This window comes from Caldalkalibacillus thermarum, from assembly GCF_014644735.1.
Taxonomy (GTDB): Bacteria; Bacillota; Bacilli; order Caldalkalibacillales; family Caldalkalibacillaceae; genus Caldalkalibacillus; species Caldalkalibacillus thermarum.
This window is the reverse complement of sequence record NZ_BMKZ01000005.1, coordinates 1-57,671: the sequence shown is the minus strand read 5'-3', so window position 1 is coordinate 57,671 and position 57,671 is coordinate 1. Positions and strand designations below refer to the sequence as shown.

Genomic DNA, 57,671 nt, shown 5'->3' with positions numbered 1-57,671 from the left:
CCATTTTCAAGGATTCCATAAATTCACGGGCATCCTGGGCATCTTGCTGGCTTTCCAACACTTCCCTGAACCAGGTCAGTTTTTCGTCCAGGGCGGAAGGGGAAGTCTCTTTTAAGTTCTTCCCTTCTTTATAGGCCCAGTGGGCAGCAATTCCGTATTCGGCAGTGCGGTGCATCTCATGGGTCCGGATTTGGACCTCCAGAGGCTGCCCCTTGTAACTCATGACTGTGGTATGCAAGGACTGATACATATTGGGCTTGGGCATGGCAATATAATCTTTAAAGCGGCCGGGCAACGGTTTCCAACAGGTATGGATAATGCCCAGCACAGCATAACAATCCCGCACCGTCTCAACGATGATGCGGATGGCCATTAAATCGTAGATTTCGTTAAAAGCTTTTTTCTGCTCTTGCATCTTGCGATAGATGCTGTAAATATGTTTGGGACGCCCCGAGATCTCGGCTTTGATACCCACTTCCTCAATCTTCTGGCGAATAATCTCAATGACCTTCTGGATATGCTGCTCCCGTTCGGCCCGCTTTTGTTTCATCAGGTGAACAATACGGTAGTATTGCTGCGGATTCAAATACCTTAAGGATATATCTTCCAATTCCCACTTGATCGTCGAGATCCCCAAGCGGTGTGCCAAAGGTGCAAAGATCTCCAATGTTTCTTCCGCTTTTTTACGCCGCTTCTCCTCCGGCATATACTTAAGGGTGCGCATGTTGTGCAAGCGGTCCGCCAATTTGATCAGAATGACGCGCAAATCTTTAGCCATGGCCACAAACATGCGCCGGTGATTTTCAGCCTGTTGTTCCTCTTGGGATTTATACTTAATGCGTTTTAACTTTGTGACACCATTCACTAACAGTGCCACTTCTTCCCCGAACTGCTCTTCCAACTCTTCCACGGTTGCCGTCGTATCTTCAATCACATCATGCAAAAGAGCAGCAGCAATGGTAACAGCATCCAGTTGCAAATTAGCCAGAATGCCGGCCACCTCTACCGGATGATTAATATATTCTTCTCCCGACAGCCGGTATTGCCCTTCATGAGCGTCCCGGGCAAATTGATAGGCCCGTTCAATAAACTGGACATCGTCGGGAGAAAGATATGTTTTTACCTTGGTCATCAGTTCTTCTATGGTCATCCCAATCACCTTTGTCAAGCTTGGGACATTTTTCCCACACTCGTTTTTCCCATTATTATCTCTGAAACGGCTGAAATTGTAAAGAGAAACATCGCCCCCGCTCTAGTCACGGGGACGATGTAAGTTTTGGCAACTTGATCTCTCGCTTTTTGAATGATCGCCTGTGCGGATTGCTAGTACTGGACAAGGGAAAAAACATGATATTCAGGCTCTAATTTTTTCCGGCCATTGAGATAGGTCAGCTCGATCAAAAAAACACAGCCGACCACTTTCCCACCCAGTTGTTCAACAAGGTTGATGGTGGTGGAAATCGTGCCGCCTGTAGCCAACAGGTCATCGGCCACCAGCACTTTTTGACCTTGCCTTATGGCGTCTTTATGTATGGCCAGGGCATCTTGGCCATATTCCAGATCATACTCGGCTTGAACGGTCTCGGCAGGCAGCTTGCCCGCTTTGCGCACCGGTACAAACCCTTTGCCCAATTTATAGGCAATGGGTGCGCCGATAACAAAGCCTCTGGCTTCCGGTCCGACGACCAGATCAGCCCCTTTTGATTCAGCGTATTCAGCCAGCTTGTCAATGGCTGCCTGATAGGCCTGGCCATCTTTTAACAGGGTGGTAATATCTTTGAAGCGGATACCGGGCTGGGGGAAATCCTCAATCACTCTGATTTTTGATTTAAAATCCATATACTTCTTCCTCCTTACCTCTGTCCAAATTGGCCTCGTGACCGTCAATATGGTGGGATAAGTAGCGGATAAGTTCCTGGTACGGTGAATAAACAAGCAATTGTTCCAGCTGGATTTCTTCCTGTCTTTTCCGGTAACAGGGCGACTCAGTTAAATCTTTCTTTCTGGGACTGGGAACAAGGTGTATTTTGCCTTCCTTTATTGTAGCAAATTGCAGTTCCAAAAACACCTCTGTCATAAATTGCAAGGCATCCATGGTCCACCCTTTGCGTCTGGCCAGCTCTGGCCCCCAGGCCTGCAGATCAAAGGGACCCTTCTGGCGCAAGAAGGCGTAATACCACTTAAAATGCTCCCGTGTGGGCAGGGTGGAGAAAAAATGGCTGTCATCATGGCGGAACATCATATAAATCCGCCCCACATCTTTGAGCTGGCGGCACAAGCGGTGCAGTTGCTGCCGGGTACGGGGCAGGTCATACAAGACCACCGCGTCCGGACGGTCCAGAAGGTCAGGCTGTCCAACCTGGCCGTCTTGACCAATGGAAATATGCAATACACCTTCAAGGGGGCCTTCTGGCTGTGCTTCCCGGAAATAACACACCGCCACTGTCTTGTCAGCCGGCAAAAGGTTGATCTGTTCAGCCAGCCTTTTTTTGCTTCTCCAGTCAAAATACTGCCGTTCGCGAACTTGAAGATCAGCAATCAAGATTTGCGGCTTGCGCTCCCCATTCCACTCATTTATGGCCGGCTCCCCGACAAGGCTGACCTTAGCTGCCGGGCAGATGTGATGCACAACTTCTCCCCAGCCAAAGCCAATGGCCTCTAACGGGATGTCTTCCTGCTGGAACAAACATTTTAAGTGCTGGCCAGCTGCACCGACCTGGCGCAGATCTTTAATGTCCAGCTCTTCCACCAGGATCACCGGCTTGGGATTGCCTTCCCCGAAGGGGGCCAGCTTGCGCAGCTGTTCGATGGCCTCCACAGTCAATTCACTCACCGGGCAAGAAATGTCAACACGGGTTGCTGGCTGCAAATCTTCTTCCGTTAACCATTGTTCGGCCAATTGATCCAGACGGGTGCGTATGTATGGAATATGTTCAACGGCTAGACTTAAGCCGCAAGCCTGCCGGTGCCCTCCAAAATGGGGCAACCACTCTCGGCAAGAGAATAAAGCCTGATAAATATCAAAGCCATCAATACTGCGGGCAGATCCCTTGGCCATGCCGCTGTTTGAATCAATGGTCAAAACGACGGCCGGTCTGTAATAACGCTCCACAAGTTTGGAGGCGACAATCCCCAGCACCCCTTCATGCCAGCCTTCCTGAGCCACAACCAACGCTTTAGGTTTGACGCGGGGATATTCCCCTTCAATCATGTCCACAGCTTCCTGTACAATCTGCTCAACCAAACGCTGGCGTTCGGCATTCAACGCCTCAATGTTCTGCACGAGGGCTGACGCTTGAGCGCGGTCGTCCGTTAGAAAAAGTTGAACGGCCGTCTCAGCTGAGGCGAGCCGGCCGCACGAATTAAGCCTGGGACCAAGCACAAAGCCCACATGCTGTTCATTGATGGACACTTCACCCAACCCTGCCTTTTCGATTAGCACTTGCAGCCCAACGTGCCGGGTGCGGTTGAGCACATTTAGCCCGTGATAGGCAATCAGGCGGTTTTCATCCCTTAAGGGGACCAGATCGGCAATGGTGCCAAGGGCCGCAATATCCAGGAAGGCCTGGGGGGTATCATCCAGCAAAGCTTGAGCCACTTTAAGGGCAATGCCGGCTCCGGACAAGTCTTTGAACGGATAAGGGCAACCTGCTTTTTTAGGATTGATGACAGCCAAACTTTGGGGGAGTTCAGGAGGAGGCTGATGGTGATCCGTGACGATCACGTCGATGCCCTGTGCCATTGCATATGCCACTTCCTCCCGGCCGGTGATGCCGGTATCCACTGTGATCAGGAGCCGGACACCCTCCGCTTTAGCTTTGTCAATTGCAGCTTTGTTAAGACCGTAGCCTTCACTGAACCGGTTGGGAACATAATAATCCACTGTAGCCCCGAGCTGGGACAAAGTCTTATACATGATCACCGTGCTGGTGATGCCGTCGCAGTCATAGTCCCCATAGACACGGATTTTATCATTGTTTCGCACAGCGTCCTTAATGCGTTCCACCGCCTCCGCCATGCCGTCCATCCGGTAGGGGTCATAAAAGGTTTGCTTGTCAATATCCAATAACTGACGTGCCTGTTCCGCGTCCCATCCTCTGGCGGTCAACACTTTAGCCACTAGGGAGGTGAGTCCCAATTCCCTTTGAAGTTGCCTGGCCTGCTCCAGAGGGCAAGAGGCAACCTCCCATCTCGTTTGCGAAGCCAGCATATTCTCACTCCTTTTAATCCCCATTCATTATAATGGAAGGGAACAGGAGTGGCAATGTGCTTACGGCTTTTTTGGGAAAGAGGATGAGAAAGCCGGTTTTTCCCGGTAGGGATTGACATGCACGAGCACGTCCTGCACATGCTCATGATCTTTCATCAGTTTGTCTTTGACCTGCTTGCCGATCTGATGCCCCTCTTCCACTGTAAGGTCCGGGTCTACTGCAATCTTTACGTCAACAATCACATAATGGCCATGCTCCCGGGCATATAACTCATCGACCCGTATCACACCGTTTACCGATTCCACGGTTTTACGCAACTTTAGGGCATCTTCCTCATGCAGGACATGGTCCAGCGTATTGTGAATGGACTCTCTGCCCAGCTTCCAGGCGACTCTCATAACCAGCAAGGAGACCAGAATGCCAGCCAGCGGATCAAGGTAGACCAGCCACGGTAGGCCAAGATAGCCACCTAGCACAGCCCCGCCGATGCCGATTAAAGCAGCCACGGAAGATAACACGTCTGAACGGTGCTCCCAAGCATTGGTAATCAGGGCATCGCTGTTCAATTTTTTTCCCAGCCTGAATTTATACTGAAACATGAGCTCCTTCATCACAATCGAAAACAGGGCGACAAACACAGCGAGCACACTGGGTGTGACAGCCGGTGCAAACAAGGCCTGAAACGAACTGTAACCGATTTGCAACCCGGCCAGGAACAAGATAACCGCCACAATAATAGCCGCAATGGACTCTGCCTTGCCATGCCCATACGGATGGTCCGAATCAGGCGGCAGTTTGGCCGCCTTCAACCCGATTAACACCGCCACAGAGCCGATCACATCAGAAGCGGAATGGACGGCATCTGCCACCAGCGCCCGGCTGTTGCCGACCGTTCCCACTATGGCTTTAAGCACAGCCAAAAACAGGTTGCCGACAATGCCCACCCAGGCAGCAAACTCCGCTTGCTGAAAACGTTGCTTGGTTGTCATGTGAATCTCCCTTCTTTCTCTCTCTATTTTTTGCCCGTTGCCAACATTTTAGCCCTTAACAAACAAAAACCGTGGAAGAACTCCACGGCTGGTTCAGGCATTCTGGGGTTGGAACATCTTTTTTTTAAGCTCCCGTTTTTTCCATTCAAACCACAATTGGGCGGCAATAAAGATGGAAGAATACGTTCCGGCTAATAAGCCAATCAACAGGGCAAAGGAAAAGTTACGAATCCCCTCTCCCCCCAACAGATACAGGGCCAAGGCTGCAAAAACCACAGTGATCGATGTGTTTAAGGTGCGGGGCAGATTTTCCACGATGCTGCGGTTGACCAGTTGTTCCAAGTCTTCTACCCTTTTCAGCTTGGCAAACTTCATGTTTTCCCGCAAACGGTCAAAGATAACGATGGTATCGTTGATCGAATAACCCACAATGGTTAACACTGCAGCAATAAACGTCAGATCCACTTCCAGACGCAACAGGGCAAACACAGCCACAATGAACAGGGCGTCATGAAACAGGGCGATGATGGCCGCGATCCCAAAGCGGTATTCAAAGCGGATGGCCACGTAAATGATCACCGCTAGGGAAGCCAGCAGGATCCCGTATACCGCTTGATTGGCCAGTTCCCGGGCGACCAGGGGCGAAACGGTCGATTCGTTGATATCAATCTCACCAAACCGCTCGGCAAAGGCTTCGCGCACCCGATTAATTTCCTCTTGGTCCAAGGTGCCGATAAAACGCACTTCGGCTATCTCATTATTGTTGCCGATCAGGCGGATGTCACCAGGCTCCAGCCCAAGTTCGGCAAAGACCGCCTGCACATCTTCAGTGGTAAAAGGCTGACCCTGAATTAATATTTCCAAAGTGGAACCACTTTCAAAATCCACGCCCAGATTAAGACCCAGCACAGCAATGATGACAAGCCCCAGACCGATTAAGACAGCTGAGACGAGGAAATATTTATACCGGTGCTTGACAAATTGAAACCGGCTGGATTCTGGATCAAAATTAAAGTTCACTGATCTCACTCTCCTTCACACCGAACCAGCGGGGCTTGTTGTCAAAGGCCCGGCTGGCCACCAAGAGGCCAAGCAACAGGCGCGACCCCAAAACAGCGGTCACCAGGCTGAGCACAATACTGACAATAAGCATCAGGGCAAAGCCCTGAATGGCAAAGTCCCCGAAGTAAAATAGAACCCCTGCAGCAATGATGGTGGTAATATTGGCGTCCATAATGGTGCGGAGCGACCGTTTGGAACCCGCCCGGAAGGAGGACATCATCGTTTTGCCGGAGCGGATCTCTTCCTTAATCCGTTCATTGGTAATAATATTGGCGTCTACCGCCATGCCGATCCCGAGTACAAGAGCCGCAATGCCAGGCAAGGTTAGCACCGCATTCATCCAGTTGAAGACAACCAGGATGAAATACACATAAAAGAACAGGGCCAATGCAGCCACCAGACCGGGCAAACGGTAGTAAAGGAGCATGTACAGGGCGATCAGGGCCCCGCCAATCATCCCCGCCCTTACCGTCAAGTCCAGGGCCCGCTCCCCAAGGGTGGGACTGACGCTGCGCGCCGTCAGCTCCTCCAGCTGAACAGGCAAAGCGCCAGCATTCAGTAGGCTGGCCAGCTCTTCTGCTTCTTCATAACTTTGGAATCCTGTGATGCTTGCTTCAGTGCTTAACACACTCTTCACTTCAGGTGCTGACAAAAATTTAGGGTCCTCTTTTAACATTTCTTCCCGAAAGGAATCGGTTTCTTCATCAAAGTCGAGCCAAATCACAATAATATCATGCAGATATTCAGACGTAATCTGGCGGATGAGGTCTGGGTCCTTAAATTCCAACATGACGATAGGCCGGTTATACTCGTCAAACACCGCCCGGGCAGACCCTTCCTTCAAGTGTTCTCCCCCGAACAGAAACTCATCCTCCGTGTTGCGAAAGGAAAGACGTGCCTCTGTGGACAAAAAGCGCCGGGCCTCCTCTGGATCATGCACTCCCGCCAGGCGGACGCGGATGCGGTCTTCCCCTTCCACCCGCAGGTCGGGCTCGCTGACACCCATGGCATCAACCCGGCGGTATAAGGCGGTATATGTATCATGTAACAGGGACTGGGTGACCTGCTGTTCTTCGTTTACGGGTACAACCTTGTACAAAATTTCAAATCCACCTTGTAAATCAAGGCCAAGGGTGATGTTGCTGATGACACTGTCCACGCTGAAGGCCATAAACGTGAAGCCGCCGATAATGATGGCCAGGAAGATGACGATCATGCTCCATCTCATTAATCTGAGTGCCTCCTTCTTGTCCAATAGTTTCATTATAAAAGACTATTTTTTCCAAAGTCAATGCTTCCGCGATAGGCACCCATTGTCAGCCAGTTCATCAAGTCGGTCGCTTTGAGAGTATAGATGTCATTCACCAAACGGTAGAGAGGGGGCCACTCCCCTTTGTAATGGGAAGTGACACAATCCCAAATCTCATCCTTGGTCACCCCGGCATACCCCAACAGATGGAACTCATCCACTTTGCTTTGCAGAACCTCCTCCAGCTTTTCTTTCAGCAAGGAAGCCTTGTCCATCCGCCATCCCTCCCATAGATAAAAATGATTTAAAAGGGAAACGTCACAATTCCGTAGGCTGCACCGACTAAGAGGCCGGCCATCAAGACACCGGCCAAAATGGCACTGAAAGCGTAACTGAACCGGATATTAAACAAACTGGCAGCCACACAGGCGGTCCATGCTCCGGTTGTGGGCAAGGGAACAGCGGTAAACAAGATTAATCCCAACGCCCCGTAACGCTCTACCTTTTCACTTTTGTGCATGGTGCGCCTGTACAGCCAGTGATAAAAGCGGGCATACCAGCGAAACCGCATCAGGATCTCGCTTAAGGGGCGAAATAAAAGCAAGAGCGGAATCACCGGCAGCATATTGCCCACCACACTGAGCCAGTATCCCTTCCAAAAAGACATCCCGTTGGCCAAGGCAACGGGCAGCCCGGCTCTTAATTCCAAAATGGGAAAGCTGCTGATCACAATCACAATGATTTCCGCTGGCAAGGCATCAAGTGCATTGGTGATAAAAGAGATGAGTTGGTCCTTCAGTTCGCTCATGCTAAACCCCTTTTCTTACTTTTGGTCATGCTCTCAGTCCCTTCTAGCATATAGATAGTTTTAAAAAAGGACAAGAGTTTTTTTGAAAGAAGGGACCAGAGGAATGGGCAAACAAAGTTTTATTCAAGGTGCAATCATTCTCATCCTGGCAGGTTTTGTTACTAAACTATTAGGGTTTGTCAACAGAATTGTGATGGCCCGTATATTAGGGCCTGAAGGTGTCGGCTTATATATGATGGCCGTTCCCATTTTAATTTTGGTCATTACACTGACCAGGTTGGGGCTGCCCGTAGCCATCTCTAAACTGGTGGCTGAAGCGGAAGCACAAGGGGATCGCCTCCGCATCAAACGCATTCTCGTTGTTTCTCTGGCCATCACCGCCATCTTAAGCGTCATCTTTACGGTGCTCACCATTCTGGGGGCCAAAATGATCTCATCCTGGTTTTTGACAGACGAACGGGCGTACTGGCCACTGATTGCGATTACACCCATCATCCCCATTGTGGCCATCTCCTCTGTGATAAAAGGGTATTTTCAAGGCAGACAAAACATGCGCCCTTCGGCCTACGCCCAGGTGATTGAACAGGTGGTGCGCATCAGTCTGGTTGTCTTGCTGTCCACGATGCTTTTGCCTTACGGGCTTGAATTTGCGGCAGCAGGAGCCATGATAAGTGTGGTCATCGGCGAAGCTGCTGCCCTCATCTACCTGTTAACCACTTTTAAATATAGTAAAAGAAAAAAAGAATTCAGAATCCGCACCGGATTTTTTGCCCAATTGCAAAAAGGGAAAGAAACTTTGCAAGATTTGTTGCGCATCGGCTTACCGGCTACAGGCAGCGGATTGATTGGTTCCTTGTCCTGGACATTTGAGCCAATCCTTGTGGCCCAAAGCCTGGCAATAGCGGGAGTGGCCACTTCCGTCGCCACAGCACAGTATGGATTGCTGTCCGGCTATGCCATTCCATTAGTCATGTTACCCATGTTTATCACATATTCGCTGTCTGTTTCGCTGGTTCCTGCCATCAGCGAGGCCCGGGCAAGGCATAATTACGCCCTGATTCACCGCCGTCTGTACCAAGCCCTGCGCATTGCCTTGATTTGCGGGGCCCCCAGCACGGTGATCATGTTCTTTTTTGCCGGACCGTTAACGACCGTGATCTATGACACCCCGGAGGCAGCAAAATTTTTGCAGCTGTTGGCCCCCTTCTTTCTGCTGTTGTATTTTCAAGGTCCTCTGCAAGCTGCCTTGCAAGGATTGGATTTGGCTAAAACAGCCATGATGAATACCTTATATGGCGCTATGATTAAAATGATCGCCATTGTCTTTCTGGCCTCCCGTCCCAGCCTGGGGATTTACGGAGCAGCTCTGGCCATTAATATCAACGTGTGTCTGGTCACCTTGCTTCATTTCTTCTCCATTGTGAAAGTGATGAAGGGTTTTTCCATTCATGTGCAAGATATCGTTAAAACAGGCCTGGCCATGGCGATGATGGCTGCGGGAGGCGTGTACGGTTTTGACTGGCTGCAAAGGGAGCTGGGCCTGTCCTTGCTGTGGGCGTTAGTGCTTACCTTATTATTCGCTGGCTGGCTTTATTTTCTTTCCCTGATCGCTTTAAAAATGGTGGGCCGGCAAGATATGGAGCGCATACCCATCATTGGCAAACATATTGCGCCTATTTTTCCCAGACGTTGAACAAGGCTTACTTTCTGCGTTGATCTTTCAAGTCGATATACAAGACACCATCCGTATCCAGGCTGCAGAAGGAAACATCTTTAAGGCGGGAGATACCGGTTCGCTTTTTAACTTGTTGTTTTAACCACAGCACATTGCGTCCAATTTTGTTCAGGTTGTCTTCATTGACTTCCCCGTCTTCAATTAAAATGACAGGCCGCTCCACTTTGCGCACAGGCAAATTCAGATCCTTTTTTGTCACTTGTTTTTCCTCTTCCCGCGGAATGACCGTGAGTTTGCCTGTAGGCTCAAGGATGGCAAACTCCACCTGGCTTAAGGAATAAATATTTTTTTCACGCAGTTGCATGAGCAAGTCATTCAGGTTATACCGCTGTTTTTTCATCTCTTCCTCCCGGATTTGCCCATTTTCTATCAGCACGGAAGGTTTACCGTCCACAATTTCACGGATTGTTTTGGATTTCAATGAAATGTAAGATAAGCCAATTTGGGTCAGAAACAGAACCACGATAGGAACTAAACTGAAAAAAAGGGGAACATCAAAATGTTCCACCGCCAGCACAGCCAGATCAGCGATCATAATCGATACCACCAGGTCAAAGATCGACAATTTGCCGATTTCTCTTTTGCCCATCATACGCATGACCAACAGAATAAAGAAATAGACAAAAAGGGTGCGCAGCACCAGTGCCACCAAATCCATAAGAAGTCCTCCCACCAACACCTCGTGACTTCGCGTCCGTCCTGTTCTACCCGTTAGTTTTTCACTCTGAATTCAATTTTTCCGTGCTAAATTGTGGGACAGGTGAATATCTTGTACCAAAACCTGTGTTCTGAAGTCTGACTTGCAGAAAGGAGTTTTCTGTATGGAAAATATTTCGCTGCGCCCCGTGTTGACAGGTTTGTTAACCATTATCGTGATCCTGCTGAGCCTCAGCCTGATTTTTTCCCTTGTGCTCCACTTTACCTCTCTTCCGGAAACCACACTGCAATGGTTTTTGATGCCAACCACACTTGTGACCGTGTTGATCGGCGGCCTGATCGCAGGCTATCAATCCGGGCAGAAAGGCTGGTACTTCGGCGGACTGACTGGACTGGGTTTCATTCTCTTGTCCTGGCTGCTGTCTTATTTAGGCTACGAGACCCCAATAAGCGTGTATACTTTGCTTCAGTATTCCAGCTTTCTGTTGATTGCCATGCTGGGAGGCATCATTGGGGTGAATTTAAGCCCCCAAAGGAAATAAGCCAAAAGGCCGTACAGCAAAAAACCCTCACCTGCTATGGATCCTTCCCAGGTGAGGGATTTGTACTTACTTATGTATGCTGTTTACTTGTCATCATTGACCACCGCATTGACAGCGCTGCGCTCAAATGTCAAACGCACATTGTCGGCCACTTTGAGGATCACTTTTTCTTCAGTCAAATCCACAATGGTACCGTGCAAGCCACCGATGGTGATCACCTTGTCTCCCCGTTGCAAATTGGCCAGCATCTGATTACGCTCCCGCTGGCGCTTTTGCTGCGGCCGGATCAAGAGAAAATAAAAAATCGCAAACATTAAGGCCAGTGGCAACAAAAAGCCCATCAATTCTTGCATCATACTCACTCCTTTCAATGATCTGTTTCGTTATGCTCTCTATTGTATAAGAACTCGAGAGGCCAGACAAGACCGGTCTTCCACAACGGCTGGCAGGGGACAAGAGGCCTTTTTTTAAAATGGGCGGGCACCAGGCCGGTTGAACCCGTATTTCTCAAAAAACTGCTCCCTGAAATCAAGCAGGGAATCGTTTCTGATCGCCTCTTTTATATTTTCCATCAATCGCAGTAAAAAGTAAAGGTTATGGTAAGTGGTCAGGCGGAAGCCAAACGTTTCATTACACTTGATCAGATGGCGGATATAAGCCCGGGTGTAGTTCCGGCAAGTGTAACAGTCACATTCCGGGTCCAGGGGACGGAAATCACGGGCATACTGGGCGTTGCGCACGACCAGGCGCCCCTGGCTGGTCATGGTTGTCCCGTTGCGGGCTATCCGGGTAGGCAAGACACAATCAAACATGTCAATCCCCCTGATTACCCCGTCAATCAGGGCATCGGGCGAGCCAACCCCCATCAGATACCGGGGTTTGTCAGCAGGCAAGAGGGGGGTCGTCTCCTCCAGTATCTGATTCATCACCTCTTTCGGTTCCCCGACGCTTAAACCGCCCACAGCATAGCCGGGAAAACCGAGGGAAGTAATCTCTTTGACACTCTGTGCCCGTAAGTCCGGATACATTCCCCCTTGCACAATCCCGAACAGGGCCTGATCGTGGGGACGCTGATGGGCCTTCAGGCAGCGCTCAGCCCAGCGGGTCGTCCGCTCCAGAGACGCTTTGACATAGTCCCGGTCGGCCGGATACGGCGCACACTCATCAAAGGCCATAATAATGTCAGCCCCCAGGTCGTTTTGGATCTGCGTGGCTTTTTCTGGAGAGATGAACAACTTTTCTCCGCTGATATGGTTACGGAAGTGAACGCCTTCTTCTTCAATCTGCCGCAGTTTGCTTAAGCTAAACACCTGGAATCCGCCACTGTCAGTCAAAATGGGGCGGTCCCAATTCATAAAGGCGTGCAAGCCGCCCGCTTCACGGACAATATCTTCCCCCGGGCGAAGATACAAGTGATAGGTGTTACTGAGAATAATCTGGGCATTCATCTCTTTCAGCTCTTCAGGACTCATCGTCTTCACCGTAGCCAGAGTCCCAACCGGCATAAAGACCGGAGTTTCAATAGTGCCGTGAGGCGTATGCAGGCGCCCCAGGCGGGCCCCGCTTTGCTTACAAGTTTTTATCAGTTCATATCTGACAGCCATTTTGACCTCCTGCTTCACTGTGCACTTGTTCTTGGTGTACTTTGCTGTGAGCTGTGTGGTACGCTTTACAAAATGAGCATTGCATCGCCAAAGCTGAAAAAACGGTAACGCTGTTTAACGGCTTCCCGATAGGCCTGCATAATGGTTTCCTTACCGGCAAAAGCGCTGACCAGCATGATCAATGTCGATTTAGGCAGGTGAAAATTGGTCAGCATGCCGTCAATGGCTTGAAAACGGAAACCGGGATAAATAAAAATATCCGTCCAGCCCGAACAAGCCCCAAAACGTCCGTTTTGAGCGCGAACCACCGTCTCCAAAGTGCGCACGGAAGTGGTGCCTACGGCGATGATGCGCCGCCCTTCCGCTTTGGCCTGATTAAGTACCTGTGCTGTCTCTTGGGGCATCTGAAAAAATTCAGCATGCATCTGGTGTTCTTCCACACGCTCTGCCTGCACCGGACGGAAGGTGCCCAATCCAACATGAAGGGTAATATAGGTCAAGATAACTCCTTTATCTTCCAAGGCCTGCAAAATAGCAGGAGTAAAATGCAAACCGGCTGTGGGAGCGGCCGCTGACCCCTCATGCCGGGCATAGACCGTTTGGTAACGGTCAGGATCATCCAACTGCTCCTTGATGTATGGGGGAAGGGGCATCTGGCCCAGTTCAGCCAAAATTTCTTGGAAGATGCCCTGATACTCAAAGCGGATATAACGGCCTCCGGCATCAGTCACTCCCGTGCAGACCGCCCGCAACCTGCCGTCACCAAAACGCAAGGTGACACCGGGCTTGACCCGCTTGGCCGGTTTGACCAATGTTTCCCAACTATCCCCTTCTATCTGCTTGAGCAGCAAAACTTCCACCTTGGCCCCCGTTTCCTCTTTGACCCCCAACAGCCGTGCCGGCATCACCTTGGTGTCATTGAGGACCAGCACATCACCAGCCGTTAACAGCTGCACAATATCAGTAAACTGGTGATGGAAAATAGCGCCCGTTTGCCTGTCTAGATGGAGCAAGCGGGAACTGGCCCGGTCCGGTAAAGGTTTTTGGGCAATTAATTCTTCCGGCAACTCAAAATCAAATTCATCCACTCTCATGGTGCATACTCCTTTCCCAGCGCTTCCTATCTTGCGCTCATCGTTCAGGGGGCTCCAGATTAAAGTGCTCATAAGCACGGGGCGTGACAATCCGTCCCCGGGGGGTGCGCTGCAAAAACCCGATCTGCATCAAATACGGCTCATACACATCTTCTATGGTGTCCACTTCTTCCCCAATCATGGCCGCAATAGTTTCCACCCCCACCGGGCCCCCTTTAAAATGGTGGATAATCACTTGTAAATACTGGTGGTCAATATGGTCTAAACCATAAGCATCCACTTGCAACTTTTCCAAGGCGCTAAGGGTCACCTCTTCGGTGATCACGCCATCACCCATCACCTGGGCAAAATCACGGATCCGTTTCAGCAAACGGTTGGCAATACGGGGAGTGCCCCGGGAACGGCGGGCAATCTCCCGGGCGGCATTGCCGCGGATCTCTACCTGTAAAAGATCAGCGGCACGGGTGATTATCAAGCTCAATTCATCCACCGAATAATATTGGAGCCGGCTCACCACCCCAAACCGGTCGCGCAACGGAGAGGAGAGCTGTCCTGCCCTTGTTGTCGCCCCCACCAGGGTAAACGGGGGAAGATCAAGCCTGACTGAACGGGCACTGGGCCCTTTGCCTATCATGATGTCCAAGCAATAATCTTCCATGGCCGGGTACAGGATCTCTTCCACACTGCGGTGCAAACGGTGAATTTCATCAATAAACAGCACATCCCCTTGCTCCAAATTGGTGAGAATGGCGGCCAAATCACCAGCCCGCTCAATTGCCGGCCCTGATGTGGTGTACAGTTTGACGCCCAATTCGTTGGCAATAATATGGCACAGGGTTGTTTTGCCCAATCCCGGCGGCCCATATAACAACACATGGTCCAAAGCCTCTTTGCGCATTTTGGCCGCTTCAATAAACACTTTCAGGTTTTCCTTCACTTGGGTCTGGCCGATGTATTCTTGCAAATTTCGGGGACGTAAACTAAATTCCACTTCTTGATCTTGTTCGGTCATATGGGAGGTTATGATCCGCTCCTCCATTCCACCCAACTCCCATAAAAAAATTAGCACCTAGAGGTTAGTCCATCAGCAATTTCAGGCCGCGTTTAATCACCGCTTCTGTGGGTTCACCTGCTTCGGCATGCTGCTTCAGTTCAGGAAGTATCCGTCTGACCTCACTTTCTCCATAACCAAGCGCTTGTAAAGCGGCCAGCGTTTCCTCCAACACTGTGTTTTGTTCTGTGTGCCCCCGTTCAGGCCTGCTGTGTTGGTTTGGCTGGAGGTGGTCTGCCGTCACATTTTCACGGGTCACAAACTCATCCACTTTATCTTTCAAATCGACAATCAACCGCTGGGCTGTTTTTTTACCAATCCCAGGAAACTTGGTTAAAAAGGCCAAATCCTCATTTTGGATGGCCCATGCGATTTGTGCCGGGCTGGCCGTCGCTACAAGGGCCAGAGCAGCTTTGGGACCCACACCGGACACTTGCAACAGCTTTTCAAACAGGGTGCGTTCCTGGCGTGTCCTGAAGCCATACAGGGCAAGCGCATCCTCCCTGACATACTGGTAGGTATAGATGCGTACGTCTTCTCCTTCATGCCGGCGATACTGAAAAGGGTTGCCGGTGATGACCTGATAGCCGATTCCCCCTGTCTCGACCACAATAAAGTGAACATCCACATGGGTCAGCTTGCCTTGAATATAATCGATCATAATTTCAGCCCCTTTTTGAGCAGTTGCCCGCTCAACTGGGCCGAATGGGCATGGCAAATGGCCACAGCCAAGGCATCAGCTGCATCGTCAGGTTGGGGACGCTGGCTGAGCCCCAGCAACATTTTAACCATTTCCTGAACCTGCCTCTTCTCGGCCACCCCATAGCCGACCACCGCTTGTTTGACCTGAAGCGGCGTATATTCTTCAACCGGTACACCGGCCTCTTCAGCAGCCAAAAGCATCACCCCTCTGGCCTGTCCGACCGTAAAAGCGGTGGTGACATTACGGTTAAAAAACAACTTCTCGATGACCAGCACCTCAGGCTGAAAATCGGCCAATAGGGAGGTCAGGCCGTCATAGATTTTTTTCAGGCGCGCCGGCGTGGTTAAGTCAGGCTTGGTTGTAATTGTGCCAAAGTCCAGCGCTTTAAGCTGCCTGCCCTCTTTTTTGACAACCGCATAGCCCACGATGGCAATCCCCGGGTCGATTCCCATGATAATCAATCCGTTTCCTCCCATATCCCTGCATAGTCATCAACAGCTTGCATCAGTTCTCTATGTCCGTTGACGAACATATATTCCATACATCTTCAGTATTGTACCATATTTTGCCCAAGCAAAAAAGCCACAGAGTGAATTAATACTCTGCAGCAAAGGGTTTAAAGGTGGCAAGCACCGCTTCGTAATCCTCTGCGTTATAGACCCGGATGCCTGTCTTCAATTTTTGTAGTTCAGACTCAGGCAATTCCGATTTTAACAACTCTGTGTCAATGTGAAAGAAAGTTTCAATAACCTGGTTCTCTTCCGGGGGACCATGGTACAAGGTTAACACGCCCTCTTCGGATAAGCCGAAAAAGAGCTGTTCATAAGAGATGACCTCCAGGGTTTCGTTGTTAGACATCACTTGCTGGGTTTCATCATCAGTCCCGGTTAACATGACTGCATAGACCGTTAAACAAAGGAGAATGGCGGCAAGAGCAATAAGGCCTTTTCTGCTGCGTAACAACCTCTTCAGTTTTCTCCAGATGGACATTGAAAAAAACCCCTTTGTCAACTGGTTTTTTCTCATTATCTCCAGCTTGGCCAAGGGGTATACATGCTCCAGTCGGACTTGGCTACCAGTCTACATTGGTATATACGTTTTGCACATCATCACTGTCTTCCAAGGCGTCAATTAACTTCATGACCTGCTCTTTTTGCTCATCATTCAGTTGGACAGTGGTCGTCGGCAGCATGGTGATCTGTGTTTCAGCAAGCGGAATTTGTTTCGTTTCCAAAGCCTGCTTTACCGTTTCATAATCGCCTGGTGCTGTCACCACTTCATAAGCATCGTCTTCCACCCGCAGATCTTCCGCGCCGGCTTCAATCGCCAAAAGCATCAGGTCATCTTCTCCAAGGGGAGCCGCTTCTTTATCCACAACAATCAGCCCTTTGCGCTCGAACAAATAGGCCACACACCCGCTTTCACCCAGGTTGCCGCCATGCTTGTTGAACAAATGGCGCACCTCTGCAGCCGAGCGGTTACGGTTGTCCGTTAACACGTCAACCATGATGGCCACACCATGGGGACCATATCCTTCATAAACAATCTCCTCATAAGTAAGCCCTTCAACGTCCCCCGTTGCTTTCTTAATCGTGCGCTGAATATTATCGTTAGGCATGTTGGCCTGCTTTGCTTTGTGCAATGCCATGCGCAAGCGGGGATTTTGATCGGGGTCCGGTCCCCCGTTTTTCACCGCAGCATAAATTTCCTTTGAAATTTTGGTGAAAATTTTGGCTCGTTTTGCATCCTGTCTTTCTTTACGATGCTGTATATTTTTCCATTTGGAATGTCCAGCCATAAACCTTCCCTCCGTCGTCCATAGATTCTCTTATAATTTAAATCGTGCAGCCATCTTTTGCAACTCTCCCTCTCTTTATAACCGCTTGCCCTTCGTTTACTGGCTGTTGTTCATGGGACACGCAAAAAAGAGCAGGTAAACATCACCTGCTCCTCACTCATCCTTACAAAGGAGGTTATCGTCTGAAAGGTTCGGTGACAGCACGCCCGACATCTTGAATCATGTCACCAAGATCGCGGACAAAGTTGCCAATAGGCTGTCCATCACGCAGAGCGCGATTAATTTCACCCAACCGGTTAAACTGGTCACGATCCGTGATGATATGGATCTCTTTTCCTCTGACTTGATCCCTTAAAACCGACTCAACGCGGGACTCAAGCTCCTGTTCGTTTTGACCCCGTTCAGGCTGCACGCCAACAATGACGTCATCTTCATATACGATGACTTCAGCATTGCGCACGCCCTGGATATTTTGACAACGGTCAGCCAAACGCTGTGCTAAGCGCAAATCAGGATGGGCAAAGCGGTCGGTCCGTCCAACGCCGGTTGGGCCGCCTATGTCGGTGACACCATCACGATCCCTCAGTCTGAGATCTCCCCTCATCCAATCATAGCCAAGGGTACGATCACGCGGACCTAGGGGATCACCATACCGTTCAAACATGCCGCGCTCACCATAGCGGTGATATTGTCTTAACCCTCTCAGGCCTGTATCATCATAGCGGCCAAATTGACGGTTACGGGTAAAACCGCCCCACATATCTTGCCGGTTGGCATCAAAACCACGGACATCCTGCCTCGCTTCTTGACGGTCAGGAACACGGTAGCCTTCATAACTCATATCGTCGTCGGCTGGCGCGCAGGCAACAGCTGCTGAAATGGTCAAGGCCATGGTTAAACCTAGGGCTAATTTTTTCATTAGAAAGCACCTCCTTCACCCTTTATCATGGGGAGCAAGAGGTGCTTTTAGTCCCGTTAAGATTAACCTTTTTTATGAAATGATGTTAGATCCTTTGCCCAAAAGATCTGCCTATTTGAAAACAGGCGGTTTGGGAGGCATCTGCCGCTTATGGGCTGAGCGCTTATGCAGGCGCTCAATCATCTGGCGGTCTTTTTCCGGAATTTCCTTGCCCTCTAAGTAACGGTCCACCATCTCATAGGTGGTCCCCATTTCCTCTTCATCCGTTTGCCCCGGCCACAACCCGGCAGTAGGCGCTTTATTAATAATGTGTTCCGGAACCCCAACATAGGCGGCCCAACGCCGCACTTCTCCTTTGGTTAAGTTGGCCAGGGGCACACAGTCCACACCGCCGTCACCGTATTTAGTAAAATATCCCAGGTGCCACTCTGCTGCATTATCTGTTCCCACAACTAAATAGTTATAATTCTGGGCCAAAAGATACAACGTGCTCATGCGCAACCGCGCTTTCAAATTGGCCAGGCTTAACCGCTCCTTTTCCCCGTTCCATTCACCTTGGTTTTCAAGCTCCTGCTTAACGGTTTGGGACAATGTCCGAAAGGTGGGCGTCAAGTCGATTTCCACATGTTTCAACTTAGCTGCCTTCACCACGGTTAAGGCATCTTCACGGTCTTGAGGGTTGCTGTCACAGGGTAAAATAACCCCTAAAGAGTGATCGGGAAAAGCTTTTTTAATCAAAAAGGCGGTTAAAGCAGAATCAACGCCTCCACTTACGCCCACCAACAGGCCGGTCGCTCCGGCGTTTTTGGCCAGCGCTTTTAACCAGTCCACGGTAAACTCGATTTTCTTGTCCAACATTCATAATACCCCTTTGGTCTCATATTCATTTAATTCTCGTTTTGGTTTACTTTATTTTACCATAGCCAGACAACGTTGGACAAATGTTCTGCGGCGGTCCCAGTTTTGTTCCAGCTCCTGAAAATAGCGGTACACCTGTTGCGGATGGAAGTTGGCCTCCCGGCGCCAAACACCAAGCCACTTTCTGAATACATCATGGGGAAAAACAAGAAGCAAGAAAACCAGGCGTTTTTGCTCTTTCGGCACCGGAAAAACATGTTCGTAATGGGATAACAGTTGTTTCACTGCATCATACTCCCATCTGGCAGAGGGCAAAACCATGTTAAAAAATTGGACCACATCCACAAGGGGAGGGGCGTAAGCCACCCGGTCATAATCAATCACATAAAAATAACGATCATCAATCACTAAAAAATTGTGCGGGGCAATATCCAGATGGGCGATTTGCCGTTCCCATTGGGCCTCTTCTTCTAAATAAAGCATATAAGCTTGCGGAAACGCATCAAGGGTGCGTTCCGCCCACTCCAAGGCTTCACCTGCCATACGGCTAACCACCTGCAACAGACCATCCTGGTTTTTCCTCCGCGGTAAATCTCGAAATGAGTGCTTAAACTGAACATAACGTTCGTGCCAATCGGCATAGAGTTTTGATTGAACCGGAACGGCGGGTTGGCGTCCAAATATTCCCCCGCCTTGCCGGTGAAAATAAGCGAGCAACCTGAGACTGTTTTGCACATGGGAGGCGTGATTGAGATCGATGGATTTACCCGGTATGAAGGGCATCACACCGTACATGCGCCCCTCGAATTCGTTAATCACAGAACGATGTTTATTGGGCAGAAAAGGCACAACACCCCTTGTTTCCTTGTCCAACAACTGCTGTATACAGCGGTGCTGCCAGCCTAACAGGTTGGCATCCCTGAAAAACTTGACCACAAAACAATCGGCATCTGTAACAGCCGCATAAACATGGTGAGGGCGAATCACATCTAGCGTTTTAATCCTTTTTCCATATCCCTTATAAAAAGACTGTTTGAAGTGTTTCAGTTCCGATTCGTTCATGCTTCACCCTCCCAAGCCTCTCCTTGATTTCATCATATTAAAAAGAGAAGCAAAAAATGCTTCTCTTGCCTGACTGCCCAGTTAGTCCTCCCGTTGTCCATCGGCAGCATTCATTTCCTGGGGCATATAAGTCCCGTGCGTATGACCGCCATAAGGCGGCATACTATATGGCTTGGGATGCCCAGGGGCTTGCGGCAGCATCCAATAAGGGGCAGCGGGATGACAGCCTGGAGGATGATAGACCGGACCACAGTGTGGCCATTTGGGGTACATGGGTTTAGCCGCAGGGAAGTATGCCGGGTATGGATAGAATGGTTCATGTTTAGGAGCAGGCGGCGGTGGGACTGGTTTCACCTTTGCCTTCGGCTTCACTTCTTCCACCGGTATTTTTTTCGGTTCAGCAGGCTTTTTAGGTTCAAATTTGGGTGGTTTGGGTTCAGGTTTAACTGGGGGATGATACACAGGCATCTGGATTGGCTGCTGGTACATATGGACGGGCTGCTGTTGGATCTGGTACATGGGGTTGAAGTGGGTTTGCTGCATCTGATTAAGATGGGCCATATCCAGTTCAATTTTAATTTGATTGATCACTTCCGGCTTTTCTTCCAGCAACAACTTTTTCAAGACATGGGGTGCTGCCTTTTTAAGCAACGCTTTCAGCAATTCGTAATCTTTTTCTTTCGGCACTTCTTTCGGCACTTCTACCTTCACTTCAGACTTAGGTACTTCTTTGGGCTTGACCTCAGGCTCAGGCACTGTTATGGGCTTTTCTTTCACCACATGTTTTGGAGCCGGGGCTGGTTTTTTAGCCTGCACCGGTCCGACAGGAATTTTCACTTTCATTCCGGGCAGAAGCTGGTCTGGATGGGCTAAATGGGTGTTCACCTGCTTCAGTTTTTCAAAGTCTACACCATATTTTTCGGCCAATTTCCACAATGTATCCCCTTTTTGGACAATATGAATCTTCACGAGCATTTCCCTCCTCTATAACTCAGTCTCTACATCTTATGCATGAGTGGGCGGTTTGCTCATGATTTTTTTATCCTGTTAACCGCCAAGAGGAGGGACAGGGTTATACTAAGCACGATGAAAGGTGAATGCCAACGGGTTAAGTTTCCTGGCCAATAATCATCACCTTTTGGACGCCATCCAGCCCTTTTAATCCTTCAGCCAATTGGGTGGCGTCCATATCCATTTGGGCTGTATCAATGGACAAAATGACGTGGGCCAGACCTTGCAAGGGAATAGATTGATTAATGGTCAAAATATTGCCTCTGTTTTGGGCAATGTAGCTTAACATGCGGGACAATACCCCAGTCCGGTGTTCCAAATTGACAGATATGGTTATAATCTTCTGCTTCATGGCCGCATTAAAAGGAAAAATGGCATCCTTGTATTTATAAAAGGCACTGCGGCTCAGTTTAACCCTCTCCACCGCTTCCTGAATCGAGTGAACCACACCGGTTTCTAAAAGCTTTTTGGCTTCGATGGTTTTTTGCATCGATTCTGGCAAGATGTCGGCACGTATCAGGTAAAAGGTATCTTTATCTCGAGTGTTGTGCACAGCCATGTACGGCGTCCTCCCCACATATACATTTGTCTTTCTAAAATTATACAGTATTTTTGCTTCAGACACACGGTCATATTTTGGTATGTTAGATGAAATGGAGCGGAAATGGAGCGAATGATCAAAAATTGCTAAAATAACACCTATTATCAGGCTTGCCTAGCGGCATGGACAAACGCTCTGAACAGCTTTAGTGCATCCTGGTCCCCTTGCACCGCCATACATTCCGGGTGCCATTGAATGCCCAGGATAAAGCGGTGACACTTGCTTTCAAACGCTTCAATTACGCCATCACTGGCCCAGCCGCTCACTTCAAAACCTTGTGCCGGACGGCGGATAGCCTGGTGGTGAAAACTGTTCACCTTGATCCGTTCTTTGCCGATAATGGAAAATAACAGGGAGTTTTGCTCAATCTGCACATAATGGGAGGCATGGGCTCTGGGCGCAAGCTGGGTATGCTGCAAAATCTTTTGATTGTGCTGGGCCCCAATATCCTGGTACATGTCGCCTCCCGCAGCAACATTTAAGATTTGGCAGCCCCGGCAAATGGCTAAAACAGGTTTGTTTTGTTCTAAAAACAGACGGATCAAATGGTATTCAAAAAAATCTCGCCGGGGCGTGATCGTCCCCAGCTTGGGATGGGGCTCCTCTCCAAACAAGGTGGGGTCAATGTCTCCTCCCCCTGTCAGTAACAATCCATCCAACTCTCTGGCCATCTCCGGGATACAGGACGCATCCCACAGGTTGGGCAAGAGAAACGGAAGCCCCCCCGCTTGAACCACTGCATCCACATTATCCTGTGACAGTGTGATCTTCCGTTCCCCTTCCAATCCTGTGGTAATGCCGATTTTGACGCTCATCCTCTCTCCCCTTTGCTTAAGTCTCACCTAGACAGCACCGTGCTGGGACGCTTACCCGCACTTAATCGATAAATTCAAATTCATAGTCTAAAATACGCACCGTATCACCGTCAGTGGCCCCCAGCCTGCGCAATTCATCGTCAACCCCCATCTTGCGCAAAATGCGGGCAAAACGCCGGGCGCCTTCCTCATAGTTGAAGTTAGTCATTTTTAACAACCGCTCAATTTTTTCGCCCTCTACAACAAAGACGTCATTTTCACGATAAACACGAAAATCTGGTTGTTCTTCTTCATACATATACGTCACATGGGCTTCATCTTCTCGGGGCGTAAGCAGGAAAGCATCTTCTGGAATCGTCTCTAACAATTCATAAATGGCATAGACCAGCTCCTTGACCCCTTGTTTCGTCACGGCAGAAATGGGATAGACAGGAATGTCATCAGCCAGTTTCCGGCGAAACGCCTGCAGGTTCTCTTCCGCTCCAGGAAGATCCATCTTATTGGCTGCAATAATCTGGGGGCGTTCTTCCAAACGGTAGTCATACAGCTTTAACTCGTTATTAATGGTTGTATAGTCTTCATAGGGGTCCCGCCCTTCACTGCCAGCCATGTCGATGACGTGGACAATCACCCGCGTGCGCTCAATATGGCGCAAAAACTGGTGACCCAGTCCAACCCCTTGATGGGCGCCTTCAATTAATCCGGGGAGATCGGCCATCACAAAGCTTTTCATGTCGTCCACCCTGACCACGCCCAGATTAGGGGCGAGCGTCGTAAAGTGATAATCGGCGATCTTGGGCTTGGCAGCCGAAACAACGGAAAGCAGTGTAGATTTCCCCACGCTAGGAAAACCAACCAGTCCCACATCAGCCAGCACCTTCAGCTCCAGCGTCAGCCGTTTTTCTTCTCCTGGCTCCCCGTTTTCAGCAATATATGGCGCGGGATTGCTGGGCGTGGCAAAGCGAATGTTGCCTCGTCCACCCCGCCCCCCTTGGGCTACGACAACGCGTTGGCCGTGTTTAACAAGGTCAGCGATCACTTGGCCGCTTTCTTCATCTTTGACCAGCGTTCCCGGAGGTACCTTGATCACAAGATCCGGGGCACCTTTGCCGTGCTGTCCCTTGGAACGCCCGTTTTCACCGTTTTTAGCTTTAAAATGTTTGTTATAACGGAAATCCATTAAAGTGTTCAATCCTTCGTCCACCTCGAGGACAACATCTCCCCCTTTGCCGCCATCCCCTCCAGCCGGACCGCCGTGAGGCACATATTTTTCACGGCGAAAAGCGACCATCCCGTTTCCGCCGTCTCCGCCTTTGACATAAATGGACACCACATCTACAAACATCCCTGCTCACCTCAATCTTTTTACCTAACACTTGCCCATGGACAAATGATTTCTAGCGTCAGTTGCTGTTCAGTCTGGACTTTTTCCACTAGTTTACCCTGGCAGCGCAGCACCTTATCCTGTAACTCTAAGAGGTGGCGGCAACCGATATCCGGGGCCCAGTTTCCCCGGTAGTCACACATGACAGACAGGCAATGGTCGTCACCTTCAAACAACAGATACAGCTGGGGAGGTTTTTCAAATGGAACCAGTTTGCATCCCGTTTCCACCAGCTCAATCAGCCGGTGGACAAGGTGAAAGGCGTGGGGATGTTCCCGGCCGATCTGGCGCATCTGTTCCGCTTCCAGATTCACTTCTACGTCCAAGTGCAGCTTATGGTCCCGCTGATAATTGTAAGTTAACAGCAAATAAGCCAACTCAGGATCTCCCAGTTGGGACAACAAAGATTCCTGGTGTGCCTGCAGGGTCATGTGATCGATATAACGCTGGACATCAGCCAAACGGCCCAGCTGGACATAGCTCTTGACCATCTGGATATGATTGAGCATGTCATGGCGGTAGTGGCGCAGATGGTCAATGATCTTTTTTTTGATCTCCCGCTCATCCTTATTTGTCACTGGATTCACTCTAATCTCCTCCTGCGGGCGCCGGACTGGCCATTTGAACGTGGTTCATTTACCAATATGTTCATATGCCATATTATAAAATATAAACTATTAAACGAAAACCAAAAGCCCAGCAGCTGTGCTGGGCTTCCCTGATGTCATTTAAAGTTGTTGCCGGACCTTTCCCATTATTGGGCAACAGGGTAAACACTCACTTTCTTACGGTCACGTCCAAGACGTTCAAACTTAACAACCCCGTCTGCTGTAGCAAAAAGGGTGTCGTCTCCCCCTTTGGCCACGTTAAGGCCGGGGTAAATTCTTGTACCGCGTTGACGAACCAAAATGTTGCCGGCACGCACCATTTGACCATCGGCACGCTTCACACCCAGACGTTTGGAAATGGAATCACGGCCGTTTTTGGTGCTGCCCACCCCTTTTTTCTGAGCAAAGAACTGCAAATTCATTTTCAGCATGTCCGTCACCCCCTCACAGTTGTTGTTCTGTCTGATTCACCTGTTTGCCAAGTGTACCGTTAGCTTGACATAGTCCCCGTAGTCGGCTTCCACAGACTGCAGAGAGAGGACCATCGCTTCAAGCAGCAGCTGAACTTTCTCTTGTGTCGCCTGATCATGAATGTCAGGAACGGCACAGTGGAGAAAGCCGTCCTTTTCCCTCATCTCGAGGGAAAGGGACAGATTCAGCAAGTGTTCAATGGCATTGATCGTGCCAAAGGTTAAAGCTGAAACAGCCGCACAGACAATATCTTCTCCTTTTTGGGCAAATCCGGCATGCCCGTGGAGGTTAAACGCGTCAATCGCTCCGTTTTGATCGCGATAAATGTGTATATTAATCACTGAACGTCACCATTTTCAGCTTAAGCATTGATTGACTCAATCTTCACTTTGGTATAGGGTTGACGGTGACCTTGTTTACGGCGGTAATTTTTCTTGGGCTTGTATTTGTAGACAATGATTTTTTTGCCCTTACCGTGCTCTAAAACTTTTCCTGTCACGGTTGCCCCGTCTACAGTGGGCGTGCCTACTTTTACTTCACCGTCTTTGTTGACGAGCAGTACAGTGTCAAAGGTTACTGTTTCCCCTTCAGCTGCGTTCAATTTTTCCACATATAATTCGGTTCCTTCTTCAACCTTGTACTGTTTCCCGCCTGTTTCGATAATCGCGTACATCTTTGCACCTCCTCTGCTACTCAGACTCGCCATTTAAGGTGACTAAGCTTAGAAACCTTAAATGTGCGGTTACAGTAGGCCTGGAGCGCACACTTGGCCTAAAACAATGATAATCATATCATGGATCGTGGTGATCTGTCAATATGGCTGCCGATTACCCTGTGTGTTGTTTTTCCCGCTCTCCTTTTTGACCCTTCCTCTTCCATGACACACCGAACAGGGACGGGTCCATCTGTGCCACAGGCTCTCCGTGGTTTTTTTCCTGGTCATCTCCACGAGTCCCAAAGCCGTATACCCCAGCACATGGGTTTCTTTGCGGTCAGCCTCTAGCGCTTTTTCCAGCGCTTTCAATACCTGTTGGCGCCCTTCTTCCCCTTTTAAATGAAGGAAGTCAATCACAATCATGCCGCCAATGTCCCGCAGGCGGATTTGTCTGGCCAATTCCTGCGCCGCTTCCAGATTAACCAGTAATGCGGTTTGTTCCCAATGATCCTGACCTGTACAGCGCCCGGTGTTGACGTCGATCACCGTTAAAGTTTCCGTCTCCTCAATGACCAGGTAGCCCCCGCTCTTTAACCACACTTTGCGTTGAAACAATGTGTTTATTTCTTCTGAGACACCACAGGCTTCAAACAAAGACTTCTCTGCAGAGCATAATGAAAGGGTCACATGCTTTAGCGGCTGCAGCTTTTTTTCTAACCTGGCATAGAGCCGTTGATCATTGATCAGGCACTCTGTCGGCCCGGGGCTTACAAGGTGGCTGACCACCTGCTCCAGGAGGCCCTCCTGTTCAGCAATCAGGCACGGTGCCTCCCGCTGGCTGGCCGTGTGCTTCACATTGACCCAGGTCTGCCGCAACCGCTCCCCCTCTTTGGCCAAGGTGTCTGTGTCTATCTCCTGGGCAGCCGTGCGCAAAATGAGACCTTCCTTCTCCTGCAGCCAACCTTCTCCCCAGGCCGACAACCGCCTGAGCTGGTTACTGTCTGTGATCCGCCTGGAAAACTTCAGCTGCCCGCCATAAGGCAAATAAATCAGATAGGGGCCCACAAGCTTAATGTTGGCAGTGACCTTGGGGCCTTTAGCATCCCTACCTTCCTTCTTAACCTGCACCAGAAGCGTTTCGCCACGCTTCACCAAACCGGTGATATCCAACGGCTCTCCCCCGTGTTCCGCTTGTTGAACGGCTAAAAGATCCTCTTTCTGTAAATAGGCTGGCTTAGAAAGACCAATGTCCACAAAACAAGCATCCAGCCCCGGCAGCACATCTATGATCCGTCCTTTGTATATGGCGCCTGTTCTTTGTTCACCATCGGTTTCAGCCAGATATTCTGCCAGCCGGCCATTTTCGAGCACAGCCACTTCTGTCTTGGTCCCTTCTCTCTGGATGACTACTGTCCGCCTCAATGCGGCCCCCCCATTCCCTTTTGATGCCCATCATCTACTGCCTCTCCTACAGCAGTAATGGTTTTGGATATGATTACATTTTACCGAAAAACGTCCCCTACCGCACGATGACCGCCGTAACCGTTAAAAAAACAATGCAAGAGTTCTTGTTCACTCAGCACATTTTCCACTTTGCCTCCTGGGGTGATCAGGCAAAAATAATGGCGCTTATGGCGAAACATATGCTCAAGGGCTTCATTGATGCTGTGCTGGGGAGACAAGGCGACGCTTAACACATCCAGATCATTAAGCTCATCACGCTGATGCTGCTTTTGTCTCTCCAGCAAAAAGCGCATAAATTGATAGGGGGCCTGCTTCCATTCCATCCACTGGGAAATAAACAGAAACACGGCCATAACCCATAACGAGAAGTAATAAGGAAAAAAGAATATCACACCCAGAACATAGAAAACAAAACACCCTCCACTCACCAGCAGAGAGTGTTGAATCGCTTTTTTATACGGCAAGACCAGACTAAATCCCAACTGTAACAATTTTCCTCCATCCAGCGGCCACATGGGGAGCAAATTAAAGATGAGAATCACCAGGTTATATTCGATAAACACATAGCTAAAGGCCGGGCTCCACAGTTCCAACTTTAGAAACAGCCAGGCCACGATGATCATGATCACGTTCGTCAGCGGACCGGCAACAATCACCCAGCATTCTTCACGCGGCGATTTATTTCCATGTTCTTCTACCTCCACAACGCCGCCAAAAGGCAACAGTTCCACTTTTTTCAGGCGCCAGCCCAGGCTTAATGCGGTGCAAACATGACCCAGCTCATGAATGATCACAATCATGAACAACAGGAGCAGGTCATAGATAAATCCATGCAACAAAGCAAATAAAATCAGCACATAAAACACAGGGTGAACAGCAACTTTACTCAAAGGGGATCACGTCCAAGGGGTTTATAAACTCCGAATTTTTGCGCAGAGCGAAATAGAGGACACCAGCTTCCCGTCCATCCTGTACACTGGTTGTGCCAATCACTTCCCCTTGATTTACCCAGTCATACAGGTGTACATGAATGTCCTGCAGTTGTCCATACCAAGATTCTTCTCCCTGTCCGTGATCGATAATCACCACCTTGCCCAGCCCTTCTTTCTCGCCTACGTAGGTGACCCAACCTTCTTTGACCACTTCCACGTCCAGCGTAGTTCCCGTTTCCAACACAATCCCCTGTTGGTCTTGATTAAAGCCGGCCACAATCCGGGCCCCTGATACAGGCACAACATAATCGGACGACGGCGGAAGGGAGCTGTCATCTCTGGCAATTAACCGGGGAAGAAAACCCGGGGCTTGCCCAGTGAACGCCTCATACCAAGCCCATACGCCTTCAACATTAAAATCAAGGGTCATCACATCCCTGATCAACGTTTTGGCATCGGCCAGCTGGGGATGGTCCGTGTTCATAATCATCAGCACCGCCGTAAACAAGAGCATGGCACAGATGAGTTTAAACATCGGGGCGGAAGAGGCGCTGTTGGTCCGGGAAGAGGAGAGAGGAAACTGGGGCGGGATATCCCGCTCTTCCCGCAGGGGCAAAACTTGGAAACGGCGCTGTTTTGCTTTAAGCAAACGCAAACGTTCTTCCCGGCGCTTTTTCACTCCTTTTCTGTAATGTTTGACACTCACCGCTTGATCACTCCCCTTAGAGATCACTCAACCAGCTCATTAGGCTTTGTCCATCGTTACTAACTTATATGACTTGTCTATCCATGATATGCACCTTTTTGCTGCACAATGGCCCATAATTTTTATCCCCCCTGCAAAGAGATCTGTCCTCTCTTTTGCAGGGGGGATTAATGGTTGAACACCAGCCATTACCCGTGCCCGCCCATCCACAGCAGCAAACGGGTCTACTCCGGATGGCCCTCGGGATTTTTACGCAGCGGGTCAGCCTGGGGATAGGGACGGGTGGCCGCTTCGTGCAGTTGTTCGTCTTCATAGGAAAACCTGGGGTTCACTTCTTCTCCGGTATCCCAGCCGGACTGTTTGCCCAGGGTGCCTTCAAGGGGAAAGCCGTAGGGGCCTTCCGGAAATTCCTCCAGTGTGCGGGAGTGAAGGTTGTGATATTCAGTTGACAACGGGGTAAAAGGATTGTTCTCCCCCGCCTTTTCCATCGTCTTGCGTCTATTGTTGGACATAGAAAAAGCTCCTTTGCCTTAAGATGCTGTTTTATGGTTAGCATGCTTTAAAGCAAGGAGCGCTATACGTGCCAGGGCAAAATGTCTGCCACCGGACCCTTTGCTCAGGATCTGATGCCCAAAAGGCGTTTCACTCTGGACAATACCCCTTTTTCCTCCTCCAGCTTCATCAGGGGCACACTGTCACCCAATATGCGCCGGGCAATGTTACGGTAGGCGATGGCAGCCTTGGTATCTGGATTAATGACGATCGGTTCGCCCACATTGGCTGATTTGATCACCTGCTCATCATCGGGAACGATGCCCAGCAAATCGATGCCCAGGATGTTCACAATTTCATCAACGTCCAGCATTTCTCCCCGCTTCATCATCTGGGGCCGAATCCGGTTGACAATCAACCGGGGGCTTTCGATTTTGTAGGCTTCTAACAAGCCAATGATACGATCCGCATCGCGGACGGCAGACACTTCTGGTGTGGTGACGACAATGGCCCGGTCGGCACCGGCTACCGCATTTTTAAACCCCCGTTCAATTCCAGCCGGACAATCAATGATGACATAATCGTAATCCTGCTTCAATTCAGCAATGATTTTGCTCATTTGCTCAGGAGCAACCGCATCCTTGTCTTTGGTTTGGGCAGCCGGCAGCAAATACAGCTCTTCAAAACGCTTATCCTTAATTAAAGCCTGTTTCAAGCGGCAGTTCCCCTCGGCCACATCCACCAGATCATAAATGATCCGGTTTTCAAGCCCCATGACCACATCCAGATTGCGCAAACCGATATCTGTATCGACCAGACACACCATTTTGCCTTGTAACGCCAGAGCCGTTCCGATATTAGCCGAGGTGGTTGTTTTGCCCACTCCGCCTTTACCTGAAGTGATCACAATCGCTTCTCCCAACTTGACCCCTCCTCTTCACCTTGCCTCAACCTTTAGCTGTGCGGCTGTCAGGACGGCCGGTTCACCATTGATACACACAACGCTTTCAATTCAGGACGGATATGTACAAGCTGTTGCAGCTTAGCAATCGCAATTTGATCTCCGTTTACATGGGCAAATTCACGCCCTTTGTTTTCCGCTTCATCTGGGGGACGGCCGACAACCGAGGCAATGCGCAGTTGGGTGGGGCACAATACAGAGGCGGCAATAATGGCGCCCCTGTTCCCGTGCACACCAGCGTGGGCCATGCCTCGCAACGCACCTAACACAAAAATATGTCCCACTGCTTTGACACAACCACCGGGGTTGACGTCACCCAACACTAAAAGATGGCCTGGTGCTTCCACCACTTGACCGGAGCGGACGGTTTTGTAAACAACTTGGATGCCGGTTTCAGTCCGTGCCTGCTCCATCTCCTCTTTCAACACCACGAGACTCTCCATCTTGTCCACAACCAGGTTTCCTTGGGTGCGGATCAAGTCCCTTAACTCATTCCGTTGTTCATCTGTCAAATAACGGTAACCCAGGTGAAGGGTTACTCTCATCAAGGGACCGTCCAAAAACTGAGGATGATCCTGTAATTTATCTTGCAACTCTGCCAGCAGTTCCTCATAGGCACATGTATCATTCAGATAGAAGACCAGCCCATCTTTAGTTCCTTTAATGGTGACGTTCGATTTTGTGGCGTACATCCAAAGATCACCCCATGCAGAAACTATTCAACACCGCGCGTTAAAAATCCTGCTTGGCCCCGTTACTTTTCTTCTTCATTCTTCAGCTGGAGCAGAATGCTGCGGGCAGGGTAAGAAACAAGCAGGGCAAAAATCATATTGAGTACCAAAGTAGGGATCAATTTATCAAAAACGAACATATGCACGTCCATGGTGGTAAACTTAATGAGCGTCATTAGACCGTAGACCATAAATTCAAAAGCGACAAGGGCAACCAAAACGGTGAACCATATAAGAAAGATATTTTGCTGGAAAATACGGAACACCAAGCCGGCAAAATAGCCAATCAGAGCCATGCTGAAACCGTAAATCCCCACCACACTGCCATAGATGATATCGTAAAACAAACCAAACACGAGCCCCAAAAACAGTCCCTGCACCCGCCCTAAAAACAAGGCGGCAAAGATCAACATCACCACAACAAAACGGGGGACCATGGTTAAATGCAGGTCCCACCATCCAGCCGTAAACACTTGGGCCACCGTGCCTTCAAAAATGAGCAGGATAAAGATGATTAAGATAAAGAGAAAACGGGTCATCCCTCCGTTCCCTCCTTATCTTCATCCGGGCCGGGGATCTCTACGGGAGGAAGGGAAGACTGCTCCACCACGAAGACATAATCCAGATGATACAAGTTTGCAGCAGGCTCAACGAGGGCGGATTGGGTCAGGTCGTACTGGTCAGGCACAACCTCAACAATTTGACCGATGTACAACCCGCGGGGGTAAATCCCTCCCAGCCCAGACGTGACCACCGTTTGCCCTTCTTCAAGGGGCGCGTCTTTGGGGATTTTTTGAAATAACAGGGCTCCCCGCTCCAGGTCATACCCTTCAATCACCCCAAATATATTTTCATTGCCCTGCACGATGGCCGAGATGTGACTGACCCGGTTCACGTCGCTTAACAATTCAACCTGGGAAGTAAATTGGGAGACACTTTTGACCCGGCCAATCAACCCTTCGGTTGTGATCACTGCCATATTGGCTTTGACACCATGCTTGGCCCCCCGGTTAATGGTCACCTGTTGATACCAGCGGTCAGGCGAACGGCTGATTACTTCGGCGGCAATCAACTGATAGTCCCTTAAATTGGACTTCACGTCCAACATGCGCTTTAAACTCTCGTTCTCCAGTTCCAATTCACGTATTCTGGCCATTAATTTGGCATTTTCTTGTAAATTGGCCTTCAACCGTTGATTTTCAGAATAAAGCGTACGCCACTCATTAATCGTCTCAAAGAAACCCGCTACTTGACGAGCGGGTTTATAAGCGATGGATTGGAAAAAACCAAATGTGTCACGAATAAATTGTTCGCCCCAGGTCGGCTGGGGGCGTTCTTTCAAGGTGATACCCACGACCACAACCATCACAATCGTGCTTACCAACAGCACAATTAAGCGTCGATTGGAAAAAAAGGACGGCAACGTTATACACCTACTTATTCTCACCTGCTTATTTTTTGGAGCTGAACTTGTATTCCAAATAGCGGCCGGTTCCGATGGCGACGCTGTCCAAGGCGTTCTCTGCCACAATGACCGGGATGCCGGTTTCTTCGCTTAAGACGCGATCCAGGTTGCGGAGCAGCGCGCCTCCTCCTGTGAGCACAATTCCCCGGTCCATCACGTCAGCTGCCAATTCGGGCGGCGCTTTTTCCAGCGTAATTTTGACCGCTTCAATAATGGATTGGACTGTGTCGTTTAATGCCTCGGCAATCTCTTTGGAAGTAATGGTTATGGTTTTGGGCAGTCCCGTCACCAGATCACGGCCCCGGATTTCCATTTCTTCCGACTCATCACCGCTGTCTGCGGTGCCAATATCTATTTTCAGCTGCTCTGCCGTACGTTCACCAATCATTAAATTATATTTCCGTTTCACATACTGTATGATGGCGTCATCCATTTCATCTCCAGCCACACGGATAGAACGGCTGGTCACAATGCCACCCAAAGAGATAATGGCCACTTCAGTGGTGCCGCCACCAATATCCACAATCATACTGCCCGTTGGTTCCCACACGGGAAGATCGGCACCAATTGCCGCAGCAAACGGCTCCTCAATCGTATACACTTCTTTTGCGCCAGCTTGCTTGGTGGCATCTTCAACTGCCCTTTTTTCTACGGCTGTAATACCGGAAGGCACGCAGACCACCACATTTGGCTTGCGTGACAACCACGGTTTTCTCTTCTGGGCTTGAGAAATGAAATATTTCATCATGGTGGCCGTTGTTTCAAAGTCGGCAATCACCCCGTCCTTCATGGGACGCACAGCCACAATATGGCCAGGGGTGCGGCCGATCATGTTTTTTGCTTCGTTACCAACCGCTTCAATGGTTCCTGTATCTGTGCGAATGGCCACCACGGATGGTTCCCGCACAATCACACCTTTGCCTTTCACATAGACCAATGTGTTGGCCGTGCCCAAATCTATGCCCATATCTCTTGAAAATCCACCAAACATGGTTCATATTCTCCCTTCATGCAACACTTAAAGTCGTGATGTCCTGGTATATAAGCTTGATATCATCCAACGGTTTATTTTTTATTTAAAGAGGGAAAAGTTCTACATGTAACCTTTATTTTTGAGGCTGATGTAGCGTTCATGACCAATGATTAAATGGTCGAGGCACTCAATGCCCAAAATCTCCCCTGCCTGTTGCAGGCGTTTCGTGACTTCAATGTCCTCGCGGCTGGGGGTAGGGTCCCCGCTGGGGTGATTGTGGGCAACAATAATGGAAGCAGCACTCCATTTGATGGCTTCTTTATAGACCTCGCGGGGATGCACAATGGAGGCATTTAAACTGCCAATGAAAACCGTTTTTTCAAAAATCACCTGATTTTTGGTATTTAAATAAAGACAATAAAATTTCTCCTGCAACTCTAAGCTTAAGCGTTCCATTAAATAGGCGGCTGCATCCTCAGGGGAGCGGATGGCCGAGAGTTCTTTCTGCCGTCTGGCCACACGGCGTCCTAACTCCACACCGGCTTTAATTTGAACCGCCTTGGCTTGTCCCACACCTTTGATGTGCATCAATTCTTCCACACTGACATCATGGAGGCGGTTGAGGGAACCAATTTCTTTTAAGATGCGGGAAGCCAGGTTGAAAACAGATTCCCGGTGGGTCCCCGTCCGCAGCAAAATGGCCAATAACTCCTGATTGGTCAGCGCTTCAGGCCCTTCTTTGATCATCCGTTCTCGTGGTCGTTCTTCTTGCGGGTAGTCACGGACCATCAAGGGCGGATTATCCGTTGTCATAGCCACCCTCCATTGAACAAGATTAACGAGCCACTGTTAACACATTGAGGCCAAATTGGTGTAAAAACTGTGCCAGCAAGGCAACCGGCAGGCCCACCACCGTGAAATAGTCCCCTTCGATTTTGTCCACCAAAATAGCCCCCAGACCTTGAATGGCATAACTGCCTGCTTTGTCCATGGGCTCTCCGGTGGCAATGTAAGTTTTGATCTCCTCAGGTGTGAGAGGGCGCATATGCACCTTTGTGGCCTGATAACCCACACATGCTTGGCCATCCGTCACATCGATGACAGCCAGCCCCGAATAGACGGTATGCACCTCTCCTTGCAGACGGGACAACATCTCAAAGGCCTCTTGATCATCCTTAGGTTTGCCTAAGATTTCCCCGTTGAAGACGACCATTGTATCTGCGCCAATGACAAGGCCCTTGTCATAGTGGCGGGCCACATCCGCCGCTTTTCTATGAGCCAGTTTTTGCACGATCGTTGACGGTGAATCCTGGGGATCAAACGTTTCATCCGCCTTGCTGGGATGAAGGCGAAAAGATAACCCCAGGCGATCTAGCAGCTCTTTTCTCCGGGGTGAAGATGAAGCAAGAATGACAGGCGTCAAATCTTTCACAGCCATACATAATCTCCTCTGTTTGTTGGTTTCCTCTGCCTATGATACGCTTAGTATATGTTTCTTGCTTCCCCCCATACAAGCACGATTCTATTTTATCAGCTACGCTAGAAAAAGTGTAGCAAAAAAAGAAGATAAAAATCCTCACTCATGACCTATTTCGTCATGAATAAGGATTTTGTGACTGGAATGAAAACGACAAAAAAATCCAATTTTAAACAGTCTGGACCAGATTGGTGTGAAAGCATGACAATCATCAAGGGATGAAGTGGCTGACCAAGTGTTCATAGGCCGCCAGATAATTCAAGCTGGCCTGTTGCACCTGCCACAGATAACTGGGATGGGACTGTTTGCGGTATGCTTCCAGGGCCGTTATGGCTGCTGACAACTCCCGCAGCAACTGTTCACCGGCCCGGGCCATTTCACCGTTTAGCCCGGCTAAAAGCGCTTGTCCTTCCTTCAAAAACAGGCGATGCTGTTCTTGTAAATCTTTCCATTCTTCTTCCGTCAGTTTAGCTCTTCTTTGTTCCAAAAGGACAAGAGAAGTGCGGGCCAGATCGCCCAAAAGTTGATCTCCTCTAGCCAAATAAGCCGGCAAAACAGACAAATCCTCTTCCAAATGGCTGATGTCTGCCTCAATTTCCCTGGTCTCATGTGTGCGCACATACACCTCGATGCCTTCCTGCTTGACATAGATCCCCAGCCGCTCAGCATCATCTTTGGCCACAGCCAGTCCCATATAGATACGGTAGGGAGCTTCTCCTGGGGAAACCAGTCCGGCCAGCCCCTGGCGCTCCAACTGTTCCCTCACTTTTTCGGCGGCCTGCTGTTCGGAAAAAGCCCCGGCCTGGACCACATAATAGGTGCGGGAGGGCAAATACAAGCGCCCGTCCTGTACATGTCCTGCTGGCAGCATTAGCGCACCGTTTGCACCTGTCGAATCTTGGCTGTGAACAGCAGACATCTGGGAGTCCGTTGCGCTGGCCGGCGCCTGTTCTGCCCCTTGTTCGGCAAAAAGGGCAAGCACCATCATCCCCATAATCACTCCCAAGGCGATGGCAGAGGCGGCAATCAAAGCCAGTTTGGAGCCTACTTTCAGTTTGGGCAAAGACAGTCTTGTCCGGCTTGTCTGCTTCTTACTCTTGTTTTTACTGCGCCGCCCGGAGCGGCTGGGGGGCAAACTGGGGCGGCGTGTCGCTGCTTTCTTGTCCCGCTCGTCAATAAGAGACGGAGCTTCTTCATTGTTAATCTCTCGGGACCAGGATGGCCGCTGGGCAGACCCTGCATATATCCTGGAGTCTTTCCTATTGCCGTTCTCCGGTCTGCTTGTCCTTGCCGTGGTGTTGATTGTCCTGCCGGTGTAACAGGTTTCCCACTGAATGTCTGGATGATCCCCGTCCTTATCCGGCGGAAACAGGAAGGTGAGCTTGTTTTTGGTTGTCATGGCTCTCGCTCCTCTATTAATCTCGTGCTTTTACCACTAGTCTATGAGGAGCTGGCAGAATTAGAACTATAAATGCAACAGCCCGCCTCACCACAAGCCCATATACCACTGCCACAGATCCTCACCATACAGGTAAGCCATTAGGGTTCCGATCCAGATGAAAGGAGCAAAAGGAATCGGCTGCCGGCGCTTTAAGCGGCCCAGAGCCAAGAGCACAACACCAGCCAAGGTGCCTGCGAACGAAGCCAGTACTAAACTAAACAGGCCCAGACAGGGACCAAGGGCCAGGCCAATAGCCCCGGACAACTTCACATCCCCCATGCCCATGCCCCCGCGGCTGAGTACAGCAATAACTAGTAAAAGACCAAACAGCGAGAGCCCTCCTAACACATACCACCACCAAGGCTCAGGGCCGTACCACAAGCGGACAAGCAAGAGTAAAACCAACAGGGGAAAAGTGATTTTGTCCAATATCAGGGTGGCCCTGAGATCAGTTAGCATGGCCAGCACTAACATGGAACTGAGCAGAAGGCCAACCAGGAATTCACCACTGAGACCGAAGCGTACATAAACCAAGTAGAAGGAAAGGGCCGTAACCAATTCTCCGAAGGGATAAAGCCAGGAGATCGGAGCCAGGCAATGGCGGCAGCGTCCCCCAAGCCAGAGATAGCTAAGGAAAGGGATTAACTCCAGCCAGCTAAGCCGCGTCTGGCACTGGGGGCAACGAGAGGGAGGCCAGACCACAGACTCCCCTTTAAGCAAGCGGTAAGCCACTACGTTGTAAAAACTGCCCATTAACAGCCCTGAGACGATCACCACGAGATCAAGCAAAAGCACTGTCTTATTAAGCATCGCCGCCACTCTCCATCTTTTCACCAGCTCCAGACGGTAACTGCTAAAGTCCACTCTCGCGGGTGTTGCTTCCTCGCTGCTCGACCTCCTCCCTGTAAACCGCCACTTTGTTGCGCCCCATGCGCTTGGCGCCCAGATACATGGCCCGGTCTGCGCGGCGCATCAGACTGAATGGATCATCAGCATGCTGCGGATAAAGGGCTAAGCCAATGCTGACTGTCACGTTGAGCAGGACAGGCTCGGTTTGATTTTCTTCATTCAAGTGGGGAACCACCTTAATTTCCGTTTGTTCAATACGGGCCCGTAACTGTTCGGCCCACCTGTATGCCTCCGCTTCGGTTACGTTCTCTATTAAAATCGTAAACTCTTCCCCTCCGTAACGGGCGGCAATCCCCTTTCCATCAACAGCTTCCTTTATGACAGCAGCAACCCGCTTCAGAATCTCATTCCCTGCTAAATGACCATATTGGTCATTCACCTGTTTAAAATGGTCAATGTCCAGCAAAATCAGGGCCAGGGACCGTTCCCTGCTGGCTTGTTCCAGTTGTGCAGACAGATAGGATACAAAGTAGCGGTAATTGTACAACCCGGTTAACTCATCCCGCTCGCTTAGTTGTTTTGTTTGTTGATAATCATAAGCGTTTTTGAAGGCAATGGCCGCTTGGCTGGCCAAAATTTCCATCAGGGTCACATCTTCTTTGGTATAACGGTTCGGTTCGTTGTGACACACCGTTAACACACCGTATACTTTTTGATCATATTTCAGGGGCACGGAGAGGATCGACTGCTGCTGGTGCAAACAGTGAGGCTCGTGCCTGAAATGGAGATCCTCTTCCTCCCTGCCAATCACCTTGGTTTGCCCCAGGCTGGCTACCTGTCCGCTCAGCCCGTCACCGATTTCTACTTGTACACGCATAAAGCCCTCATATTCATCGGACGGAATCCCTTGCCCAAGCAAACGCACGGGTCTTAATACACCCTGCTCATGATCAACCCGAAACAGATAGCAATATTGATAGGGCACTAACTTGGCAGCTGCTTGCACCAAGCGGTCGGCCACATGGTCGAATTGGAGCTGGGAAGTCATATCATTGCCCAAATCGTGGATGATCCGGAATTTTTCATTCACGATATTGAGCCGGTGATATAACCGCAAAATAACGGAAAAAGAAACGAGGGGAAACACCACGTACAAGAATACCCAGACACCAATTTCAGCATAAAGCACATAGATCAATAGGCCGGTAGGGGTCATCACCGTGAGGGGGACAATTTCCCACCATAAAGACCGACCAAAAAATTCAGGTTTCTGATTATACAACAAGTATTTAACCAATTTAAACAACAAGTGATTAATGAAAATCGCTGAGACCAAATAAGCAATGGCCGGCACAATTAAAGCAGGGAATGTGTCTACTGTAAAAGGCCCTGTTCTGCCACCAAGCAAATAAAAAATTCCCGCAGAGCAAACGGAAATAATTAAAAACATCGTCATATTAGCGACATACCGTTCCCACTGTTTTGCTTTAATACGCAGAAGGGTCACCAGAATAGCCAGCTGTGTCAGAATAGCTTCTATCCAGAAGCCATATTGTAAAAAAGCAGCAATGGAGACGGCATTGGTAAATACGATAGTGGTTCCTTTGATTTCAATGGGAAACAGATTGACAAGAATCATGAGCATTAAAAAGAAAAAGATACCTGCTATATCCTTGGATTCTAATTCTTGCCAATTAAAATTAATCAAAAACATAAGAAAAAAACAGGAATAAAGGACGATTGCACAGCCAGCTATCAAGGCACTTCTCCATCTGGCCATTTCCCCACCGCTCCTTATCACACTGCACGCCTTAAACCCACCCTAAATCTACGTTTATCTTACACTTTTTTTGGGGAAATGACAATCAATTTAGGAAGATTTGACTATGCCAATCGTCCTGCATTTTTTGACAAAATTTACCCTCTCAATTTTTGACGCACCTCAGAGATGAAATAGAGTGAGCCTGCAAAGCAAATCCCCTCTTGTGTTCCTGCCGAGGCCACGGCTTGGCGGTAAGCTTGTTCCCAATCTGGTTCCATTGAAATATCGAAATCCACCTGGCGCAGGCTTTGCTCTGCTGCTTGCAGCAAATCACTTGCTGCTGCTGTGCGCGGTCCCCCCTCAAACTGGGTCAGGACCAATCGCTTGGCGACGCCTGCCAGAGGTTTGATCATCTCCGCCACCGGTTTGTCTTTCATGGCTGAAAAGATAATTGTCCATTGATGACGGGGATAATGGCGCGCAAGAGACTGAGCCAAAGCCTCCATCCCCTGGGGGTTATGGGCCCCGTCCAGCAGCACCAAGGGCTCGTTCTGTATCACTTCCAGACGGCCGGACCAGGTGGTTTGCTCCAGCCCCCGCCGCAGTTCCTCCTCTTCCCAAATCAGGGCATAAAACTGCTTCAGCACTTCCAGTGTCATTAAGGCGACAGCAGCGTTGTGAAGCTGGTGCACCCCTTTCATCCGGATGTGCAACTGCTCAAGCCGGGTAAATAAGGAACGGTATGAAAAGGACTGACCTTCTTCATCATGGGCTTGATCCTCAATGAAAAAGGCTTGTCCTAAACGGTAGATTGAAGCCTTTTTCTCCTTGGCCGTCCGTTCTATCACTTGATATGGCCCATTCTCTTCAACGGCGGTAATCAGAGGCACACCCGGCTTGATGATCCCCGCTTTCTCCGCTGCAATTGACTCCAGGGTATCACCCAAAAGGTGCATGTGGTCATAGCCCACATTGGTAATGACTGTGGCAATAGGGATCACAATGTTGGTAGAGTCCAGACGGCCGCCCAGGCCCGTTTCCCACAGCACCACATCGGGTGAGGCAATGCGGGCAAAATATTCAATGGCCAGCGTGGTTACCACTTCAAATTCCGTTGGCGAGCCCAGCTCAGTCTGGGCCAGCTCCTCCACCAGCGGCTTGATTTTGTTCACCACCTGCACCAGGTGCCCATCGGCGATATCCTCTCCATTCACCTGGATGCGGTTTTGAAAGCGGATCAGGTAGGGGGAGGTAAATGTGCCTACCTGATACCCCGCTTCCTGCAACACGTGCCGCATAAAGGCCAGGGTGGAACCTTTGCCGTTCGTTCCGGCGATATGCACACATTTGAGCAAACGCTCGGGATGGCCCAGCCGCTCCATCAGCCATTCCATCCGCTTCAGACCCGGTTTGATGCCCAAATGCTTCAGGCTGTGAATCCATTCAATAGCTTCCTGTGCTGTTTGAAAACCCATCTTACATCCCCCGTTAAGCCATTTTTTGCAACTCTCTGATCCGCTCTGTCACCTGTTGCAACTGTTCCTGATAACTCTTCAGTTTTTCCCGTTCAGCTTCCACAACGTGTCGCGGCGCCTTCTCTACAAAGCCTGGGTTGGATAACTTCTTCTCGGCCCGGGCCACTTCGGACTCCAGTTTTTCTTTTTCTTTAGCCAGGCGGGCTAACTCTTGCTCAATATCGATCAAGCCGGCCAAAGGCAGATACACTTCAGCCCCGTTCACGACGGAAGACATGGCTTGTTCAGGGGCCTCCAGGGACGTGCTGATCTTCAATTCATGCGGATTGGTCAAGCGGGCAATAATCTCCTTATTCCGCTGCACAAATTGTTCATGAACCGGAGAGGACGGTTTGATCAGGATATTCACTGCTTTACTCAGAGGCACATTCACCTCTGCGCGAATGTTGCGCACGGCCCGGATCACATCCATGATCAGGTTCATCTCTTTTTCCGTTTCAGGATGGTCAAACTCGTCTCTGGCTTCAGGCCAGCTGGCTACCGTAATGCTTGGGCCGCTGTGGGGCAGATGCTGCCATATTTCCTCGGTAATAAAGGGCATAAACGGATGTAACAGACGTAAGGTCTGATCCAGGGTATAGGCCAGGACAGCCTGGGTTTCCCGCTTGGCGCCTGTATCATCACCATACAGCGGAATCTTGGCCATCTCGATATACCAGTCACACAACTCATCCCAGATGAAATGATACAACAGACGTCCTGCCTCACCAAACTCATACTGGTCAGCCAGCTTGGTCACTTCGCGCACGGTGTGGTTGAGACGGTGCAAAATCCAGCGGTTGGGTGCAGACAGCTCGCCGCCAAGATCCACCTGCTCCCCGTCAAAGTCCTGCAGGTTCATCAAAGCAAAGCGGGAAGCGTTCCAGATTTTGTTGGCAAAGTTGCGGGCCGCCTCCACTTTCTCCCAATGGAAGCGCAAATCATGTCCCGGTGAACTGCCGGTGGCAAGCATAAAGCGCAAAGCATCAGCCCCATGTTTTTCAATCACATCCATTGGGTCGACCCCGTTGCCCAGCGATTTGGACATTTTGCGTCCCTGGGCATCACGGATCAGGCCATGAATCAGGACGTCTTTAAAGGGGCGGGCCTTCGTAAACTCCAAGGCGGTAAAGATCATGCGGGCCACCCAGAAGTAGATAATGTCGTAACCTGTCACCAGGCAGTCGGTGGGATAGTAACGCTTCATATCCGCGGTCTCATCCGGCCAGCCCATGGTGGAGAAAGGCCACAAGCCGGAGCTGAACCAGGTGTCCAGCACATCTTCATCTTGGGTAATGTCTGTTGTGCCGTATTTTTCCTGGGCGATCTTTTTCGCTTCCTCCTCCGTGCGGGCCACAATCACCTCGCCGTCCGGTGTGTACCAGGCCGGGATGCGGTGCCCCCACCACAGCTGACGGGAAATGCACCAGTCACGCACATTCTCAATCCAGTGTAAATAAATCTTTTCAAAGCGCTCCGGGACAAAGTTGACCTTGGTCTCCTCTTTGTGTTGCAGACGGATCGCCTGTTCAGCCAGCGGCTTCATTTTGACAAACCACTGGGTGGAAAGGTACGGCTCGACCACAGCCCCGCTGCGCTGGCTGTGCCCCACGCTGTGCACATGGTCTTCAATTTTGAACAGCACGCCCTGATCTTGAAGATCTTTGACAATTTGCTTGCGGCACTCAAAACGGTCCAACCCTTGATAGGGGCCTGCATTTTCATTCATGCGGCCGCTTTCATCCATGACCAGAATCTGCTCCAGTTGATGGCGCTGGCCAACTTCAAAGTCATTGAGGTCATGGGCCGGGGTAATTTTCACCGCACCGCTGCCAAATTCCGGATCGACGTACTCATCGGCAATAATGGGGATCTCCCGGCCGACGATGGGCAGCTTGACCCTTTTGCCAATCAGATGCTGGTAACGCTCATCTTCAGGATGAACGGCCACAGCGGTATCCCCCAGCATCGTCTCCGGACGGGTGGTGGCCACTTCAATATAGCCGCTGCCATCCACGAGCGGATAGCGCAAATGATACAGGTGCCCTTTCACTTCTTTGTATTCGACTTCTATGTCAGACAGGGCAGTGCGGGTCTCCGGGTCCCAGTTAATGATATATTTGCCCCGGTAGATCAACCCTTTTTCATACAGGCGGACAAACACTTCCCGCACGGCCTTGGACAAACCTTCATCCAGGGTAAACCGCTCCCGGGAGTAATCCAGGGACAAACCGAGCTTGGCCCATTGTTCACGGATGACGGAGGCATACTCTTCTTTCCATTTCCACACTTGTTCAACAAAAGCTTCCCGCCCCAAATCATAGCGGGTTTTGCCCTCTTCTTTCAATTTGGCTTCCACCCGGGCCTGGGTGGCAATGCCGGCATGGTCCATCCCGGGCAGCCACAGCGCATCATAGCCCTGCATGCGCTTGATGCGGATAATGATATCTTGCAGCGTGCCATCCCAGGCATGGCCCAGATGCAGGCGGCCGGTTACATTGGGCGGCGGGATGACTATGGTAAACGGCTCTTTTTGCGGGTCCTCACTGGGCTTGAAAAACCCGTGTTCCAGCCAGAATTGATACCATTTGCCCTCGGTCTGTTGAGGGTCATATTTGGTGGGCATGGACAGCCCTGTTTCGTTGCTCATCAACGCTCACTCCTTAGGACTTCATATTTTTTGCAACACGCCAACGTTTACTGGATATGCTCGCTAGATGCCAAACTTAAACAGGCAATACACCGGTAAACAAATAAAAAAGCCCCTCATCCAAAAGGACGAAGAGACTCCGCGGTACCACCTTTTTTTACTTGCCTTTTCACGGCACAAGCCGCCAGGCCCCAGTTGAACACACGGAGTCCACACGGAAGACCCGGCGCTTTGAATCAGCCGCCGACTTGGCAAGTACCCTCAAAGAGATAACGGCTCTACCGATTTTCCCTACTGCTTGCCTCACCTTAAGCCTTAAAAGCATGGTATGCTCCCCCAGGCCATACCCTTTTGGGGCAAGGTTCAGGAAAATGACTCGAGGGCGACCTTCAACAGCTTTGTCATGGAAAATGTTTCAGCCTCGCATTTTCCTCTCTGTAATGACGCCGCTATCTACTCTTCCCTCTCATCGTCGTCAACCTGTATGGGATATTGTACGACTGACGTTACACCTATGTTTGACCATTATTTTACTGTCTATACCTGCCTTCGTCAAGCCCAGTCTGCACAGAGCCAATATTCAAGTGATTGGGGACGCATTTGCCTTGCCGGAGGGAAATCACACAGATCAGTGTGTATCCGTTTATTTCCGCTTTGCATATGCTGTACTAGACTCTCCTTCAGGTGATCATCATGAGCTTAAACTTAAAATTGAACAAATATAAAATTAAACAACACTACTTGCAATTTAAGCAGCGTTGCAAGTATTGGGGTTATAAGTCGAAAGAGATTGCCGCACAGATTTTTCTTCCCCTGGCCATTTTTCAATTGGTACGAACCATCATTTTTCCCACAGCGTTTGATGTGTTGCTGCTGCTGGTGATTTTTGTGATCATCCTTTTTCTGCTGATTGATTGGATGTAGTGTGCAGCAAGGCTTTGGCCAGCCTCCGCAGGTGGCGCAAACGCTCCAGTTCCTTTTCAAAACGATGCAAACATTTCAGGGGAGGCAGGTCCTTTTTTTTCTGGTAATACATGTCAATCTCAGTGAAGGGGCCTTCGGGAAAGAGCAGCAAAATAGCCAGCAATCCTTTGTCAAAGCGATTCAGGGGAAACTGGTTTTCATATGCGGCCAGCCAGGTCAGGCCATCTTTCGCCCTCCCCGAAAGCGGATGGGCGAAATGACGCCTGAAAAACGGTACCAGGTCCAGCACAGGATGGGCCATTTTGCTGTGGTCAAAATTAATCAGGTAACATTTTCCGTGCTTAAACACCACATGGGGACGGGTCAGCCGCCCATGACAAAGCACAAGGGGCCAGCAGTACTCCCCCTTCCCGCGCTCCAGCCAGGCTTCCAAATGAACGATCGACCGGACGGCACGTTGATGTAAGCTGTCAAAGTGAAGCAGAAAACTTCCCTCTAGGGGAGAACACAATGGCTTCTGCTCGGCTTTTCTTCTGTATTGCTCCATGCGGCTGAGCAGTTTTTGCCACCGCATTTTCATCTGTGTCAATGCTTCGAGCGGCTTCTGGACCAGAGAAGTCCGGGTTAAGGTGAAGCGGTGGAGGCGTCCCAACGCAGTCAGCACGCTCGGTTCCCAATCCATCCGGTACTTTGCTTCAAAATCGTCATTAAGCCAGGGGGTGACATAATAGAGCCGGTCCAAGTAACAAACAAAGGGATCGCCAAATTTATTGGGGTAAAACGGGATGAGGGGAAATTGGTCTTTCTGGTTAAATTGTTCAAACCACCTGGCCAGGAAACGGAGCTGCTGGACTGAGGCTGCTGTCTCTTTTAAAGCGAAGGTTCCCTGCGGACAAGCCAATTTAAAGACTCGTCCGACCCGTGTGGTTTTATGCGGATACAGATCGTATTCGTTCAAGACCAGTTCTCTGACTAACGCTGGGGCCTCTTGCTTGTCAATCAGCCACATAGCTGAGTGCCGCCTCCCGCCTTTTATCTATTTGCCTAGCTACCCATAGATGCAGCCGGTCCAGTTTGGCCTGCTGTGCGGTTAAACGCTCCCATTCTTTCTCCCGGGAAGCTTCCTCCCCCTCCGACTCAACATAGCTCTGCAGAAATGTATAGAGACGGTCCGGATAGACCAAATGAGCAAGCAAGTGATGGAGGGCATAGGTTGACAGCTGATAACCATGCTCAAAAGCTGTAAAGAATGTCTCCAGTTGGCTTTCGTCCGCACCGAAGCGAAGCCAGATCTCTTGCATGAGTTGAGCTAACGCTTTTAAGCCCAACACGGGTTTTTCAAGGGGGCCTTCGAAGGCCAGACAACACCCTGCCACCACTTTCCACGATGTGTACTTTAAGCAAGGCAACGAAAGCATTTGGGATAAGACTGGCTCGCTGAAATGGTACAGTTGGACTGCTGCGCGCCAACGTTCATCAAGCAACGGCCATTGTTCCAGAATAAGGGAAGCTAAGTTGCTTTGTTTTGTTTCTACTCTATGTTTTAAGTCTTCCAGCTCGCCAAAGGAGAGAAGCGGCGCTGGAATCTCCACCGTTTCCAAGGCGAATGGCAGCTTCAGAGCATCTTCCACAGCACGGTGAATCAAAGCTGTACATGTTCCTAATGCTTGCCATGCCTCTGGGCGGGAAAAATCAACCGGTTCACCTCTCAGGTGGTCCCTGACCACCAAATATCCGGATGGTGTAGAAAGATAAGCGCTTTTACAGCGGGTTAAAATGAAACGGTCCACCTGGCGGAAACCTCTTCTCACTGCTGCTTCCCGCCAATGATAGGACCATTTCAATGCCTCTGGATCTTTGATCTCTGTCACCGACTTTGGCCCGCAGTCTGTTTCCAGTATAAACCCATCTGCCGTACGCTGGACCTGATAAACTTGAAAATGGTAAGCTTGACTGACAGCTTCAAGTTCTGGGGAGGCAAACAAAAGGCGGGTCAAGCTCTCACCCCCCTTTGAGTGATGGAAAATATGCTCCAAGCAAGGGAAAAGTGAAAACCGGCGAAGATGAAACCTTTTATTGTTGTTGGGCTGTGATGGGGATATAGATCACGTCCCCTGCATTCACTTGGCCGGTCTGTAAACGGTTAAAGCGGATAATCTCGTCTGCTGTCACCTTATAGCGCTCAGCAATCTGGTCTAACGTTTCATGGCGTTGGACAATGCACATTTTCAACTTGGTACGTTTGACAGGCTCCTCTTCTTTACCTGACATCAACTTGCTAATGAAACTGCCCACTTTTTCCGCTGGACGCTGGGCCTCCTGTTCCGGTGCTGCCGTCTCAGCGGCGCTGACAGACTCCCCTACAGACTCCCCTTGGTCTTCCGTCTGGTCTTCAGCCCCGTTTGTTTCAGGCTTAGGCCGAATGGTGGTCTCCAGACGGGAGGGCGCAGCGGCTTCGGCCGCTTTCTGGTCTGCTTCCTCCTGCCGATCTTCATCCCCTTGACCGGTTGAACCTTGTGACTGTTCTGCAAGTGATTCTTGTTCGTCAAGTGGTTCTTGATTGTCGTTTGGCCGGGTTTCGTCTTGTGGTTCTGGCTCCATCTTTAGCTGTTCACTCTGGATCTCCAGGCCGTCTTCCTGCCCTTTGTCAACAGGCGGTTGACCGGTTGGTTGTTCCTGCTCTTCAGCCCGGGAAGAAGCTTGAACATCAGCTAGCGGTTCTGTGGAACCCTTTTCCAGCGATTCTGTGGGACCCTTTTCTGGCTGAACAAGAAGGTCCTCCTCACCTGCCGCTTGGCGGGTGGTCGATTTATCATCGGCCTGGGAGGCACTGACTTCAAAACTGAACCCCGTTTGTTGAAACGCATGGGCTTCCTCTTTTGCTTGCCAGCTGTCTTCCCCTTTCCTGCTGTCTGTTTCATCCACGTCTTCTTTCCTGTTGTCCGTTTCATTCACGTCTTCTTTCCTGTTGTCCGTTTCATTCACGTCTTCTTTCCGGCTGGCCGCTTCATCCACCTCTTCTTCCGGCTCCCTTCTGTCAGATTGTCCAAATGCTGAAGCTTGCTCGCCAAATGGATGTTGTTGACGGGAGGTGTTATCCACTTTTAAGCCGTTTTCCACCCCGAGCAGGGAAATATCCGCCTCAATCACTAAACAGTTGCCGTTTTGAAGCGAATAGTCAAACTGATCAATGCTAATATAGACATCATCCAAATTTTCCACTTTACTTGAGGGAACCGTAATATCAAGGGGAAAACGCTTCTCAATTCTCCCCAAGTCAATCGGATCAATTTCTTTTTGTTCAACATGCAAGTCCTGAAACTTTAACTGCTCTTGGAGCGAACTGCTTTCCAGATCCAACTCTTCAGGCGTATTTCGGAAGCGGCCCGTTAAGACAAGGTAACCCTTAATGTTGACCAGCTGATCTTGTTCCAATACTTCCACATCAGGTTCCAGATCCAGGCTGACAATCTCCGTTGCATCGGCCCGGTTGTTCAGCCAAACTGTCTCTTCCAAATGAAACTGGACTCCAGATCCACGATCGAAAGACATCATGCCATCCTCCTTCCAAACCACAATAAGGGCTTTATGCTAATATATATGGGAATGTCCGCCCATTTATAACCCTTATATTCGGAGCAATGGAAGGATAAAAAAAGAGCCACCTCCTTTACCTTTTTCCTGCGGCTGTCATTCCTAAAGGTAAAGGTGTGGCAAACAGATGGCTTTCTATTCCATTAGGCCTCCTCTTTAGCCAGGGCAGCCATAGCCTTATCATGGGCGGCAATGGTCCGGTCCAGATCCTCTTTCGTATGCACAATGGAGATAAACATCCCTTCAAACTGAGAGGGCGGGATGTAGATGCCCTGCTCCACCATCAGCTGAAAATAGCGGGCAAACCGTTTTAAATCTGAACGGCTGGCCTGTTCAAAGTTGGTCACCGGCCCTTCTGTAAAGAAGAAACCGACCATAGAGCCTACGCGGTTAATAGTATGGGGGATACCGTGTTTCTCGGCGTTGTGGCGCAGCCCCTGCTCCAGGTATGCCCCTTTTTCTTCCAGTTCGTCATAGCGCTCCCGGGTCATCAAGGACAGCGTTTCAAAGCCCGCTGTCATAGCCAGGGGATTGCCGGACAATGTTCCAGCCTGGTAGATGGGTCCAACGGGGGCCACGTGTTCCATGATCTCTTTTTTACCACCATAGGCCCCGACCGGAAGGCCACCGCCAATCACCTTGCCAAAGCAGGTTAAATCTGGGGTGACCCCATACTTACCCTGGGCGCAAGCATAGTCGACACGGAATCCGGTCATCACTTCGTCAAAGATCAACAGGGCGCCATATTCCCGGGTAATCTCCCGCAAACCTTCTAAAAATCCCGGAAGAGGCGGCACGACACCCATGTTGCCGGCTACCGGTTCCAAAATAACGGCTGCAATGTCCTCACCATAACGTTCAAAGGCCAGTTTGACACTGTCCAAGTCATTATAAGGCACCGTGATCGTATGCTGGGCAACCGTCTCCGGTACACCGGGGGAATCGGGCAAACCCAAGGTGGCCACGCCAGATCCGGCCTTGATCAGCAGGTAATCGGCATGCCCGTGGTAACTGCCGATAAACTTAATAATCTTGTTGCGTTTAGTGTACCCCCGGGCGAGGCGCAAGGCGCTCATGGTGGCCTCTGTGCCGGAGTTGACCATGCGCACAATATCCACACCTGGCACCCGTTCCACCACCAGCTTGGCCAGTTCCGTCTCTATCTCCGTCGGAGCGCCGAAGCTGGTGCCGTTTTCCGTCACTTGCTTTAATGCTTCCACTACCCGGGGGTGGGCATGACCGGCAATGAGCGGTCCCCAAGAGGCTACGTAATCAATATATTCGTTTCCGTCAAGGTCATATACTTTGGATCCTTGTCCCCGTTTGAAATAGATTGGATTCATGCCCACCGATTTAAAGGCTCGCACAGGGCTGTTGACCCCGCCGGGAATATACTTTTGTGCCTCCTGAAAGGCGGCAATGGAACGATCAAAATGAGGCATTGTGCTTCCCTCCTAACCATTTGGCAACATCTTTCGCAAAATAGGTCAAAATCAGATCGGCACCGGCCCGCTTCAGACCCGTTAACAACTCTAATACCACCTCTTGCTCGTTAATCCAGCCATTTTGGGCTGCCGCTTTGATCATGGCGTATTCACCGCTCACATTATAGGCGGCCAGCGGGTAGGGAAAACGGTCTTTCAATTCCCGGATTACATCCATGTAAGCCATGGCTGGCTTGACCATGAGCATATCGGCCCCTTGCTCAATATCGGCTTGTGCTTCCCTGAGCGCTTCCAATCGGTTGGCCGGATCCATCTGGTATGTTTTACGGTCCCCAAACTGGGGAGCAGAATGGGCGGCATCACGGAAAGGCCCGTAAAAAGCAGACGCATATTTGACAGCATAAGACATAATCGGCACATGCTCATAACCTGCTTCATCCAATCCATGACGGATGGCATAGACAAAACCGTCCATCATATTCGAAGGAGCAATCACATCAGCTCCGGCCCTAGCCTGGGAAACGGCCGTTTTGACCAAGAGCTCCAGAGAGGGATCATTCTTCACTTGGCCGTCTGCAACAATGCCGCAGTGACCATGATCAGTGTATTGGCACAAACAGGTATCCGCTATGACCACTAAGTCCGGGGCTTGTTCCTTGACCTGGCGGATCGCCCGCTGCACAATGCCCTGTTCAGCATAAGCCTCGCTTCCCAGCGCATCCTTATGGCGGGGAACCCCAAATACAATAATCGCAGGAATATGGAGTGAACGGACAGCCTCAATCTCCTCATCCAGGCGGTCAAGGGAAAAATGATACACACCGGGCATGGAGGGAACTTCTTCTTTGATATTCTCCCCTTCCACAACAAACACTGGATAAATCAGGTCATTCACGCTGAGCTGTGTTTCACGCACCATGCGTCTGATGGTATCCGATGAGCGCAAGCGGCGCAAACGTTCAAACATGGTTTCCACCTCACTAGAGAAGATTAAATTTAGGCTGGTTTAACCAAAAGTGAATCGCTTTCTAAATGGCCATTATCTCTGCAGGGAATAAAACACTTCCAAGGCGTCAATCAAACCTGCAATGGTATGTTCCTTGGCGACCACCTGAACCGCCAATCCCCGTTTTTCCGCCTCTTTGGCCGTCACCGGTCCAATACAGGCGACGGTCACCGCTAAATCCTTCTTGGAGATGTTGTGAACGTTGAGCAGCTGGTCAAAGGCTTTGACAGTAGAGGCACTGGTAAAGGTTATCACGTCAATGCGGCCCTTCTTTAGGTCCTGCACAAACGTTTCCTTGTTGTCGGTTGCATATTGAGTTTGATAAATAATCACATCCTCCACGACATATCCAGATTGGCGCAACTGGTCGAGAAGATAGGGACGAACCACTTTGGCCCGTGGATACAAGAGCCGGCTTTCCGGCTTAAGCCCGTCTTTCAACAGCGCCACCAGTCCCTCTTGTTTGTAGTCGGGGGGAACATGTACGCGGGAAAGACCATGCTTATGTAAAGCCCGGGCTGTTGTGGGGCCCACCGCTGCCACAAACAGCCGCTTCAGCCGGGAGACGATTCCCTCTGTACCGTCTGCAGCAGCCAACTCCCCGGCTCGTCTAAAAAAGTAACGGACAGCATTGACGCTTGTGAACAGAACAGCATCGTAGCTTTCTAAGTGTTGAAGGGCACGATCCAATGGGGTCAGGTCATCCGCCCAAACGGTCCGGATCAAAGGCAAAACGTAGGGACACGCTTTCCGTTCTTCCAGCTTGGCTATCATTTCTCCGGCCTGTTCCCTTGGCCTGGTCACCACAACAGTTACCCCGGCTAAAGCTGAATCTTTTATCTCGTTCATTGCTCCAGCTCTTTCCTCACTTGATCCAGAATCTGCTCTGCCCCCCGTTCCTTAAGACGCTGGGCAGCCTGTCTCCCCAACTGGACAGGATCGTGTCCGGACACACGTTCCTTAAGTACTGTCTTCCCGTCTGGTGAGGCGATCAAACCTGTCAACACCAGCTCTTGAGCGTTCATTTCAGCATAACAGGCCACAGGGACATGACAGCTACCTCCCATTTCGGCCAGGAAGGCGCGTTCCGCCATCACAGCCAGCCCGCTCGGTTCATGATGAATGTAGGTCAACAACCCTTTCAGTTCCTGGTCACTGGCGCGGCACTCAATCCCTAAAGCCCCCTGCCCCACTGCCGGCAGGCAAATGTCTGGCTCCAGGTACTGGGTGATGACCTCATCACTTAAGCCCATGCGCTTTAATCCGGAGGCAGCCAAAATGATGGCATCATAATCTTCTTCCCTCAGTTTCCTCAACCGTGTATCCACATTGCCCCGGATCCATTTGATCTTGACATCGGGTCTGGCGTGCAAAATTTGGGCTGCCCGGCGCAAGCTGCTGGTGCCTATCACCGCGCCATCCGGCAATGAATCCAATGTCTGGTTGCGCTTGGATATCAAGCAGTCCCGCGGATCTTCCCGTTTGGGAACACAAGCCAGTTCCAAACCAGGCGGCAATTCAGCCGGCATATCCTTTACACTGTGCACCGCAAAATCGATCTCCCCCTCAAGCAAAGCCTGCTCAATCTCCTTCACAAACAATCCCTTGCCTCCGACTTTAGACAACATGCGGTCCACAATTTTGTCACCTTTGGTCACAATCTCTTTAATTTCAAAGGTATAAGAGAAACCTAATGAATCCAGCTGGCGAATCACCCAGCGCGTCTGGGTCAAAGCCAGCTTGCTCCGCCTTGAACCAACCACAATATGTCGCGCCATGATTAACCACCCTCTCCAAAATTGCTGTTCGCTGCTCTCCTAATATGAGTTATATATGAAACTGAGTAAACAGAGTGGAAACCAGATAGTTGGCCAAAAGGACCAGAAAACAAATCACATTCAGCTCGGCCAGTTGTTTTCCTGCCCACCCCCGAACAAGACGCTGATAGAGATACAAATTGTACAAAACAATCACCAGAACGGAAAACAGCACTTTGGCATCCAGCCAAATCGGAATCTCCAGGGTATGGTAGGCCCAAATCACCCCCAGCACCAAACTCATAAACAAGAGGGGCACGCCAACCATATTGACCCAAAAAGCAGCCTTATCCAGCTGCATGAGACTGGGCCAGCGGTAAAAGTGTTTGATCTTTTTCCGCTTTAACAAAGCATGCTGCACCAGGTACACAGACGATAAAATAAAAGAGATGGTAAAGGCGGCATAACTGAGAAAGGCCAGCGCGATATGGATAAACACCCATTCCGAATGGAGTTGATGGGCCAATTCAGGGGAGAATTCCCGCCCAGCCCGAAACAAACTTAAGGCCATGATCACAAAGCCAAAAATATTAGCAGAAAACAGAATAAGATCCATTTTTAAAAACCAATTGGTGAGCAAGCTGAAAGTGATAATCAGCCAGGCATAAAAAAATAAAGTGTCCGATTGGGACAAAAACAACAAGGTCTGCTGCTGGGCGGCCTTGGCCGCAAAGTAAACGGTTTGCAAACCCCAGACAATAGAAAGCAACCAGAAGGCGATCTTGTTGGCCTTCCGGTTGGATTGGAGCATATCTATGAAGTACAAAAGCAGACTGAAGATGTATAGCACCAAGAGTAGAGAATAAAACCAGCTGTGCATCAGCACGAGGGCAAGAACCTCCTTTAAAGTTGTAAGGGAAGTTCTTTGGGAGGACCTTCCTTGTACCCTTTTTGTTGTTTATCCAGATTCTCGGCCAGCTTTCTCGCTTGCTCTATCTTTTCTTGCTCTTCTAACTCGTCTTCAAGGGCAAAGATTTTGGTGAACAGCTCCAGTGACCGTTTGGCATCGGCTTCAGCGGCCATTTCTTTGAGGCGCACAATGGGATCATGCATCATCTGATTAATAATGCTTTTTGTATGCTTGCGGATCACCCGCAGCTCTTCTTCTGTTAAATCAGGCAATTTGTTTTCAATGCGCCGCATGGCTTCTTCCTGAATGGCTGTTGCTTTTTGGCGCAAGGCAGTAATCAAGGGGACAACGCCCAAAGTGGCCACCCACTGTTTAAAGGCTTCCATTTCTGCTTGGATCATCACTTGGACTTTTTCAGCCTCTTTTTCCCGTTCCCTCAAATTAGCCTCCACGATCCCGTTCAAGTCGTCAATATCATAGAGAAACACATTTTCTATATCATTAATAGCAGGATCTAAGTCCCGTGGAACGGCAATATCGATCATAAAGAGCGGGCGGGCCGGACGCCGCTCCATGGCAGCTTCCACATCCTGGCGGGTTAAAATATAGCCCTTGGCCCCGGTGGAGCTGATGATAATATCGGCCTCGCACAACGCGTCACCCAGTTGGTCAAAGGCAAGGACACGACCTCCAAACTTGGCGGCCAGCCCTTCGGCCCGTTCCAGTGTGCGGTTGGCCACCAAGATATCGGTCACACCGTTATCGGCCAGATGTTTAGCCGTCAGTTCACTCATTTTGCCGGCACCAATAATCAAGGCTGTTTTCCGGTTAAGATGACCGTAAATTTTGCGGCTTAATTCAACGGCAGCATAGCTGACCGATACGGCATGCCGGCCGATCTGCGTCTCGGAATGGGCCCTTTTGGCTAAGGTGATCACTTGCTTAAACAAGGTGTTAAAAATGGTACCGGTCGCCCCTGCTTGTTGGGCCGCAAAGAAAGCCTCTTTCACTTGCCCCAAAATTTGTGTCTCTCCGATCACCATGGAGTCAAGACCAACGGCCAGCCTGAATAAGTGTTCAATGGCCTGGTCATCTTCCTTAAAGTCAAGGTAAGGCATAAATTCACTTCGTTCGATGTGAAACCACTCGCCTAAAAACTTGGTGACAAAGTCCCGGCCCCGGTGCAGTTGATCAACAACAGCAAACACTTCTGTGCGGTTACAGGTAGACAAAAGCACACATTCTAATATACTTTTCGTTTTCTGCAGCTGATCCAGGGCAAGGGGAATCTCTTCTTTGGTCAAGGTAAAGCGTTCACGCAGTTCAACCGGTGCCCGTTTGTAGTTTAGACTGACCGTCAACAGATGCATCTGTTTCACCTCAAGTTCTAACCCCATAACCTGTGTTTCCTAGAGTCCACACTGGACGACTATTACTCCAGTTTCATTATATCAGACTTATTAGGTTTATTTTCTGTTAAAATGTGAAAACTATGCGAACAAAGGCCAACCCTTTCAGGCAAGGCCCCTTGGCGGTGAGTCACTTTTGTTTTCTAGCGTTGTTGGAACCTTGTGGTCAATATAGGGTTTCAGGGCGGCCCATACCTCTTCCTTGCCAAGACCGGTCTCTGCCGAAAAGGCAATGAGCGGCACGTCTTTAGCAAGTTGCAGCGTTTCTTTTACGATTTTGAGGTGTTTCGCTATCTTTCCCTTGGAGATTTTATCTGCTTTAGTGGCGATCACCAGCCGGGGCAAGGCCATAGCTTGTAGCCAGTCAGCCATCATTTGGTCATCCCTGGTAGGTTTGTGGCGGATATCCACCAAGTGGCAAATGAGCTGTAACTGCTGGCGCGTGGTCAGGTACTCCTCAATAAACCGCCCCCAGCGCTCCCGCTCTGTTTTGGATACTTTGGCGTAGCCGTAACCTGGCAAATCAACAAAGAAAAACTGTCCGTTGATTCTATAAAAGTTAAGCGTTTGTGTTTTTCCCGGTTTGGAACTGGTCCGGGCTAAATTTTTGCGATTGATCAATTTATTGATAAAAGACGATTTACCCACATTAGAACGCCCGGCCAAAGCAATCTCTGGCAGGGCTTCCTGTGGATATTGTTTGGAACTGACGGCGCTTGTCACCAGTTCGGCCTGGGTCACCTTCATGCCTGTTCCCCCTTTTGGTCTACAAGGGCATGCTGTAATACTTCATCCATATGTTCGACAGTGACAATGGCCAGTTCGTCACGCACGCTTTCCGGAATCTCATCGATATCTTTGTCATTCTCTTTAGGGATGAGAATTTTTTTCAAACCGGCCCGGTGGGCGGCTAAAGCCTTTTCTTTCAGCCCCCCGATGGGCAGCACTCTGCCGCGCAGGGTAATCTCTCCCGTCATGCCCACTTCTTTGGAAACCGGTTTGCCGCTGAGCGCAGAAACCAGGGCGGTGGCCATGGTAATGCCGGCTGAGGGACCGTCTTTGGGAATCGCCCCTTCAGGCACATGGATATGGATATCTTTCGTTTCATAAAAGTCCGGATCAATACCCAATGCTTCCGCTTTGGAACGGATATAACTGAAAGCCGCCTGGGCGGATTCTTTCATCACATCTCCTAATTTGCCCGTTAAGGTCAGCTTTCCTTTGCCAGGGACAACAGTGACTTCAATACTTAAAGTGTCACCACCCACTGATGTCCAGGCCAGCCCTGTGGCCACCCCCACCTGGTCATCCACTTCTGCCAATCCATAGCGGTATTTTGGTTTGCCCAACAGCTCTTCCAACGTATTTTCCGTCACCACAACCCGCTTTTTCTCACCGGCGACAATCGTCTTAGCCGCTTTACGGCAAATGGCGGCCAACTGCCTTTCCAGGTTGCGCACCCCGGCTTCCCGGGTGTAGCGGCGGATCACTTTGTAAACCGCCTCTTCTTTCACCTGCAATTGATTCTTTTTCAGACCGTGCTCTTCCATTTGTTTGGGCAGAAGGTAATTGAGGGCAATCTCCTTTTTCTCCACTTCCGTATAGCCGGGGATATAGATCAATTCCATCCGGTCCAACAGGGGACGGGGAATGGTATGGGTGGTGTTGGCCGTGGTAATAAACATCACCTTGGACAAATCATACGGTTCTTCAATAAAATGGTCACTAAACGTACTATTTTGCTCCGGATCCAAGACCTCCAGCAAGGCGCTGGCCGGGTCCCCCCTGAAATCATGGGCCATTTTATCAATTTCATCCAATAAAAAAACAGGATTGACCGTACCGGCAGTTTTCATGCCCTGGATGATGCGCCCCGGCAAGGCTCCCACGTAGGTGCGGCGATGTCCCCGGATTTCCGCTTCATCCCGCACCCCTCCCAGGGAGATGCGCACAAATTTCCGTCCCATAGATTTGGCGATGGAACGGGCCAGTGAGGTCTTGCCCACGCCAGGAGGTCCGACCAGACACAGGATGGGTCCCTTGATTTTATTCACCAGTTTTTGAACTGCCAGATATTCAAGCACGCGCTCTTTCGGCTTTTCCAGGCCGTAATGATCGGCGTCCAGTATTTTCTCCGCTTCGGAGATATCAATGCGGTCTTCGGTCTGTTCAGTCCAAGGCAGATTAAGCAACCATTCAATATAATTGCGGATGACGCTGCTTTCAGCGGAAGTGGGCGGCATTTTTTCGTAACGTTCCAGTTCCTTCTCCACCTTCTCCTTAATGCGGTCTGGAACGTTTTTCTCCTCGAGACGTTTGCGCAACTCTTCCACTTCGCCAGCCCGGCCTTCTTTTTCTCCCAGTTCTTTCTGGATGGCTTTCATTTGTTCCCGCAGGTAATATTCCTTCTGGGTTTTCTCCATGGACTTTTTAACCCGCTGGCCGATGCGGCGTTCCAGCTCCAGGACTTCTTTTTCGTTATTTAAGATGGTCAAAATTTTTTCCAAGCGGTCGCGGACATTGATCGTCTCTAAAATGTCTTGCTTGTCTTTGATTTTGAGGGAGAGGTGGCTGGCGATCACATCGGCCAGGCGTCCTGGCTCGTCAATATCCCTGACCGTAGCCAGCGTTTCCGGAGTAATCTTTTTGGATAATGAGATGTATTGTTCAAATTGCTTTAATACCGCACGCATAAACGCTTCCGTTTCAAGCTCATTGTCGTCCCAGTCAGCCAGTTGCTCGGCCTTGACAATAAAAGCTTCTTCATCGGCAATAAATTCCTTGATTTTGGCCCGGTACAAGCCTTCTACCAACACCCGGATGGTTCCGTTGGGCAGTTTCAACATTTGTTTGACGTGGGCAATGGTTCCCACGCGGTAAATGTCGTCTTCAGACGGTTCATCTATATGTACATCTTTTTGCGTTGCCAACAAAATCTGATGTTCATCAACCATCGCTTTTTCCAAAGCGTTGACAGACTTTGTTCTGCCTACATCCAAATGCAAGACCATTGTGGGATAAACGATAATCCCTCTCAGAGGCAACAAAGGAATCACCCGTTCTTGTTGCCCGCTATGGCCGTTCCCCATAAACGTCACCTCCACTAGCTGTGCGGTTGAGAACTGTTTTTCAATCCGAATGTATGTCTCATTTTAGCTCATCCGTTTCATTTTGTCTAACAGAAGCCGGGAGCGAGTGTGAGTCAAGTATTTCCGGGCAGAGTTTTTTATCCCCATCATGGATGTAAGCGGATTCATTGTTTGAGGGTACTCTCTTGGTCATTTCTTATCCTGTTTTAAAAACCAACCAATCCCTTCAGTGC

At 50.0% G+C, this 57,671-nt stretch carries 57 protein-coding genes, 1 pseudogene and 2 other annotated features (1 of these 60 running past the window's edge); of the genes and pseudogenes, 3 read left to right on the top strand and 55 right to left on the bottom strand.

The annotated features are described in order from the left end of the window. The 8 genes and pseudogenes from IEW48_RS03335 to IEW48_RS03300 form a co-directional block, all read right to left on the bottom strand. Positions 1 to 1,150: pseudogene (locus tag IEW48_RS03335) on the bottom strand (RelA/SpoT family protein) (it extends 1,015 nt beyond the left edge of the window). 173 nt (positions 1,151 to 1,323) lie between these two features. Further along, positions 1,324 to 1,839, bottom strand: a complete 516-nt coding sequence (locus IEW48_RS03330; protein WP_188622567.1) for an adenine phosphoribosyltransferase — start codon at positions 1,837 to 1,839, stop codon at positions 1,324 to 1,326. Continuing rightward, positions 1,829 to 4,210, bottom strand: coding sequence for a single-stranded-DNA-specific exonuclease RecJ (gene recJ, locus IEW48_RS03325; RefSeq protein WP_188622566.1), 2,382 nt, complete (start codon positions 4,208 to 4,210; stop codon positions 1,829 to 1,831). Before recJ ends, IEW48_RS03330 begins: the two co-directional genes overlap by 11 nt. Positions 4,211 to 4,270: 60 nt before the next feature. Beyond that, positions 4,271 to 5,200, bottom strand: coding sequence for a cation diffusion facilitator family transporter (locus IEW48_RS03320; RefSeq protein ID WP_007506366.1), 930 nt, complete (start codon positions 5,198 to 5,200; stop codon positions 4,271 to 4,273). 93 nt (positions 5,201 to 5,293) lie between these two features. After that, complete coding sequence (gene secF, locus IEW48_RS03315) at positions 5,294 to 6,220, bottom strand: protein translocase subunit SecF (protein ID WP_007506365.1); 927 nt, start codon at positions 6,218 to 6,220, stop codon at positions 5,294 to 5,296. Then, positions 6,210 to 7,490: a protein translocase subunit SecD gene (secD, locus tag IEW48_RS03310; RefSeq protein ID WP_188622565.1), complete on the bottom strand. Its 1,281-nt coding sequence runs from the start codon at positions 7,488 to 7,490 to the stop codon at positions 6,210 to 6,212. Before secD ends, secF begins: the two co-directional genes overlap by 11 nt. A 35-nt stretch (positions 7,491 to 7,525) precedes the next feature. Next, positions 7,526 to 7,786: a post-transcriptional regulator gene (locus IEW48_RS03305; RefSeq protein WP_007506363.1), complete on the bottom strand. Its 261-nt coding sequence runs from the start codon at positions 7,784 to 7,786 to the stop codon at positions 7,526 to 7,528. Between the two features lie 29 nt (positions 7,787 to 7,815). Continuing rightward, positions 7,816 to 8,319 carry a COG2426 family protein gene (locus IEW48_RS03300; RefSeq protein ID WP_007506362.1) on the bottom strand — a complete coding sequence of 168 codons (504 nt, stop codon included), beginning with the start codon at positions 8,317 to 8,319 and terminating at the stop codon, positions 7,816 to 7,818. Between the two features lie 103 nt (positions 8,320 to 8,422). Between IEW48_RS03300 and spoVB the strand changes: the two genes are divergently transcribed. After that, positions 8,423 to 10,012 carry a stage V sporulation protein B gene (spoVB, locus tag IEW48_RS03295; RefSeq protein WP_188622564.1) on the top strand — a complete coding sequence of 530 codons (1,590 nt, stop codon included), beginning with the start codon at positions 8,423 to 8,425 and terminating at the stop codon, positions 10,010 to 10,012. A gap of 7 nt (positions 10,013 to 10,019) precedes the next feature. Here the strand turns inward: spoVB and IEW48_RS03290 are convergent, their stop codons facing one another. Further along, positions 10,020 to 10,712: a DUF421 domain-containing protein gene (locus IEW48_RS03290; protein ID WP_188622563.1), complete on the bottom strand. Its 693-nt coding sequence runs from the start codon at positions 10,710 to 10,712 to the stop codon at positions 10,020 to 10,022. A gap of 163 nt (positions 10,713 to 10,875) precedes the next feature. Here IEW48_RS03290 and IEW48_RS03285 point away from each other — a divergent pair, with 163 nt between their 5' ends. Continuing rightward, a complete protein-coding gene (locus IEW48_RS03285; protein ID WP_188622562.1) occupies positions 10,876 to 11,253 on the top strand; it encodes a TIGR04086 family membrane protein in 378 nt (125 codons plus the stop codon). A gap of 83 nt (positions 11,254 to 11,336) precedes the next feature. Here IEW48_RS03285 and yajC read toward each other — a convergent pair whose 3' ends face one another. From yajC to IEW48_RS03110, 35 genes are all read right to left on the bottom strand, one after another. Beyond that, positions 11,337 to 11,606, bottom strand: coding sequence for a preprotein translocase subunit YajC (gene yajC / locus IEW48_RS03280; RefSeq protein WP_188622561.1), 270 nt, complete (start codon positions 11,604 to 11,606; stop codon positions 11,337 to 11,339). A 114-nt stretch (positions 11,607 to 11,720) separates the two neighbouring features. Continuing rightward, a complete protein-coding gene (gene tgt / locus IEW48_RS03275; RefSeq protein ID WP_188622560.1) occupies positions 11,721 to 12,857 on the bottom strand; it encodes a tRNA guanosine(34) transglycosylase Tgt in 1,137 nt (378 codons plus the stop codon). A 65-nt stretch (positions 12,858 to 12,922) separates the two neighbouring features. Continuing rightward, positions 12,923 to 13,951: a tRNA preQ1(34) S-adenosylmethionine ribosyltransferase-isomerase QueA gene (gene queA, locus IEW48_RS03270; protein ID WP_007506355.1), complete on the bottom strand. Its 1,029-nt coding sequence runs from the start codon at positions 13,949 to 13,951 to the stop codon at positions 12,923 to 12,925. 37 nt (positions 13,952 to 13,988) lie between these two features. Beyond that, entirely contained in the window at positions 13,989 to 14,990 is a 1,002-nt protein-coding gene (ruvB, locus tag IEW48_RS03265; protein ID WP_188622559.1) for a Holliday junction branch migration DNA helicase RuvB, read from the bottom strand. Positions 14,991 to 15,027: 37 nt separating this feature from the next. Next, positions 15,028 to 15,663: a Holliday junction branch migration protein RuvA gene (gene ruvA, locus IEW48_RS03260; RefSeq protein WP_188622558.1), complete on the bottom strand. Its 636-nt coding sequence runs from the start codon at positions 15,661 to 15,663 to the stop codon at positions 15,028 to 15,030. Next, positions 15,660 to 16,166 (bottom strand): crossover junction endodeoxyribonuclease RuvC, encoded by a 507-nt coding sequence (ruvC, locus tag IEW48_RS03255; RefSeq protein ID WP_007506352.1) that lies wholly within the window; start codon positions 16,164 to 16,166, stop codon positions 15,660 to 15,662. The genes ruvA and ruvC overlap by 4 nt, the downstream gene beginning before the upstream one ends. Positions 16,167 to 16,299: 133 nt before the next feature. Continuing rightward, positions 16,300 to 16,695 carry a BofC C-terminal domain-containing protein gene (locus IEW48_RS03250; protein ID WP_188622557.1) on the bottom strand — a complete coding sequence of 132 codons (396 nt, stop codon included), beginning with the start codon at positions 16,693 to 16,695 and terminating at the stop codon, positions 16,300 to 16,302. Positions 16,696 to 16,777: 82 nt separating this feature from the next. Beyond that, positions 16,778 to 17,503: a YebC/PmpR family DNA-binding transcriptional regulator gene (locus tag IEW48_RS03245; RefSeq protein ID WP_188622556.1), complete on the bottom strand. Its 726-nt coding sequence runs from the start codon at positions 17,501 to 17,503 to the stop codon at positions 16,778 to 16,780. A gap of 175 nt (positions 17,504 to 17,678) precedes the next feature. Further along, positions 17,679 to 18,422 (bottom strand): YhcN/YlaJ family sporulation lipoprotein, encoded by a 744-nt coding sequence (locus tag IEW48_RS03240; protein WP_188622555.1) that lies wholly within the window; start codon positions 18,420 to 18,422, stop codon positions 17,679 to 17,681. A gap of 111 nt (positions 18,423 to 18,533) precedes the next feature. Continuing rightward, on the bottom strand, positions 18,534 to 19,277 hold the full coding sequence (nadE, locus tag IEW48_RS03235; protein ID WP_188622601.1) for an NAD(+) synthase: 744 nt from the start codon (positions 19,275 to 19,277) through the stop codon (positions 18,534 to 18,536). A 54-nt stretch (positions 19,278 to 19,331) separates the two neighbouring features. Further along, entirely contained in the window at positions 19,332 to 20,342 is a 1,011-nt protein-coding gene (locus IEW48_RS03230; RefSeq protein WP_188622554.1) for a phosphotransferase, read from the bottom strand. An 81-nt stretch (positions 20,343 to 20,423) separates the two neighbouring features. Further along, positions 20,424 to 21,311 (bottom strand): SafA/ExsA family spore coat assembly protein, encoded by an 888-nt coding sequence (gene safA / locus IEW48_RS03225; RefSeq protein WP_188622553.1) that lies wholly within the window; start codon positions 21,309 to 21,311, stop codon positions 20,424 to 20,426. Between the two features lie 139 nt (positions 21,312 to 21,450). Further along, the gene (gene thrR, locus IEW48_RS03220) at positions 21,451 to 21,912 is read right to left on the bottom strand and encodes a transcriptional regulator ThrR (protein WP_007506345.1); all 462 of its coding nucleotides are present in this window, start codon (positions 21,910 to 21,912) and stop codon (positions 21,451 to 21,453) included. Between the two features lie 146 nt (positions 21,913 to 22,058). Further along, positions 22,059 to 22,769 (bottom strand): gamma-glutamyl-gamma-aminobutyrate hydrolase family protein, encoded by a 711-nt coding sequence (locus IEW48_RS03215; RefSeq protein ID WP_188622552.1) that lies wholly within the window; start codon positions 22,767 to 22,769, stop codon positions 22,059 to 22,061. 61 nt (positions 22,770 to 22,830) lie between these two features. After that, positions 22,831 to 24,114 (bottom strand): GTPase ObgE, encoded by a 1,284-nt coding sequence (gene obgE / locus IEW48_RS03210; protein ID WP_188622551.1) that lies wholly within the window; start codon positions 24,112 to 24,114, stop codon positions 22,831 to 22,833. Between the two features lie 20 nt (positions 24,115 to 24,134). After that, positions 24,135 to 24,740: a Spo0B domain-containing protein gene (locus IEW48_RS03205; RefSeq protein WP_188622550.1), complete on the bottom strand. Its 606-nt coding sequence runs from the start codon at positions 24,738 to 24,740 to the stop codon at positions 24,135 to 24,137. 167 nt (positions 24,741 to 24,907) lie between these two features. After that, positions 24,908 to 25,192: a 50S ribosomal protein L27 gene (gene rpmA / locus IEW48_RS03200; protein WP_007506340.1), complete on the bottom strand. Its 285-nt coding sequence runs from the start codon at positions 25,190 to 25,192 to the stop codon at positions 24,908 to 24,910. Positions 25,193 to 25,228: 36 nt separating this feature from the next. Next, entirely contained in the window at positions 25,229 to 25,573 is a 345-nt protein-coding gene (locus IEW48_RS03195) for a ribosomal-processing cysteine protease Prp (RefSeq protein ID WP_007506339.1), read from the bottom strand. 20 nt (positions 25,574 to 25,593) lie between these two features. After that, on the bottom strand, positions 25,594 to 25,905 hold the full coding sequence (rplU, locus tag IEW48_RS03190) for a 50S ribosomal protein L21 (protein ID WP_007506338.1): 312 nt from the start codon (positions 25,903 to 25,905) through the stop codon (positions 25,594 to 25,596). A gap of 12 nt (positions 25,906 to 25,917) precedes the next feature. Next, positions 25,918 to 25,986: a sequence feature (ribosomal protein L21 leader region), on the bottom strand. Positions 25,987 to 26,043: 57 nt separating this feature from the next. Continuing rightward, positions 26,044 to 27,309, bottom strand: a complete 1,266-nt coding sequence (locus IEW48_RS03185) for an Rne/Rng family ribonuclease (protein WP_188622549.1) — start codon at positions 27,307 to 27,309, stop codon at positions 26,044 to 26,046. Between the two features lie 80 nt (positions 27,310 to 27,389). Beyond that, complete coding sequence (locus tag IEW48_RS03180) at positions 27,390 to 28,241, bottom strand: M50 family metallopeptidase (RefSeq protein ID WP_188622548.1); 852 nt, start codon at positions 28,239 to 28,241, stop codon at positions 27,390 to 27,392. Beyond that, entirely contained in the window at positions 28,234 to 28,989 is a 756-nt protein-coding gene (locus IEW48_RS03175) for a M23 family metallopeptidase (RefSeq protein ID WP_188622547.1), read from the bottom strand. The genes IEW48_RS03180 and IEW48_RS03175 overlap by 8 nt, the downstream gene beginning before the upstream one ends. Before the next feature lie 224 nt (positions 28,990 to 29,213). Continuing rightward, positions 29,214 to 29,501, bottom strand: a complete 288-nt coding sequence (locus IEW48_RS03170) for a hypothetical protein (protein WP_007506330.1) — start codon at positions 29,499 to 29,501, stop codon at positions 29,214 to 29,216. A gap of 104 nt (positions 29,502 to 29,605) precedes the next feature. Further along, positions 29,606 to 30,403: a septum site-determining protein MinD gene (minD, locus tag IEW48_RS03165; protein ID WP_188622546.1), complete on the bottom strand. Its 798-nt coding sequence runs from the start codon at positions 30,401 to 30,403 to the stop codon at positions 29,606 to 29,608. A 47-nt stretch (positions 30,404 to 30,450) separates the two neighbouring features. Continuing rightward, entirely contained in the window at positions 30,451 to 31,134 is a 684-nt protein-coding gene (minC, locus tag IEW48_RS03160; RefSeq protein WP_188622545.1) for a septum site-determining protein MinC, read from the bottom strand. 62 nt (positions 31,135 to 31,196) lie between these two features. Next, positions 31,197 to 31,712 (bottom strand): rod shape-determining protein MreD, encoded by a 516-nt coding sequence (mreD, locus tag IEW48_RS03155; protein WP_188622544.1) that lies wholly within the window; start codon positions 31,710 to 31,712, stop codon positions 31,197 to 31,199. Next, the gene (gene mreC / locus IEW48_RS03150) at positions 31,709 to 32,596 is read right to left on the bottom strand and encodes a rod shape-determining protein MreC (protein WP_188622543.1); all 888 of its coding nucleotides are present in this window, start codon (positions 32,594 to 32,596) and stop codon (positions 31,709 to 31,711) included. Before mreC ends, mreD begins: the two co-directional genes overlap by 4 nt. Before the next feature lie 28 nt (positions 32,597 to 32,624). Further along, a complete protein-coding gene (locus IEW48_RS03145) occupies positions 32,625 to 33,629 on the bottom strand; it encodes a rod shape-determining protein (protein ID WP_188622542.1) in 1,005 nt (334 codons plus the stop codon). A gap of 102 nt (positions 33,630 to 33,731) precedes the next feature. After that, entirely contained in the window at positions 33,732 to 34,424 is a 693-nt protein-coding gene (radC, locus tag IEW48_RS03140; protein ID WP_276529766.1) for a RadC family protein, read from the bottom strand. Positions 34,425 to 34,446: 22 nt separating this feature from the next. Further along, positions 34,447 to 35,049: a Maf family protein gene (locus tag IEW48_RS03135; RefSeq protein WP_188622541.1), complete on the bottom strand. Its 603-nt coding sequence runs from the start codon at positions 35,047 to 35,049 to the stop codon at positions 34,447 to 34,449. Positions 35,050 to 35,299: 250 nt separating this feature from the next. Then, the gene (locus tag IEW48_RS03130; protein WP_188622540.1) at positions 35,300 to 36,487 is read right to left on the bottom strand and encodes an SPOR domain-containing protein; all 1,188 of its coding nucleotides are present in this window, start codon (positions 36,485 to 36,487) and stop codon (positions 35,300 to 35,302) included. Between the two features lie 87 nt (positions 36,488 to 36,574). Further along, positions 36,575 to 37,393, bottom strand: a complete 819-nt coding sequence (locus IEW48_RS03125) for a prepilin peptidase (RefSeq protein WP_229703918.1) — start codon at positions 37,391 to 37,393, stop codon at positions 36,575 to 36,577. Beyond that, entirely contained in the window at positions 37,383 to 39,158 is a 1,776-nt protein-coding gene (locus tag IEW48_RS03120; protein WP_188622539.1) for a GGDEF domain-containing protein, read from the bottom strand. The genes IEW48_RS03125 and IEW48_RS03120 overlap by 11 nt, the downstream gene beginning before the upstream one ends. Before the next feature lie 137 nt (positions 39,159 to 39,295). Continuing rightward, positions 39,296 to 40,615 (bottom strand): bifunctional folylpolyglutamate synthase/dihydrofolate synthase, encoded by a 1,320-nt coding sequence (locus tag IEW48_RS03115; protein WP_188622538.1) that lies wholly within the window; start codon positions 40,613 to 40,615, stop codon positions 39,296 to 39,298. A 13-nt stretch (positions 40,616 to 40,628) separates the two neighbouring features. Further along, on the bottom strand, positions 40,629 to 43,304 hold the full coding sequence (locus tag IEW48_RS03110; protein WP_188622537.1) for a valine--tRNA ligase: 2,676 nt from the start codon (positions 43,302 to 43,304) through the stop codon (positions 40,629 to 40,631). 121 nt (positions 43,305 to 43,425) lie between these two features. After that, positions 43,426 to 43,783: a binding site (T-box leader), on the bottom strand. A gap of 214 nt (positions 43,784 to 43,997) precedes the next feature. Between IEW48_RS03110 and IEW48_RS03105 the strand changes: the two genes are divergently transcribed. After that, positions 43,998 to 44,228, top strand: coding sequence for a YszA family small membrane protein (locus tag IEW48_RS03105; protein ID WP_007506304.1), 231 nt, complete (start codon positions 43,998 to 44,000; stop codon positions 44,226 to 44,228). Here the strand turns inward: IEW48_RS03105 and IEW48_RS03100 are convergent. The 11 genes from IEW48_RS03100 to lon form a co-directional block, all read right to left on the bottom strand. Then, positions 44,197 to 45,237, bottom strand: coding sequence for a YutH/CotS family kinase-like spore coat protein (locus tag IEW48_RS03100; protein WP_188622536.1), 1,041 nt, complete (start codon positions 45,235 to 45,237; stop codon positions 44,197 to 44,199). The genes IEW48_RS03105 and IEW48_RS03100 overlap by 32 nt on opposite strands. After that, positions 45,224 to 46,225, bottom strand: a complete 1,002-nt coding sequence (locus IEW48_RS03095; protein ID WP_188622535.1) for a hypothetical protein — start codon at positions 46,223 to 46,225, stop codon at positions 45,224 to 45,226. The genes IEW48_RS03100 and IEW48_RS03095 overlap by 14 nt, the downstream gene beginning before the upstream one ends. 76 nt (positions 46,226 to 46,301) lie before the next feature. After that, positions 46,302 to 47,780 (bottom strand): LysM peptidoglycan-binding domain-containing protein, encoded by a 1,479-nt coding sequence (locus IEW48_RS03090; protein ID WP_188622534.1) that lies wholly within the window; start codon positions 47,778 to 47,780, stop codon positions 46,302 to 46,304. 185 nt (positions 47,781 to 47,965) lie between these two features. After that, a complete protein-coding gene (gene hemL, locus IEW48_RS03085; protein ID WP_188622533.1) occupies positions 47,966 to 49,264 on the bottom strand; it encodes a glutamate-1-semialdehyde 2,1-aminomutase in 1,299 nt (432 codons plus the stop codon). Continuing rightward, positions 49,251 to 50,234 carry a porphobilinogen synthase gene (gene hemB / locus IEW48_RS03080; protein WP_371874807.1) on the bottom strand — a complete coding sequence of 328 codons (984 nt, stop codon included), beginning with the start codon at positions 50,232 to 50,234 and terminating at the stop codon, positions 49,251 to 49,253. The genes hemL and hemB overlap by 14 nt, the downstream gene beginning before the upstream one ends. A 72-nt stretch (positions 50,235 to 50,306) precedes the next feature. Beyond that, a complete protein-coding gene (locus IEW48_RS03075; protein WP_188622531.1) occupies positions 50,307 to 51,122 on the bottom strand; it encodes a uroporphyrinogen-III synthase in 816 nt (271 codons plus the stop codon). Continuing rightward, positions 51,119 to 52,051 carry a hydroxymethylbilane synthase gene (gene hemC / locus IEW48_RS03070; RefSeq protein WP_188622530.1) on the bottom strand — a complete coding sequence of 311 codons (933 nt, stop codon included), beginning with the start codon at positions 52,049 to 52,051 and terminating at the stop codon, positions 51,119 to 51,121. The genes IEW48_RS03075 and hemC overlap by 4 nt, the downstream gene beginning before the upstream one ends. Positions 52,052 to 52,100: 49 nt before the next feature. Further along, positions 52,101 to 52,910 carry a cytochrome C assembly family protein gene (locus IEW48_RS03065; RefSeq protein ID WP_229703924.1) on the bottom strand — a complete coding sequence of 270 codons (810 nt, stop codon included), beginning with the start codon at positions 52,908 to 52,910 and terminating at the stop codon, positions 52,101 to 52,103. A gap of 23 nt (positions 52,911 to 52,933) precedes the next feature. Continuing rightward, positions 52,934 to 54,310 (bottom strand): glutamyl-tRNA reductase, encoded by a 1,377-nt coding sequence (hemA, locus tag IEW48_RS03060; RefSeq protein WP_188622598.1) that lies wholly within the window; start codon positions 54,308 to 54,310, stop codon positions 52,934 to 52,936. Between the two features lie 144 nt (positions 54,311 to 54,454). Then, a complete protein-coding gene (gene yihA / locus IEW48_RS03055) occupies positions 54,455 to 55,096 on the bottom strand; it encodes a ribosome biogenesis GTP-binding protein YihA/YsxC (RefSeq protein WP_188622528.1) in 642 nt (213 codons plus the stop codon). Next, positions 55,093 to 57,438, bottom strand: a complete 2,346-nt coding sequence (gene lon / locus IEW48_RS03050; RefSeq protein ID WP_188622527.1) for an endopeptidase La — start codon at positions 57,436 to 57,438, stop codon at positions 55,093 to 55,095. The genes yihA and lon overlap by 4 nt, the downstream gene beginning before the upstream one ends. Positions 57,439 to 57,671: the final 233 nt, after the last annotated feature.

Excerpts from the sequence above, each read along its gene's own strand:
- IEW48_RS03285 (WP_188622562.1), top strand. The coding sequence starts at position 10,876 with ATGGAAAATATTTCGCTGCGCCCCGTGTTGACAGGTTTGTTAACCATT.
- IEW48_RS03090 (WP_188622534.1), bottom strand. The coding sequence starts at position 47,780 with ATGTCTTTCGATCGTGGATCTGGAGTCCAGTTTCATTTGGAAGAGACA.
- lon (WP_188622527.1), bottom strand. The coding sequence starts at position 57,438 with ATGGGGAACGGCCATAGCGGGCAACAAGAACGGGTGATTCCTTTGTTG.
- minC (WP_188622545.1), bottom strand. The coding sequence starts at position 31,134 with ATGTACGCCACAAAATCGAACGTCACCATTAAAGGAACTAAAGATGGG.
- rplU (WP_007506338.1), bottom strand. The coding sequence starts at position 25,905 with ATGTACGCGATTATCGAAACAGGCGGGAAACAGTACAAGGTTGAAGAA.
- IEW48_RS03320 (WP_007506366.1), bottom strand. The coding sequence starts at position 5,200 with ATGACAACCAAGCAACGTTTTCAGCAAGCGGAGTTTGCTGCCTGGGTG.
- IEW48_RS03290 (WP_188622563.1), bottom strand. The coding sequence starts at position 10,712 with ATGGATTTGGTGGCACTGGTGCTGCGCACCCTTTTTGTCTATTTCTTT.
- IEW48_RS03145 (WP_188622542.1), bottom strand. The coding sequence starts at position 33,629 with ATGTTTGGTGGATTTTCAAGAGATATGGGCATAGATTTGGGCACGGCC.
- ruvA (WP_188622558.1), bottom strand. The coding sequence starts at position 15,663 with ATGATCGATTATATTCAAGGCAAGCTGACCCATGTGGATGTTCACTTT.
- secD (WP_188622565.1), bottom strand. The coding sequence starts at position 7,490 with ATGAGATGGAGCATGATCGTCATCTTCCTGGCCATCATTATCGGCGGC.
- IEW48_RS03115 (WP_188622538.1), bottom strand. The coding sequence starts at position 40,615 with ATGGGTTTTCAAACAGCACAGGAAGCTATTGAATGGATTCACAGCCTG.
- IEW48_RS03100 (WP_188622536.1), bottom strand. The coding sequence starts at position 45,237 with ATGTGGCTGATTGACAAGCAAGAGGCCCCAGCGTTAGTCAGAGAACTG.
- obgE (WP_188622551.1), bottom strand. The coding sequence starts at position 24,114 with ATGTTTGTAGATGTGGTGTCCATTTATGTCAAAGGCGGAGACGGCGGA.
- IEW48_RS03130 (WP_188622540.1), bottom strand. The coding sequence starts at position 36,487 with ATGACAACCAAAAACAAGCTCACCTTCCTGTTTCCGCCGGATAAGGAC.
- IEW48_RS03075 (WP_188622531.1), bottom strand. The coding sequence starts at position 51,122 with ATGAACGAGATAAAAGATTCAGCTTTAGCCGGGGTAACTGTTGTGGTG.
- ruvB (WP_188622559.1), bottom strand. The coding sequence starts at position 14,990 with ATGGAGGAGCGGATCATAACCTCCCATATGACCGAACAAGATCAAGAA.
- IEW48_RS03330 (WP_188622567.1), bottom strand. The coding sequence starts at position 1,839 with ATGGATTTTAAATCAAAAATCAGAGTGATTGAGGATTTCCCCCAGCCC.
- IEW48_RS03230 (WP_188622554.1), bottom strand. The coding sequence starts at position 20,342 with ATGAACGAATCGGAACTGAAACACTTCAAACAGTCTTTTTATAAGGGA.
- radC (WP_276529766.1), bottom strand. The coding sequence starts at position 34,424 with ATGACAACGGATAATCCGCCCTTGATGGTCCGTGACTACCCGCAAGAA.
- yajC (WP_188622561.1), bottom strand. The coding sequence starts at position 11,606 with ATGCAAGAATTGATGGGCTTTTTGTTGCCACTGGCCTTAATGTTTGCG.
- IEW48_RS03215 (WP_188622552.1), bottom strand. The coding sequence starts at position 22,769 with ATGAGCGTCAAAATCGGCATTACCACAGGATTGGAAGGGGAACGGAAG.
- IEW48_RS03065 (WP_229703924.1), bottom strand. The coding sequence starts at position 52,910 with ATGCACAGCTGGTTTTATTCTCTACTCTTGGTGCTATACATCTTCAGT.
- IEW48_RS03305 (WP_007506363.1), bottom strand. The coding sequence starts at position 7,786 with ATGGACAAGGCTTCCTTGCTGAAAGAAAAGCTGGAGGAGGTTCTGCAA.
- hemA (WP_188622598.1), bottom strand. The coding sequence starts at position 54,310 with ATGCATCTGTTGACGGTCAGTCTAAACTACAAACGGGCACCGGTTGAA.
- IEW48_RS03110 (WP_188622537.1), bottom strand. The coding sequence starts at position 43,304 with ATGAGCAACGAAACAGGGCTGTCCATGCCCACCAAATATGACCCTCAA.
- IEW48_RS03170 (WP_007506330.1), bottom strand. The coding sequence starts at position 29,501 with ATGTCCAACAATAGACGCAAGACGATGGAAAAGGCGGGGGAGAACAAT.
- hemB (WP_371874807.1), bottom strand. The coding sequence starts at position 50,234 with ATGTTTGAACGTTTGCGCCGCTTGCGCTCATCGGATACCATCAGACGC.
- queA (WP_007506355.1), bottom strand. The coding sequence starts at position 13,951 with ATGAGAGTGGATGAATTTGATTTTGAGTTGCCGGAAGAATTAATTGCC.
- spoVB (WP_188622564.1), top strand. The coding sequence starts at position 8,423 with ATGGGCAAACAAAGTTTTATTCAAGGTGCAATCATTCTCATCCTGGCA.
- IEW48_RS03135 (WP_188622541.1), bottom strand. The coding sequence starts at position 35,049 with ATGGCTGTGAAAGATTTGACGCCTGTCATTCTTGCTTCATCTTCACCC.
- thrR (WP_007506345.1), bottom strand. The coding sequence starts at position 21,912 with ATGGCTGTGCACAACACTCGAGATAAAGATACCTTTTACCTGATACGT.
- IEW48_RS03120 (WP_188622539.1), bottom strand. The coding sequence starts at position 39,158 with ATGGCCAGATGGAGAAGTGCCTTGATAGCTGGCTGTGCAATCGTCCTT.
- IEW48_RS03105 (WP_007506304.1), top strand. The coding sequence starts at position 43,998 with ATGAGCTTAAACTTAAAATTGAACAAATATAAAATTAAACAACACTAC.
- yihA (WP_188622528.1), bottom strand. The coding sequence starts at position 55,096 with ATGAAGGTGACCCAGGCCGAACTGGTGACAAGCGCCGTCAGTTCCAAA.
- hemC (WP_188622530.1), bottom strand. The coding sequence starts at position 52,051 with ATGGCGCGACATATTGTGGTTGGTTCAAGGCGGAGCAAGCTGGCTTTG.
- IEW48_RS03250 (WP_188622557.1), bottom strand. The coding sequence starts at position 16,695 with ATGTCCATCTGGAGAAAACTGAAGAGGTTGTTACGCAGCAGAAAAGGC.
- recJ (WP_188622566.1), bottom strand. The coding sequence starts at position 4,210 with ATGCTGGCTTCGCAAACGAGATGGGAGGTTGCCTCTTGCCCTCTGGAG.
- IEW48_RS03300 (WP_007506362.1), bottom strand. The coding sequence starts at position 8,319 with ATGAGCGAACTGAAGGACCAACTCATCTCTTTTATCACCAATGCACTT.
- hemL (WP_188622533.1), bottom strand. The coding sequence starts at position 49,264 with ATGCCTCATTTTGATCGTTCCATTGCCGCCTTTCAGGAGGCACAAAAG.
- IEW48_RS03245 (WP_188622556.1), bottom strand. The coding sequence starts at position 17,503 with ATGGCTGGACATTCCAAATGGAAAAATATACAGCATCGTAAAGAAAGA.
- tgt (WP_188622560.1), bottom strand. The coding sequence starts at position 12,857 with ATGGCTGTCAGATATGAACTGATAAAAACTTGTAAGCAAAGCGGGGCC.
- rpmA (WP_007506340.1), bottom strand. The coding sequence starts at position 25,192 with ATGCTGAAAATGAATTTGCAGTTCTTTGCTCAGAAAAAAGGGGTGGGC.
- IEW48_RS03240 (WP_188622555.1), bottom strand. The coding sequence starts at position 18,422 with ATGAAAAAATTAGCCCTAGGTTTAACCATGGCCTTGACCATTTCAGCA.
- mreD (WP_188622544.1), bottom strand. The coding sequence starts at position 31,712 with ATGACCCGTTTTCTCTTTATCTTAATCATCTTTATCCTGCTCATTTTT.